This window comes from Telluria sp. ZB4P36, from assembly GCF_059685865.1.
Map to the genome: position 1 here is coordinate 54,840 of NZ_JCASIE010000017.1, position 55,186 is coordinate 110,025.

Here is a 55,186-nt window from a genome sequence, read left to right on the forward strand (position 1 = left end):
GAAGATGAATAAGCTGTTGAAAGGCCTGCTGGGTGCTTCCGTTGCCGCCGCCATGTTCGGCGCCACCACCGTCCACGCGCAATCGTCGGACGGCACCCAGAACACGCGCGGCGCCGGCACCCCGAGCAACAGCCAGAGCGTCAACGCGAATGACCAGAGCAGCATGCACGACCAGAGCCACGGCAGCTCGTCGGCCAGCGCCACCGGCAGCCCGCAGAAGCAGGACAAGAAACGCAGCAAGAAGCACAAGGACCACAGCACCAGCGGTTCTAGCCAGAGCGGCAGCATGAACGCGAGCGGTTCGAGCAGCTCGGGCAGCATGAGCGGCACCAGCGGTTCGAGCAGCACCAGCGGCACCAGCGGCACTAGCGGCACCAGTGGCACCAGTGGCACCAGCGACTGGAGCTCGGGCAGCTCGGGCGTCGAAGCCGGCCGCACCAGCACCGGCCGTTCGAGCGAGCCGGAAACCCGCCGCTCGACCAGCGGCAGCAGCGGCGCGATGGGTACCAGCGGTTCGTCGGGCGCCACCGGCACCACCGGCAGCAGCTCGATGGGCACCGGCGCCACCGGCACCAGCGGTGCGACCGGCACCATGGACGCTACCGGACGTAGCGGCACGACCGGCACCTCGGGTACAACCGGCACCTCGGGTACAACCGGCACTACCGGCACCTCGGGTACTACCGGGACTACCGGCACCACGCCGCCCACCGGCACCACGCCGCCCACCGGCAGCACCGGCCGCGGCTACTGATCCGCAGCCTGAGCCGATGCAGTCCTGACGGGCTGCATTCTGCGACACCAGCCTGCGGGCTGGTGTCCTCGTTTACAGGGTCGTGTTCAGGCGGCGAGGGCCGGCCTGGACTGGGACGCGCGGCGCGGTGCAGCCGCTGCCGCGGCCTCGCGCTCGTCGAGGCGGAAGGTGGCCACCAGCTGCGACAGCGATTGCGCCTGTTCGCGCAGCGCGTCGGAAGCGGCCGCCGCTTCCTCGACCAGCGCGGCGTTCTCCTGCGTGACCTGGTCCATCTGGGTGACGGCCTGGTTGACCTGCTCGATGCCCAGCGACTGCTCGCCGCTGGCGGACGCGATCTCCGCCATGATGGTGGAGACGCCGGCGATGCCGGCCACGATTTCTTCCATGGTGGCGCCAGCCTGGGCGACCAGGCGGTTGCCTTCCTCGACCTTGCCGGCCGAGTCGGCGATCAGGGTCTTGATCTCTTTTGCCGCAGTGGCGGAGCGCTGCGCCAGGGCGCGCACTTCCGATGCCACGACCGCGAAGCCGCGCCCCTGTTCGCCGGCGCGCGCGGCTTCCACCGCCGCGTTCAGCGCCAGGATGTTGGTCTGGAATGCGATGCCGTCGATGACACCGACGATCTCGCCGATCTTCTGCGAAGCGCTGCGGATGTCGGCCATGGTGCGCACCACCTCGCCGACCGTCTCGCCGCCACGCGCGGCGCTGCCGGAGGCCGTGCGTGCCAGTGCATTGGCCTGCTGCGCGTTGTCCGCGTTCTGGCGCACGGTCGACGTGAGTTCCTCCATCGACGCCGCGGTTTCTTCCAGCGAGCTGGCCTGCTCTTCGGTACGCGCCGACAGTTCCAGGTTGCCTCCCGAGATCTGGTGCGAGGCCGTGGCGATGGTGTCGGTGCCGCGCCGTACTTCGCTGACGATGCCGCGCAGGCTGTCGCGCATGTCCTTCAGGGCCGCCATCAGCTGGCCGGTCTCGTTGCGCGCGTCGGCCTCGATACGGCCGGTCAGGTCGCCGCGCGCGACCTGCTGTGCCACGCCCAGCGCCCGTTGCAGCGGCCCGGAGATGGCGCGCATGATCAGCCAGGCGAAGGCCATGCCGGTGGCGACGGCGACCGCGCTCAGCGCGAGCTGGACCTTGCGGCTGTCGCCGACGTAGCTGTCGATGGATTCACCCTGCGTGGCGAGCGCGCGCTTCTGGAAGGCGACCATTGCTTCCAGGCTGCCCACGTAGGCGTTCACCTTCGGCAGCATGTCGCTCTCGAAGAAGCGCGCGGCCGACTCCAGCTGGCCTTCCTTCTTCTGCTTGAAGGCTTCGGCGCGCGCCTTGCGATAGGCTTCGCGGCTGGCGACGATGCCGTCGAACAGGCGCTTGCCTTCGGCATCGTCCTTGACCGCTTCCTGGACCAGCTTCTGCAGCTCATTGGCGCGCTCGGATGACTTGGCCATGGCATCGAGGAAGAACTGTTCCGTGGCCGGGTCGCTCGACTTGGCGGCGGCGATGGTGCGGACCGCGTTGACCTCGACGACCGCCTTCCATTCCTGCAGCAGGTTGGAGCGGTGGAGGCCGTCGCGGGTCAGCGCATGCGTCATCTCGTTGACGGTATGCGTGGTGGACAGCGCCACCCCGGCCAGCACCAGCATCAGGGCCAGCACCGCGCCGAAACCAAGGGCCAGCAGGCTGCGGATCTTCATTTTCTCGAGCTTCATGATTTTCTCGTCGAATCGGGGTCAAAGCGCGCACGCGCGCGCCGGGGAGCAAGCGCGCTGCCCGTCTTGACGAGTATGAAGTTTCCACGCAGCATGTCCACGTATTTCCACACTTTTGCAACGTGGACATGCTAGAGCTGTGACAAATACAACGTTTCGTTAGCGGTTCGTCAACGTTCCTTGACCTGAGATTAACGCGCGCTGCGCCCGCGCATGCCGGGCCGCGGCGTGCGCGGCGGCGGCGTCTCGTCGGCCAGCTCGATTTTCTCGAGCGGCTCGGGCGCCGGCCCATGCAGCACATTGCCTTCGGTATCGAAGCGCGAGGCATGGCAGGGACAGTCCCAGGAGCGCTCGGCCGAATTCCAGTGCACGGCGCAGCCCAGGTGGGTGCACTTGGCGGATACCGCATGCAGGCCGCCCTGGGCGTCGCGGTAGACCGCGATCTTGCGCAGGCCGTCGCGCAGCACCGCGCCTTCGCCGGCGGCGATCTCGTGGACCGAGTCGACGTCGCCGCCGGTCAGCCATTCGCCGTAGCGCGCCAGGGTCTTGGCCTGTTCCGAAGCGAAATCGGCCAGCCCGTGCACCGGCTTGCGCGAGGGATCGTACAGTGCCTGCCAGGGGTTGTCGCGGCGCGCCACCAGGTCGCTCACCAGCATGGCGCCGATGGTGCAGTGGGTCATGCCGTTGCCGGAATCGCCGGTGATCAGGTAGACGTTGTCGTCGTCCATCGGGTTGCGGCCGAGGTAGGCCAGGCCGTCGGAGGGCTCCATCACCTCGCCCGACCAGCGGTAGGCGAGCGCGCCGGCCATCGGGAAGTGTTCGCGGGCCCAGCGTTCGATCTCGTCGTAGCGGTGCTCGGGGTGGTCGTCCTGGCCGGTCCTGTGATCGGCGCCGCCGACCACCAGGATCTCGTGATCGAGCGCGGCATCCGGTGTCTCCAGGCGTACGTAATAGTAAGGGTCGCCGGTATCCCACAGCAGGATGCGCGGCAGCGCGCCGCGCGGCACCCGCAGGCCGATCACGTAGGTGCGGTAGCCGGCCTGCTTGGTGTGCATCACCACGCGGTCGTTGAAGGGCGTGTGGGTGGCCAGGACCACGTGGCGGGCGCGGATCTCGCCGTGGTCGGTGGAGACGGTCTGCTGCTCGTGGTCGCCGCGCACGCGGTGCGCGTGGGTGGACCCGAAGATGCGGCCGCCGTGGCGCTCGATGGCGTGCGCCAGGCCGGCCAGGTACTTCAGCGGATGGAACTGGCCCTGGTTCGCAAAGCGCACGGCGGGGCCGGTGTCGAAGGGCAGGCCGGGCACGCCGGGCAGGAATTCGACCGCCACGCCAGCCCGGGCCGCGCTCTGGTATTCCTTCTCGAGGTCGCGCATGGCATTGCCGGGCAGGGCGTACAGGTAGCCGTCGAGGCGCTCGAATTCGCAGTCGATGCCGTCCTCGGTCTTGATGCTGGCGGCGGTCGATTCGACCAGGTCGATCGCGCGGGCATAGCTGTCGGCCACCAGGCGCGCACTGGCGGCGCCGAATTTGTCATGGATGAAGCCGTACCACTCGTCCGGCGGGAACAAGTGGGCGGTGGTGCGCCCGGTCTCGCCGGCGCCGATGCCGAGGGCGTCGATCACCACGACCTTGCGGCCCTCCCTGGCGAGCAGGTAGGCGGTGGTGAGGCCGGCGATGCCGGCGCCGATCACGCAGATCTCCGTGTCGAGGTCGCCGGGCAGGGGAGGACAGGCGGGGACCTCGGCGGTGTCCATCCAGACCGATACCGAAGCGCCATTGGTGGAAGCAGTCATGTCGCACTCCTTTGTGAGCATCGAAGCTGGGGACAGTCTACTGTGGCGCGCAAAAGGCCGGAGCACGATGGCGCCGGGCCGCTTGTGGCAAGGGCGCCGCATCTGTCGGCAAAGTCGTCAATTTCTCGTTGCAAAGCACTTTATGTGGCGTAGAATAAATTTAGATTGCTGACAAGAACTACGCTCCACGAAAGCCGACCATGGATCTCGCCATTCCCTCCGAAGTGCGCGCACCGAGCGCCATGAAGCTGTCCGAACTCATCGGCGCACTCAGCTACGCGCTCGACATCACCGAAGGCCAGCCGCCCGGCCATTGCGTGCGCGTGTGCTGGATCGGCATGCACATCGGCCGCGCGGCCGGGCTGCCGGAGGAGCATCTGTGGGAGCTGTACTACACCCTCCTGCTCAAGGACCTCGGCTGCAGCAGCAATGCCGCGCGCATCTGCGAGCTCTACCTGACCGATGACCTGGGCTTCAAGCGCGACTTCAAGACCGTCGGCGACAGCCTGCCGCAGGTGCTGTCCTTCGTGCTGTCCCACACCGGGCTGAAGGCCGGCCTGGCCGAGCGATTCCGCAGCGTGATGACGATCCTGCGCGACGGTCCCGCGATCGCCCAGGACCTGATCGCCACGCGTTGCCAGCGCGGTGCCGAGATCGCGCGCCTGCTGCGTTTTCCCACCGGTGTCGCCTGCGGCATCTATTCGCTCGACGAACACTACGACGGCAAGGGCAAGCCCGACCGCCTGGTGGGCGAGGCGATTTCCGTGTATGCGCGCATCGCGCTGCTGGCCCAGGTGATCGACGTGTTCCACACGGCGGCGGGGCGCGACAGCGCCCTGCGCGAAGCGCGCGCCCGCGCCGGCACCTGGTTCGATCCGCGCCTGGTGCGCGCTTTCGAGGAGGTGGCGGCGAGTCCGGCGTTCTGGGAAGTGCTGGCCTCGCCCGGCGTCGACCGCGCCGTGGCCGATCTCGAACCGGGCGGGCGCGATATCACACTCGACGACGACTACCTGGACGACATCGCGATGGCCTTCGGCCAGGTGGTGGATGCCAAGAGCCCCTACACGAGCGGGCACAGTGCGCGCGTCGCGCTGTACACCGACATGATCGCTGAAGCGCTGGGCATGGACCCGCAGCGCCGCCGCTGGCTCAAGCGCGGCGCGCTGCTGCACGACGTCGGCAAGCTGGGCGTCAGCAACAGCGTGCTGGACAAGGCGGGCGCGCTCGACCGCGACGAATGGGAAGCGGTGCGCCTGCATGCGGCCTATACCGAGACCATCCTGGGCCGCATCAACGCCTTCGCCGAACTGGCGGCGATCGCCGGCGCCCACCACGAGCGCCTCGACGGCAGCGGCTACCCGCGCGGCCTGCAGGGCGACGCGATCGGCCTCGAGACCCGCATCATCACCACCGCCGACATCTTCGACGCCATCACGGCCGAGCGTCCCTACCGCGGCGCGATTCCGATCGAGCAGGCATTGGGCATGATGGAAAAGACGGTCGGCAGTGCGCTCGACCCGGCCTGCTTCGCGGCGCTGAAGGCTGCCGTCGCCAGGATGCCCTTCCCGTAAATCACGAATTCTGTCCGTCATAGCAAGATTTGACAAACATGGTCGTTTAAGTAACGACACAATCCCTCCCACACATCAAGAACGCGCGGTTCCGGCAGTCGGCGGAATCACCATACAAGTTTTGGGAGATGACATGTACGAGAAGACGGCAGGGCAGCAGGTCAGGCGCACCGCGATCGCGGCGGCAGTGACGGTACTGGTGATGGGGATGGCGGGGCAGGCAGCGGCGCAGGAGCCGGTCGAACCCCAGACCGTGGTGGTGACCGGCGTGCGCGCCGCCCTGGAACAGTCGCTGCGCCAGAAGCGCAATGCCGACGCGGTGGTCGAGGTGGTGACGGCCGAAGACATCGGCAAGATGCCCGACAAGAACGTGGCCGACGCCATCCAGCGCCTGCCGGGCGTGAACACCCAGTCCTCGGCCGGCGGCGAAGGCGGCTTCGGGGAAAACGACCGCGTCAGCCTGCGCGGCACCAGCCCGAGCCTGCAGCAGACCCTGTTCAACGGCCATGCGATCAGCACCGGCGACTGGTTCGTGCTGAACCAGATCGGCGGCAACGTCGGCCGATCGAGCAGCTTCTCGCTGCTGCCCTCCGAACTGGTGGGTTCGATCGTGGTGCAGAAAAGCCCGACCGCCGACCTGGTCGAAGGCGGCGTCTCCGGCGCCATCAACGTCATCACCCGCCGCCCGCTCGACTTCCGCAACCCGCTGACCGTGGAAGGCTCGATCCAGGCCAACTACAACGACCTGTCCGAGAAAACCGAGCCGCACCTGTCCGCCCTGGTGGGCTGGAAGAACCCCGCGAATACCTTCGGCGTGCTGCTGCAGGGCTTCTCCGAGAAGGCCAGCGTGCGCCGCGACGGCCAGGAGATCCTCGGCTATACCCCGATCAGCCCGACCAGCGCGGCCGTCGCCGCCAATCCGGCGCTGCGCGGCGTGGTCGTCCCGACCTTCATCGGCGCCGCGCTGTTCGAGCAGACCAAGAAGCGCCAGGGCGGCGCCTTCGACGTCGAACTGCGTCCGGCGCGCGGCACCAGCATCGACCTGAACGGCTTCTATTCCAAGCTCGATGCCCCGCACCAGAACACCAACTGGCTGGCCGCGCCGGCCAACTCGATCAACAGCATGAACCTGGTCCCCCAGAATCCGGTCATCAGGAACGGCACCCTGGTCGGCGCCGCCTTCACCCGCAACGCGGGCGAGGTCGACAACATCTACCGTCCGGACGCCGGCGGCGAATCCTGGTACCTCGACCTGAACGGCAAGCACCGCGTCAACGACCAGCTGACCCTGTCCGGCAAAGCCGGCAAGACCCATGGCGTGGGCTGGGACCGCGACGACGTCTACTACCAGAACAACGTGGACGGCGGCATGGTCTACGCCCTCAACGGCCTGTCGCCGGCGAGCGTCAGCTACCCCGGCGGGAATACCGCCGTGCCGGGCAGTACCGCCTGGGCCGGCGGCGGCGAGGCGCAGTCGGTCGACCAGGAAAAATATGCCCAGGTCGACGGCGAATGGCGCCTGCAGGACGCCAGCGTGCAGGCGATCCGCTTCGGCGCGCGCTGGACCGACCATACCCGCACCGCCGAGCACCCGCTCGAGACCCGTCCCGGCGCGACCGGCTTCAGCGCGCCCGGCCCGGCCTGGAGCGGCCAGATGTACCCGTCCGACTTCGGCAAGGACCTGGGCGGCAATGTGTCGTCGAACTACTTCAAGTACGATGGCGCCGCCCTCGGCGCCTGGGGCGCGGTCCCGGGCAACCGCCTGCTCGACTACACCCTGCGCCATAACTGGATGGACGAATTCCAGGTCGGAGAAAAGACCTTCGCCCTGTACGCGATGGCGGATTTCGGCGGCGACAACTGGAGCGGCAACATCGGCCTGCGCGCCATCGAGACGCGCCAGGACACGGTGGTCAACCTGCCGGGCGGCCCGAACGCCATCACCGGTTCGGCCTTCGGTCCCTATACCCCGACCAGCTTCAAGCGCACCTACCGCGACTACCTGCCGAGCGCCAACCTGAAGTACGAGGTGTCGCCGCAGCTGGTGCTGCGCAGCGCGCTGGCCAAGACCATCGCCCGTCCGGATTATTCCGCCCTGGGCGGCTCGGTCTCGCTCAACGACGACGCCCTGAGCGGCAGCGGCGGCAACGTGAATCTCGATCCGGTGCGCGCTACCAACTTCGACCTCGGCATGGAGTGGTACTACGCGCCGAAGGCCCTGCTGTCGGCCGGCTTCTTCTACATGGACTTCCGTTCGATCGTGGCCCAGGGCACCTCGAGCGGGACCTATTACAACAACAAGCGCGGCACCCAGACCACCTACCAGATCACCTCGCCCTTCAACACCACTGGCAGCAACAAGGGCATCGAGTTGAGCTGGCAGCAGCCGCTGTGGAACAACTTCGGCACCCTGGTGAATTACACTCACGCCGACGGCGAGCTGGATGACGGCGGCGAGCTGCTGAACTCCTCGAAGAACACCTGGAATGTCACCGGCTACTTCGAGAACGAACGCTTCTCCGCGCGCCTGGCCTACAACTACCGCTCGAAGTACAAGGCCGGCGTGGACCGCGGCGCCAGCCAGCACGTGGACAGCCAGCCTTCGCTGGCGGCGTCGCTCAACGTCAAGCTCACCGAGCAGCTGACCCTGACCTTCGACGCGCTCAACCTGACCAACGAGACGATCAAGATGTACGCCGAGAACGAGGACCGCCCGCGCGCCTTCTACTCGAACGGCCGTACCTTCTACATCGGCCTGCGCGGCAAGCTGTAAGCCTCACCAGGGGGAAGGGCGGCGCGCCCGTCCTGCCCCCGCAGCGGAACACACACATGATCCCGACCACGGACCGGCAAGCCCCGGCGATTGCGATCGCCTGGGAATGCCTGAGCAACTACACGCGCGACGACGCCTTCAGCGCCCGCCTCACGCTGCGCAACGAGTCATCCGAGCCGATCGCGCCCGGCTGGGCAATCCGCTTCAATACCTGCCGCAAGGTGCTGGCCGACAGCGTCAGCCAGGGCTATGCGATCGCGCACCTGAACGGCGACCTGTTCTCATTGCGCATGCCGGGCGGCGGCCCCTGGCTGCCCGGCGTCACCCACACGGTGGACTACGAGGCCCTGCACTGGGCGATCAGCATCACCGATGCGCCGCTGGGCTTCCACCTGCTGCCGGGCGGAGGCGGCAAGCCGCTCGACCTGGGCGACCCGGAGATCGCCCCGTTCGCGCGCCCGGAACAGCGCCACCGCATGCGCGGCGACGCGCTGCCGACCGCCGACGCGGCCTGGCGCTTCGAGCAGAACGCGGCGCTGCACCTGCTGCCGGATGCGGCGGTGGGGCGCATCACGCCGCGTCCGCGCTTTGCCGAGTTCGACGGCCGCCGCTGCGTCCTGTCGCGCCATGCGCCGCTGGGCTACGAGCGCGCACTCTGGAACGAAGCCTCGCTGCTGGCCTCCATGCTCGGCAGCCTGCCGGGACTGGTGCCGGGCGGTTCGGCCGAGGTTTGGCTCGAGCTGGGCGAGATCGCGGAGGTGGAAGGACCGGAAGCCTACCTGCTCGAGATCGCGCCGGGCCGGGTGCGCATCCGCGGCGCCAGCCCTCACGGCGTGTTCAATGGACTCCAGACCCTGGGCCAGCTGATGGCGCCGGACGGCGTGCTGCCCGCCGGGCGCGTGCTCGATGCGCCGCGCTTCGGCTACCGCGGCATGATGCTCGACGTCGCGCGCCACTTCGCCGGCGTGAGCACGGTGTTGCGCCTGCTCGACTGCATGGCCAGCTATAAACTGAACCGCTTTCACTTCCACCTGACCGACGACGAAGGCTGGCGCCTGGCGATCGGCGCGCTGCCCGAACTGACCTCGGTCGGCGCCCGCCGAGGCGTCGCGCTGGACGGCAGCCCCTGCCTGCCGCCGTCCTTCGGCTCGGGAGCCGACATCGACGGTTCCGCCGGCAGCGGCTTTTATACGGCCTCGGAGTTCGTCACCATCCTGCGCCATGCCCATGCGCGCCACATCGAGGTCATCCCGGAGTTCAACATGCCGGGCCATGCGCGCGCCGCCGTGGTGGCGATGCGCGAACGCTACCGGCGCCTGCTCGCCGCCGGCGATCTCGAGGCGGCCGGCGAATACCTGCTGCACGATGCGGACGACGCCTCGCGCTACGAATCGGTGCAGCTGTGGCACGACAACGTGATCTGCATCGCCCTGCCTTCGGTGGACCGCTTCATCGACACCGTGGTGGGCGAGGTGTGCATGCTGTACCGCGAGGCCGGGGTGCCGCTGCGCGTGATCCATACCGGCGGCGACGAGGTGCCGGTCGGGGCCTGGCTCGGCTCGCCCGTGTGCCGCGCGCGCATGCGGGAGCAGGGCTGGAGCGTGCAGCAGCTGCACGACGATTTCGTCGAACGCTGCCGCAGGATCCTGGCGCGCCACGGCGTGGAATTCGCCGGATGGGACGAAACCGCGTTGGTGCGCGAGGGCGACCGGATGCTGCCCAATCCGCGCTTCGCCGGTCCCGGCTTCCACGTCTACGTCTGGAACAATGCCTGGGGCTCGGGCCAGGAAGACTGTGCCTACCGCCTGGCGAATGCCGGCTACGACGTGGTGCTGTCGAACGCCGCCAACCTGTACTTCGACCTGGCCTACGCCAAGCATCCGCAGGAACCGGGCTATTACTGGGCCGGTTTCGTCGGCACCCGCAATGCCTTCGGCTTCTGTCCGCTGGATGGGGGCGCGCTGCCGGGACCGGACCCGATGGGGCGCAGCCTCGCTGGCGAGGTGCTGGGCGCGCTGCAGCCGCTCGGGGCGGAGGCGCGCGGCCGCATCGCCGGCCTGCAGGGGCAGCTGTGGGGCGAGAACGCACGCTCGCGGGCGCGCCTCGAATACCTGGCGCTGCCGCGCCTGATCGGGCTGGCCGAGCGGGCCTGGGCGCCCGACCCGGGCTGGCAGGACATCGACGATCCCCGGGAGCGCGCCAGCGCGGCCCTGCGCGACTGGAACGAATTCGCCAACCGCCTCGGACAGCGCGAGCTGCCGCGCCTGGACCGCGCGCGCCGGCCCTGGGACTACCGGCTGCCGCCGCCCGGCGCGATCGTGCGCGACGGCGTGCTGCATGCGAATGTCGCCCTGCCGGGCCTGGCCGTGCATTACACTCTGGACGGACTGGAGCCCACGTCCTGCAGCCCGCGCTACGCGGGGCCGGTGGCGGTGGGCGGGGCGTGCGAGGTGAAGCTCGCGAGCGTCGACACCCGCGGCCGCGCCAGCAGAATCGTGACCTTGACACTGGAATCGCCATGACCGCCATGAATGCGCTGCGCAGCGCCGCGCCGGCCACCCGCCATCCGCTGGCCTGGGTGCCCACCCTCTACCTGGCCCAGGGACTGCCGTTCTACGCGGTGGCGCTGGTGGCCGGCCTGATGTACAAGTCGATGGGCGTGCCCAACGAGCAGATCGCGCGCTGGACCGGCCTGCTCGGCCTGGCCTGGGTGTTCAAGGCCTTGTGGAGCCCCTTCCTCGAACTGGCGCGCAGCAAGCGCGGCGTGGTGGTGTGCTTCCAGCTGGCGGGCGGCCTGGCCATGGCGGCGATGGCGCTGGTCCTGCAGCTGCCGGCCTGGTTCGCCGCATCGATCATCCTGTTCGCGGTGGTGGCGCTGGCCTCGAGCACCCACGACATCTGCGCCGACGGCATCTACATCGCCAGCCTGAGCGAGCGCCAGCAGGCCGCCTACGCCGGCTGGCAGGGCGCCTTCTTCAATGCCGCCAAGTTCCTGTCGATGGGCGGCCTGGTGATGCTGGCCGGCTTCCTCGAAGACCGCATGGGCCCGGGGCCGGCCTGGGCCACGGTGTTCGGCCTGCTCGGCGCCCTGATGGCCGGTCTCGGCCTGTATCACCTGTGGGCGCTGCCGGCGACGCCGGCCGTGCGGCCGCAGGGCGGGGCGCGCGGCGTGGCCGGCACCCTGCTCGACGTGATCCGCGCCTTCTTCGCCAAGCCCGGCATCTGGATGGCGATCCTGTTCATCATCCTGTTCCGCGCCGCCGAAGGCCAGATCCAGACCATCGGCCCGCTGTTCCTGCGCGATGCCCGCGCGCTTGGGGGCCTGGGCTTGACGACGGCCCAGGTGGGGGCCGTGTACGGCACTGCCGGCACGGTGGCCTTTTTGGCCGGCAGCATCGCCGGCGGCTACTTCACCGCCGCCCTCGGCCTGCGGCGCGCAATGCCTTTCCTGCTCGTCGCCATGAACCTGCCGAACGCCGTGTTCTGGTACCTGAGCGTGGCGCAGCCGGAATCCCTCGGCGTCATCGCCACCGGCCTGGGTGTGGAGATGTTCGGCTACGGCTTCGGCTTCGTTGGCGTGATCCTGTTCATCATGCAGGTGGTGGCGGCCGGGCCTTACCAGACCGCGCACTATGCGCTCGGCACCGGCTTCATGCAGCTCGGCTTCGTGCTGTTCAAGATGATCAGCGGCGACATCCAGGCGGCGCTCGGCTACCGCGATTTCTTCCTGTGGGTGCTGGTGGCGGCGCTGCCGGTGCTGGTGCTGAGCCGTTTCGTCTGGCGCGCCGCGCCGGCGACGCCGATTAACGCTTCTTGATCGGCAGCGCCAGCAGCCCGCGCCACTTGCCGGCACAGTCGCGCGCGACCTGCTGGATGTGCGGGCGCGTGCTGTCGAAGCGCCATACCGACTGCTTGTCGAGCCAGTCCTCGTACATCGAGCGGAAGCGCGGCCACTCGTGGCGGAAATCCAGGCAGGCATAGATGCCGGCCGGGAGCACGCGCATGCCCAGGGCGCCATCCGAGGCTTCGCCGGTGTGGCCGAAGTCGTAGCAGTATTCGCTCTCGCCGGTGAAGCCGGGATCCTCGTCGAACACCCCGTACCAGGGCGCGCCGTGGGCGATGCCGTCCAGGCGTTCGCGCTCGCAGATGAAGGTATTGCAGGCGATCGACAGCGCGGCGCCGGACTGGCCGAAGAAGCGCTGGTAGCGCAGGGGCACCGCCGGCAGGCTGCGCACCGCGATGCGGGCGGCGATGCTGCCCGGCTCGGGCGGGCAGTAGGGCGCCAGGATGATGTCGAGGTTGGACGGCTCGGCGACGAAGAAGCTGACGTCGCTCTCGCGCCCGACCTGCTGGTCCATGTAGGCGCGCCAGCCGCCTTCGCGCCAGGCCTTGGCCGACATCGCGAACTGCTGCTTGAAGGCCTTGGCGAAGGCCGCGTTCGACGGAAAGCCGCAGTCCTGGGCGATGCGCACGATCGGCACGTCGGGTTCGTGGCGCAGCTGGTGGGCGGCACGGCGCAGCCGCCGCTTGCGCTGGTATTCCACGGCCGAGAAGCCGGTCAGTTCGCGGAAGATGCGGTCGAAGTGGTAGCTGGAATAGCTGGCCGACGCCGCCAGGCCCTCGAGGGCGAGCGGTTCGCCGACCGAGTCGAGCATCAGGTCCATGACTTCGTACAGGCGCGAAGTGCGTGACAGGTGTGGAGGCGCCTTGATGGACATCGCGTAACGAGCTTGCTGTTATTACAGCGATTATGCGGCCAAAAGCCTTGTCGCGGCGAACTATGTGCTACTTGTGCAACACATGCAGATGTCCTGTCAGCCCCCGAACGGCTGGTAGTGGATGCCTTCCGCGATGATCTCGGCCACCGCGCTGCGGTTCTCGTTGCTCTCGCTGAACTCGGCCAGCAGGGAAGGCAGGTCCACCAGCTTGCGGTCGAGGACACCGACCCAGAAGTCGAAGCCGGCCTGCTCGGGATCGCGGTCGAGGATGTTGCGGTACATCCGGGTGACGATGTCGCTGTTCGTCGGCGCGGCGCCGTACAGGCTGGTGAACTCCTGCGAGCCGACGAAGTGCGCGGCGACGTCGCCGAAGGCCATGCCGCCGTCCATCGCCGCGATCCAGTAGCCCAGGCCGCCCTCGTCGGGCGTGCGGTCGAAGGCGGCGCGGTAGATGCGGTAGGCGCGGCCGGCCACGGAGTCCGGCCCCGTGTCGAGCGCGAGCGCGCCGTCGGCGAAGACCAGGCGCTCGACGTCGATCAGCCAGTCCTTGCCGTCGCCGGCGCCGCCGCGCCCGTCGGCCACGTAGAGGTTCAGGTCGTAGAGCGGCTCCAGCGTGTACTGGGCGCGCGCGCCGCCGAACACCGCGGTATCGATGCCGGCGCCGCCATGCAGCAGGTCGTTGCCGGCGCCACCCAGCAGGACGTCGTTGCCCGCCCAGCCGTCGAGCTGGTCGGCCAGCTGGCCGCCCTGCAGGCGATCGGCATCCGAGGTGCCGGTCACCGGCGCCGCCAGCGCGGGGACGGCGCCGTCCGGCGTATGGCCGTAGCGCATGTTGGCGGCCGTGAGCGCGCCGGCGGCCACGTTCTTCAGCGTGACCAGGTCGGCAAAGGACGACGCGGCGTTGGCGCCGTCGGCATCGTACTGGACCACGGTGTCGAGGCCGCGCTGCTCGAGCCGGAAGTAGCCCGAGGCAAAGGGAGACTGGCGGGTCCAGCCCAGCGCTTCGAAGATGTCGAGGACGTCGCCCCCGGCTCCGGCCTGGAAATCGACGACGGTCCAGCTGCCCGACTGGGGCGGCGCGTCGAAGCTGAAGGTGTCGCTGCCGGCGCCGCCGCTGATGAGCAGGTCCGGGGCCGCCATGCCGGCGCCGCGCACCTCGATGCGGTCCTGTCCCTCGCCGCCGTCCACGGTGACCGTGTAGCCGGCCGTCTGGCCCTGCGCCAGGAAGGACGGCGCGGAGACGCGCAGCAGGTCGTCCCCCAGGCCGCCCATTAGCGTGTCCTTGCCCCAGGTGCTGAGCAGGGTGTCGTTGCCGGCGCCGCCGTCCAGCACGTCGTCGCCGGTTCGCTCGGCCGTCCAGGGGGTGTAGGAACCGGGGCGGGCGCCGACCCGGTCGCCGTCGAGCAGGTCGTCGCCGTCGCCGCCCGCCAGGCGGTCGTTGCCCATCGAGCCGAACAGGGTGTCGTTGCCGGCGCCGCCGTTGAGATTGTCGTCGAGCCAGCCGCCGCCGTAGTGGTCGGCGCCGCCCGTGCCGCCCAGCGCCTGGCCGGCGGAGGAACCGTCGGGATTGAAGCCGAAGGCGAAGTTCAGGGGCGTGAGCAGGTTCTTGTCGACGTTGCGCAGCACCAGCACGTCTTCCCACGGCGAGGTGGCGAGCAGGGCGGCCCTGGCCTGGACCACGGTGTCGGCGCCGCGCTGTTCCAGGCGCACGCTGCCGTTCTGGGCAAAGGGATTGCCGCCGGTAGCCAGCGCGATGCGCGAGATGTCGACCAGGTCGCCGCCGGCGCCGGCCGTGAAATCGGTGACGGTCACCGTGCCGGCCCCGACGGGGGCACGGGTCTGGGCGATGAAGGTATCGCTGCCGCTGCCGCCGCTGAGCTGCACGGTCAGCGCCGCAGCCGCGCCGAGCGCGGTTTCGAAGCTGTCATTGCCTTCGCCGCCGCGCGCGTCGATGGTTTGCGGCCCGTCGGCGCTCCAAAAGCCACTGATGAAGAAGCCGTCGTCGCCGGCGCCGCCGTCGAGCAGGCCGCTGCCCCGGCTGGAAGTGAGGGTGTCCTTGCCGGCGTCGCCGTACAGCGTGTTGCTGCCGCTCGATGCCGCCTCGAGCCGGTCGTCGCCGTCGCCGCCGCGCAGGACGTTGTTGCCGCGGCTGTCGTACAAGCTGTCGTTGCCGGCGCCACCCAGCAGGGTGTCGTCGCCGTCCTCGCCGTCCAGGGTATCGGCGCCGTCGCCGCCATCGAGGCTGTCGTTGCCGGCGGCCCCGAACAGTGCGTCGTCGCCGCCCAGGCCGTTCATGACGTCGGCGGCGGCGCTGCCGTGCAGGGTGTCGGTCCCTTCGCTGCCGGCGGCGGATGCGATGGGACTATCGGCGCCGACGGCACCAGACTGGGCGAAATGCAATTCGGACATGGCGGTTGATATAGCTGAGACCGCTACTATCCCGCACTCAACAAGCGTTGTCCATGGGCAAAAGCGTTTCCTTTTCAAGGTGGCAAGGGAAGCGCCGCCCTGTGGACGGGAACGTGGCGCCGGTGCGACGATGCTGTTGACACTGTCACCATTGGATACCGGTTTGCTATGCTAGCGGCTTCGCCGGGCGGCGCCGTGCCGCCGGGCCACCTCATGCGAGTAAGGAGCAGAACATGGTGTCGCTGCAGGAGCAGTTGCTGAAGGCCGGGCTGGTCGACAAGAAGAAGGTCAAGCTGGTCAACCAGGACAAGAGCAAGCAGAAAAAGATCGAGCGCCGCACCGGCCAGGAGTCGGTCAACGAATCGCGCGAGGCCGCGCTGGAAATGCAGCGCAAGAACGCCGAGCGGGCGCGCGAACTGAACGCGCAGCGCGACGCCGCCGCCGCCGAGAAGGCGGTCAAGGCGCAGATCGCCCAGCTGGTAGAGCAGAACCGCCAGCCGCGCGGCAAGAATGGCAAGGGCGACATCGCCTACAACTTCACGCACGGCAGCAAGATCGAGCGCATCTACGTGTCGGAGCAGGTGCAGCAGCACCTGGTGGCGGGCCGGCTGGTGATCGTGTTCCTGAAAGGGAACTACGAGCTGGTGCCGAAGGTCATCGGCGAGAAGATCGCCGAGCGCGATCCGGGCAGCGTCATCCAGGTCAAACAGACCAGCAACGAGGTCGATGCCGACGATCCCTATGCCGACTTCAAGATTCCGGACGATTTCACCTGGTAAGACGACCTGAGCGGTATTGAACAGCTATCTTTGACGAATTTGCGTTACACTTGCGATGTCTCGCATTTGTAGCGGGAAGCTCATCAAATAACTGTTCAACGGCGGGTCAAATGAACGACAGAATGGATGAACAACGGGGCGAGAGCCGCGAAGTGACTTACCGCAGCGGCGTTGCCGCGCGCCTGGCCGGCTTGCCCGTGGAGACCTTGCGGGTCTGGGAGCGGCGTTATGCGCTGTCGGATACGCAGCGTTCGGCGCACGGTCAGCGTCTCTATACGGCCGAGCAGGTACGCCGCCTCGGCCTGCTGAAGCAGCTGGTCGACCTGGGACACCCGATCGGCGTCCTGACCGGCCTGCCGGTCGAGCGCCTCGAAGAAATGATCGCGCCGAACGTGGCGCGCGCGGCCGACGTCAGCGGGCCGATGCGCGCGCTGGTGGTGGGCGACAGCCTGGTACGCCGCATCGCCGCCAGCGGCCGCGACGGGCGTGCACTGCAGGTGCAGCAGCACTGCGCCCGGCTCGACCAGCTGGCCGCACTCCCGGGCGGGAGGGCGCTGGACGTGCTGCTGATCGAATCCTCCGAACTCGACGAGACCGCGGTCGCGCAGATCGCGGCGGCGCGCGAGGTCGCGCGCCCGGCGGCGACCGTGGTGCTGTACCGCTTCTGCGGCAGCGCCATCATCCGCGCGCTGCGCGCCCAGGGCTGCCTGGTGGCGCGCGTGCCGGCCGAGATCGGCGAACTGGTGCTGCTGTGCCGTTCGGCGCTGGCGGGGCAGGGCTTGCCCGCGCCCGAGCCGCAAGCCGAGCTGGTGGCGCCGCGCCGCTTCGACGACCAGGCGCTGGCGGCCATCACGGCGGCCGGCAACCGCCTGTCCTGCGAATGCCCGCGCCACCTGTCGGACATCCTGATGATGGTCGGGAGCTTCGAGCGTTACAGCGCGCAGTGCGCCTCGCGCAACCAGGAAGATGCGCGCCTGCACCGCGAGCTCGAGCTGGCCTCGGGCCGCGCCCGCATGGTGCTGGAAGCGGCGATGGAAAGGCTGGCGCTGGCGGAAGGCTTGCCGATGCCGGCCAAGCCGGCCTGAGCGAAGGAGCCCAGCATGGCAGGCGCTTTCAAAGCCGGCGACAAGGTGCAATGGCAATCGTCGCAAGGCACCGTATACGGCACGGTCAAGAAGAAACTGACCTCCCCGACCGAGATCAAGGGACACCACGTTGCCGCTTCGCGCGAGCATCCCGAATACCTGGTGGTCAGCGACAAGACCGGTGCCGAGGCGGCGCACAAAGCGGACGCGCTCAAGAAGGCCTGAGGCTTGGTAAACTTCCTGCTCGATGACAATTGATTGGTCTTCCCCGGCGCAGTGCGTCGGCTACGTGATCGCCCCGCCCGGGCGACGACGCGTCCGTACAACACATGTTCAGTATTCGTAGTTCCCGAGAGAACTAAAAGTATCCGCGTGGTAACATTTGTCCCATCGTGCACCGGCGTCTTCCTGCGATAGGACGCTGCACTCACACTGGTCTTCCAGCAGTCCATCGGTAGCTTTACCTTCTGCAAACCCGAAGGAAACACCTACAACACAGCCTGGGCCCGTTCATGGGACGCGGTTGAAGCTGGCGTGATTTCACAGGGAGCCGGCCATGTCCGACACACGCGCGCACATTTGCATAGACAGCAGCGAGGCAGGCACGTCCTCCGCCCGTTCCGCCCGGGCCCGGCTTGTCGAGGGCCTGGCTCGCCCGATGGCGGGCCAGCCCGCGCTTCTGCTGGCCTGCCTGCTGCCGGCGCTGTGGCTGGTGGCCGCGGCCTTCCTGCAGCACGTGCATGACAGGACGCTCGAGGATGCGGGAACGGAGACCGGCAACCTGACCAGGGTGATGGCTGAAGAGGCGCAGTCGTCGGTGCGCGCGGTCGAACGTACCCTGGTCGACCTGCGCGAACGATGGCTGGAAGAACCCCACAATTTCGCCGGCAAGCTGCGCCTGCGCCAGTCTCAGCTGAGCGAGACGACGATCGCCTGGGTGAGCATCCTCGATGCGGACGGCAAGCTGGTGTTCACGGACCGCAGTGCCGAGGCGGGACAGGTCGACCTGAGCGACCGTGACTACTTCAGTGCGCTGCGCAAGGCCACGCACGACCAGCTGTTCATCAGCCAACCCGTCACCGGACGCGTGTCCGGACGCCGCGGCATCGTGTTTTCGCGGCCCCTGTTCAGGGAAGGACGCTTTGCCGGCGTCATCGTCCTGTCGGTGGCGCCCGACTATTTCCTGCGTTTTTCACACAAGATCGTGCTGGGGCGCGATCCGGCGATCATGCTCGTGCGGGAAGGCGGGCAGGTACTGGCGCGCTCGCCCGAACCGTCCGGCGCTCCCGGGCAGGTCCTGCACGAAGCCCCCTTTTCCGCGCCGGCCGCGCCGGTCTCCGGAGTGTTCCGCATGCTGTCGCCGTTCGATGGAGTCGATCGCCAGTATGCCTGGAATACCTTGCCCCAGCACGGCCTGACGATGGTGATCGGCCGCTCGGTCGAGGCCGTGCTGGCGCCCTACCGGCGGGTACGCCAGGCGGCGATGTGGAGCACCGGCATCCTGACGCTGCTGCTCGCGTGGAGCGCCTGGGTGATGTTCAAGGGAACACGCGAGCGTGACGCGGCGCGCCGGGCGGCGGACCAGGCCGCGCGCGAAGCGCAGGCCGCCGAAAGCCTGTTCCGCAGCGACCAGCGTTTCCGCCAGCTGGCCGATGCGATGCCGCAGATCGTCTGGACCGCGGAGCCGGACGGCAGGGTCGATTACGCCAACGATGTTGCGCGCACCTATTCCGGCTATGATGACCTGTTCGGCCCCGGGCAGGGCTGGACCCGGATCCTGCACCCGGACGATGTTCCGCCCACCCTGGCCGCATGGGGCGGCGCGGTAGCCAGGGGCGAGGTGTTCCAGACCGAATACCGCATTTTCCGGGCCGCCGACAGCAGCTACCGCTGGCACCAGGTCCGCGCCCTGCCGATCCGGGACGACCACGGCAGCATCGTCAAATGGTATGGCAGCGCCACCGACCACCACGACAGCAAGCTGGCGAACGACCGGATCAGCCGCCTGGCCACCAGCCTGGGCACCATTCTCGAGTCCATCACCGACGCCTATTATTCGCTCGATGCCGACTGGCGCTTTACCTATGTGAACAAGGAAGCCGAGCGGCTCATGTGCCGCAGCCGCGACACAATGCTCGGCAAAAGCCTGTGGGACGAGTATCCGGAGCTGGTCGGGTCGGCGCTCGAACAGGAATACCGGCGCGCGTCCGACCAGGGCAGCACCGTGTCCTTCGAGTTTTTCCATGCCCCGACCGCTTACTGGTTCATGACCCGGGTGTCGCCGTCCAGCGAGGGCGTGACCGTCTATTTCGACGACATCACCGAGCGCCGCCGCCTGCGCGTGTTCAAGGACGAGCAGACCCGGTTGCTGGAGAACATCGCGGCCGGCGCCACGCTGCCGGACGTCCTCAAGGCGGCAACCCATATCATCGCCGCCTCCGACCCGCTGGCCGGCTGCGCCGTCATGCTGCTCGGCGACAGCGGGGATTCGCTGCGCCAGACGGTTGCGTCCGGCCTGCCCCCTGGCCTGGAACAGGCACTCGACGGCGCCGCCGTCCGCGAGGAGGGCCTGCCATGCGGGCGTGCCGTGCTGTTGCGCCGTCCCGTGATCGCCGCCGACCTGCGCGCCGAGCCTGCCTGGAACGCGGCCGGCCTGGCCGCATGCGCGTCCTCGGTGGGGGCTTGCTGGTCTTACCCGATCCTGGCCAGCGGCGGCGAAGTGTTCGGCACGATCGACGTGTATACGCGGACGGCGCGCCCGCCGGTCCCGGTCGAACTCGAGATCCTCGGTTCCTGCGCCCATACGATCAGCATCGCCATCGAACGCGAGCGTGCCGAGCAGAAGGCATGCCAGAGCGAAGAGAGGCTGCGCCTGCTGCGCCGCGCGATCGAAGCGAGCGCCAATCCGATCGTCATCCGGAGCGCCCGGGGGCCCGACTATCCGGTCGAGTACGTCAACCCGGCCTTCGAGCGCGTCACCGGCTATCCGGCCGCCGAGGTGCTCGGCAAGCCCCTGATGCTGCTGTTCGGCGAGGACTGCGGGCAGGCTGCCATTGCCGAGCTGGATGGCGCACTGGCGCAGCAGCGCGAAGGCCACGCGGCGGTCCGCAGCTACCGCCCGGACGGCACCCTGGTCTGGCTGGAATGCTACTGCTCGCCGGTACGGGATGGCAGCGGCAGCGTGACCCACTTCCTGAACGTCATGTACGACATCAGCGCCGCCAAGCAATACCAGGCGGAACTGGAGTACCAGGCCCACTACGATGCGGTGACCGGGCTTGCCAGCCGTTCGCTGCTGGTCGGCCGGACCGGCGCCGCCATCGGCAAGGCCCTGGCCCAGGCCGGCCAGGTCTGGGTCGCGAGCATCAATATCGACCGCTTCAAGCTCGTCAACGAAACGGTGGGCCACCAGGCCGGCGACATGGTGCTGCAGCTGCTTGCCCAGCGCGTGCAGGGCCTGCTCGGCGCCGGCGACACCGCGGCGCGCGTCGGCGGCGACGAGCTCATGCTGCTGTTCGCCGAGGGCAACGACGAGCATGCCGTGGTGGCCAGGCTGGAGGACATCAAGGAAGCGATCGCCGCGCCGCTGCAGGTCAACGGGCACGAGCATTTCCTGGGTTCGAGCATGGGCATCGCCTCCGGTCCGGCCCATGGCGACGATGCCGAAACGCTGATGAGGAACGCCCACGTGGCGATGGGGCAGGCCAAGGCGGTACGCAGCAATCACCTTGAATTCTTTACCCCCGCGATGAACGAGCGCGCGAGCGACCGCCTGCGTCTCGAGCGCGACCTGCGCCATGCGCTCGAACGCGGCCAGCTGCTGCTGCACTTCCAGCCGCAGGTGAATGCGAGCGACCGCCGCATCGTCGGCATGGAAGCCCTGCTGCGCTGGCAGCACCCGGAACTCGGCATGGTAGCGCCCGACCGCTTCATCCGCATCGCCGAGGAAACCGGACTGATCGTGCCGATCGGCGCCTGGGTCATGCGCACCGCCTGTGCCCACGCCAAGCAATGGCAGAGCCTGGTGTCCGGAAAACTGCGGGTGGCCGTGAACCTCGCGGCGAGCCAGCTCTACCACGATGACCTGGTCGGCCTGGTCGGCAGGACGCTCAGCGAAACCGGACTCGCGGCCGAGTGCCTGGACATCGAACTGACGGAAAGCCAGGTGATGGCCGATGTCGAGCACGCGCTTGGCGTCATGCAGCGCCTGAAGGCGATCGGCGTCAAGCTGTCGCTGGACGACTTCGGCACCGGCTACTCCAGCCTTTCCTATCTCAAGCGTTTCCCGATCGATGTCCTGAAGATCGACAAATCCTTCGTGCGCAACCTGGCGACCGACCCCGACGATGCCGTGATCGCGCGCTCGATCATCACGCTCGGCCAGAGCCTGCAGCTGCAGGTGATTGCCGAAGGCGTCGAGACCGAGGAGCAGTTCGCCTACCTGCAGCGGCATCGCTGCGACCAGATCCAGGGCTATTTCTTCAGCCGCCCGCTGGCTGCGGCCGACTTCGAACGCCTGCTGGTCGAGGACAGGGCGCAGCCGCAGGCCGAGGATGCCCCATCCGGCAAGCCGACCCTCCTGATCGTCGACGATGAAGAAAACGTGAGCGCGGCACTGTACCGGGTCCTGCGGCGCGACGGCTACCGGATCCTGCGCGCCAAGTCGGGCCAGGAGGGACTGGCGCTGCTGGCCATGCATGAGGTGCAGGTGGTGTTGTCGGACGAACGCATGCCCGGCATGAACGGCACGGAATTCCTGTCGCGGGTCAAGGCCATGTACCCGGACACCATCCGCATCATGCTGTCGGGCTATACTGCGGTCGACGCGATCATCGCCGCCACCAACAGCGGCGCGGTGTTCCGCTTCCATGCCAAGCCCTGGGACGACGACGCCCTGCGCAACAGTATCGCGGAAGCCTTCCGCTATCACTGGCTCATCCATGGCAAGGGCGTGGCGCAGGCCTGACGCGCGCAGCATCAGCATCCGCACGGGGGAACCATGCCTTCACTTGGCGCCACCATCACGACATCGATCCGCCGTATCGGGCTTCCGGCAGTCGTCTTCGCAGCCGGCCTGGCCGCTTCGGTCTACGGCTATTTCGCCGGCGCCCGCCACAGCGAGGCGGAACAGATCGCCCAGCTGCAGGAAACTGCCGAAAATTACGCCCATCTGCTGCGTAACCGGCTGGCGCTGTACGAGGGAGCGGACAACGCACTCGCCGCCTTCTTCAGCGCATCCTACGGCATCCGCGCCGAGGAGTTCGACAATTACATCGGGGCCAGCCGGGTGCTCGAGCGGCTGGAGGGCGCGAGTTCCTTCGGTTACCTGCCCAGGGTGCCGGAGGGGCGCGCCGCGCGCTTCGAGGCCGAGGCCGCCAAGACCTTCCCCGGCTACCGCATCTCGGCCCTGCGGCCCGACGCCGGCGTGAACTACCCCCTGCTCTACGCGGTGGATGCGACCGATCCGGCGCGGGCGGCGCGGCTGCGCGGTGTCGACTTCTCGTCCATTCCTGAACGATGGGCCGCAATGCAGGAAGCCGAGGAGCGTGACGAGCCGGTGGCGACGCGGGTGCACGCCGATATCAGGCACCCGTCGAAACGCCCGGTCGTGCTGGTGTTTTCGCCGGTGCGCAGCATGCATACCGGCTCGTCCGCCGCGCGCGCGCGACAGCAGGGCCGGCTGACGGGCTTCATTTTTTCTGCCATGTATGTCGACAAGCTGTTCCTGGGTTTCGATCACGGACGCCTGGCCAGCTTGTTCGACGTCGAGGTGTTCGATGGCACCCGGACCCGCAGCAACCTGATTTTCGACGCCGACGGCACATCGCATGCACTGGAGAACGATTCCCTCCACTTGCTTGCCCATCGCGCCGACATCAACTTCGCCAACCGGACCTGGCTGGTCCACTTCTACGCGAAGAAAGCGTCGCTCGAGGCAAGGGCGGCCCGGGCCGGGGCAATGGTGCTGGCGATCGGCCTGCTGTTGACCCTGATCGCGGGCTATGCCGCCTCGGCCTGGCCGCGTCATCTGGCGGGCAAGCGCTCGATGCGGGAGTTCAGCCAGCGCTTTGCCGGCTTCTTCGAGAAGCATCCATTCGGGGTCTATGCGATGGACGCCGAACAGCGCTTCATCCACGCCAACCAGCAACTGGCCAAGGAGCTGGGCGTCAGCCGTGAGGCCCTGGTCGGGACACCGGTCCAGGCCTTCGTCGCGGAGGAACAGCGCGCCATGGTGGCGCAGCATTTCGAGGAAGTACTTGACGGAAAAACGGTTGCCTATACCAACAAGATCATCGGCGCGGACGGGCGCTGTTCGGACGTGTCGGTCGTACTGGTCCCGATGAGTGCCGGCGGCAAGGTCACCCATGTGCTTGGCTTTGCCGAGAACATTACCGACCGCAAGCAAGCTGAGCAGGCACTTTATGAGTCCCGGCAAATGCTCCAGCTCATCATCGACAATATTCCGCAGAGCGTGTTCTGGAAAGATCTGGACGGTGTCTTCCAAGGCGGTAACCGCTCCCTGCTGGTCGAGGCCGGACTGGACAGTCCCGATGAACTGATCGGCAAGACGGATGCCGATTTCGCGCGCTGGAAGGAGATGGCGGAGCATTACCGGCAAGTCGACCAGGACGTGATGCAGTCGGGGGTGGCGCGGATGCACATGCAGGCCGCCGACCTGCGCAAGGACGGCACGGAATGCTGGATCGAGACCAACAAGATTCCGCTACGGGACGGGCAGGGCCGGGCGGTGGGCGTGCTCGTCGTGACCGAAGATATTACGGCGCGCAAGTACCTGGAACAAGAGCTGTTCCGGCGTGCCAACTACGACGTCCTGACCGGGCTGCCAAACCGGGGCTATTTTCAAAACCAGCTGGAAGGCGCCGTCAAGCGCGCCCAGCGGCGCCCAGGGCTGGCGCTGATGTACTTCGATATCGACCGTTTCAAGCAGATCAACGACACCTACGGCCACGATGCGGGCGACGAGGTCATCCGCATGTTCGGCCAGCGCGTGCGCCAGGTGCTGCGCGAGTCCGACTTCATGGCGCGGCTCGGCGGCGACGAATTCGTCCTGTTTGCCGAAGGACTGCATCACCCGAACGATGCGGCGGTGATCGCCCGCAAGATCGTCGAGGCGATGGTGCCGGTGTTTCATGTCGGAGGCAGGGCGCTGCAGGTCAGCACCAGCATCGGCGTCGCCTGCTTCGAAGCCGGGATGACCCCGGACATGCTGGTGAAGGCGGCCGACCAGGCCATGTACGACGCCAAGCGCGCGGGCCGGAATTGCTTCCGTCAGGCCGCCGGAGGGGCGTCGCCGGCTTGAGCCTGCCTTGGCAGGATGACCTTGAACACGGTGCCGGCGCCCGGTTCGCTTTTGACGTCGATGAGTCCGCCGTGCTTTTGCAGGATTCCGTAGGACAGCGAAAGTCCGAGTCCGGTGCCCTGGCCCACCGGCTTGGTGGTGAAGAAGGGCTCGAAGATCCGGCTCAGGTGTGCCGGCTGGATGCCCTTGCCGGTATCCTCGATCTCGACCCATACCTGTTTCTCGTCATGGCCGGTGCGGATGGTAATGCGGCCGCGCTCTTCGATCGCATGCGCCGCATTGACCAGCAAATTCATGAACACCTGGTTCAGCTGGGACGGGAAGCAATCGACCGTGGGAATACGCCCATACTCCTTGATCACCTCGGCTTTGTACTTGACTTCGTTCCAGACCACGTTGAGCGTGCTGTCGAGTCCAGCCTCCAGGTCGGCATGTTGGCGCTCGCCCCCATCCACGTGCGAGAAGTCCTTCATGTCTTTCACGATGCGTTTGACGCGGTCCAGGCCTTCGAGCGACTCCGACAGGAGACTGCCCAGGTCTTCACGCAAATACGCCGCATCGATCGCCTCCTTGAGTCGCTCGATCTCCTGCCGGCCGGCCGGGGGCAGGCTCGCTTCATGGGCTTCGTAGGCATCGAGCAGCTTCAGCATGTCTTGCGTATACCGCTGCAGGCTGCCCATGTTGGAGTTGATGAAGCCGATCGGATTGTTGATCTCGTGCGCCACGCCGGCGGCCAGCACGCCGATCGAGGCCATCTTTTCCGATTGCAAGAGTTGGCTCTGGGCCTCGCCCAGTTTCTTGATCAACTCTTCCTGGCGTGCCTTTTCGGTCTGCAAGGTCGCGTTCGCCGTTTGCAGGTCGGCCGTGCGCTCGAGCACTCTTTCCTCGAGCTGGTCGCGCGATTGCCGCAGCGCTTCCTCAGCCAGTTGGCGCTCGGTGATGTCGGTGTAACCGAACACCCGGCCGATGATGCGTTCGTGCAGGTACTGGGGCCGCGACTTGCACTCGAATACCCGGCCATCCTTGAGCCGGAACAGGTCCTCGGTCTCGTTCCGGTCGACGACCTCGCGCAGGCTGCTGCGGCAGCGGTCGGATTCCAGCACGCTGGCGGACAGGAATTCAAAGATGGCGGCATCGTCACGCGCCAGCAGCAGGCTTTCGGGAATATTCCACATCGTGCTGCAGAGGCGGTTCATGCTGGTGATGTTGCCGTGCCAGTCCAGCACCAGGATGCCGTTGCCGGTCGATTCCAGGGTCGCCCGCAACTGCGACAGGGTTTGCTCAAGCACGTCTTCGACCTGCTGCTCATGCTGGGCATCGCGGGCCTGCACCAGCAGCAGGGGCGCGTCCTCGTGATGCAGGACGCGGATGGATTTCGTGACCGCCAGCAGCGAGCCGTCGGCGCGCTGATACTCTCCGCGCTGGGCATCGATGGCAAGATATTGCCCGTTGCGGACATCTTCCCAATAGAAGACGTCCTGCAAGGAACTCTCGATATCGGTGATCTGCATGCCCATGAGTTGCTCCTCGCCGTAGCCGAGCACCTGTGCAGCAACCTGGTTGAGCTGGACGATGCGCAAATCGTTTGGCTCAACGAGGAGGATCATGCTCGGGCTGTGATCGAGCATCAGTTGCTGCAGGTTTTTCATGACAGGGCCGCCCCCGGTGTGCTCGCATCGAAGTAGTAGCTGACACGTTTGCGTGGGCTCAGGTAGTGATAGATCTCCTGCGGCACTTGCGCCGGCCGGATCGACTTCACGATGTTCAGGTCCGGTTCGCGATCCATGTCGACCAGGATCGCCTCATCCCGAGGCACCCCGGCGTCGTAGATGACGACGACCGGCTTCATCGGCCTCTTCATGTTGACGGTGGCGACCATGCCGATCACGCCGTTGGAAAGCTGGACGATGGTACCCGGCGGATAGACGCCGAGACAGCGGATGAAGACCTGCAGCAGCTTGGGGTCGAATTTGCTGCGCAGCTTGGTGAACATGATCGACAGCGTCTCATGCGGCGTCAGGACAGGGGCGCCATTCACGGGGTTGCACAGTTCGTCGTAGCAGTTGGCGATGGCGACGATGCGCGGGAGGACGCCGATCGCCTCGCCCTTGAGCTTGCGCGGATAGCCGCTGCCGTCGAAGGCCTCGTGATGGTCGCCGATGACGGACATGCAGGCGCGCGGAAAACCCAGGCGCTCGCCGATCTCGGTCCCATAATGGCAATGCAGTTCGTAGAGGTTTTTCTCGGCCTGGGTCAGCGGGTCCATCTTCGACAGGACCTTGTCGGAGATGTTCTTGTGCCCGACGTCGTGCAGGAGCGCGCCCATGGCCAGCGGACCGGCCACCTCTTGCGGCAGCTTGATGTCGCGCGCGATCATCATCGACAGCGTGGTCACGTTCAGGGAATGGTTGTAGACTTCCTCGCCACCCGTCTTGTCCCCCATGACGTGGATGGCCAGCTCGGGTGCGCTCAGGATCGAATCGACCATCTGCGTGATCAACTGCTTGGCCTTGCTCAAGCTCTCGGCCGGCTGGGCAAACAGGTTCTTGTCGATCTCGCGGAAGACTTTGGCGGTATTGATGAAGGCGTGTTCGACGCGTGCGGCATCCTGGCGTTGCGCCTTGATCCTTTCCATCATCGCGCGCTTGGCTTGCAGCTCGGGCGAGACCTCGGCTTCGCTTTCGGCGACCGGCGCCGCGCTTGCCGGCGGTGTGTCCGTCGCGCCGGCGGCAGGGCCGACGTCGCTCAGGGCAGGGTCGTAGCGGACCGTCTTCAGGCCCAGGCTCCGGATGGTCCGGAGCTGTTCGTCGTTCTTGATCTTGAAATGGCTGAAAGCAAAGGGATGCTCGAACCATTTCAGGTCGAGGTGGATATACAGCCCGACCTGTAGCTGATCTATTGGTATATTGAAATTGTCGGACATATATATAAAGGTCGTTGGCTCTTTGCTAAAAGCTAATTATTATTGCCGTGCAGAACTAAAATGGTGTAAGCAGAATACCTGTATCAATGCCCTCGGGCAACAATGTTCGCGTAATGTTGCGCAGGCGCCGCACATATTTCACAAAGCATTGCCGACTCAGCAATTTGGGCCTGTCGCTATCCTCTGCTTGGCATGAAATAGTGACGTGTGCTTTGGTTATACTGATCGAACCCCTGCTACTTCGCTTGGCCGAATTGTCCGGTGGTAAGCTATTCATGTTGTCATTTCCAACCTGAAGGAATGTTATGAAACCGCTGTTCTCCTCCGACGAAGAAGCGAACGCAGCACCTGCGACGCCCGCGCCTGCAATGGCGCCCCTGCTGAATCCGGCCACGACGCCGGACGTACTGCCGGCCTTGCGTCCGGAGGCGAGCGTGGCGCCGCTGGTGCGTGTCGATATTTCCGGGATCGACGACAAGGCCATCGAGTCCCTGGGCGGCTCCACCGGCGCGGGTGTGGCGAAGGTGTCGGCCAAGTTGCTCGGCACCGTACGCGCGTCGGACGCGGATGTGTTCGGCACGCAGCTGAATGAACTGATTGCGACGTCCAAGGGCCTGGATCCGGCCAAGCTCCGCTCGGGGGGCCTGCTGTCGCGCGTCACGAACATGTTCGGCTCGGTCAAGGAAAAGATGCTCTCGCAGTACCAGATGGTCGAATCGCGCATGGACACCCTGATCGGGGAGATGACGCGTCATGCCAACGTGCACCGGGCGCGCATCCAGGATTTCGACGAGATGTACAAGGGCCTGGAAACCTACTACCAGGGCCTGGATACGGATGTGAAGAAGGGCGAAGCCTGGGCAGAAAAGCTCAGGCAGGCGGTCGCGCAGCAAGCTGCGCCGGCCAACGCCTTCGAGGCGCAGCAGGCCACCGAGCTCAAGCGCCGTCTCGAGCGTCTCGAAAAGCGCATCGACGACCTGCGCCGCGCCATGCTGATGGCCACCCAGATGGTGCCGCAGATCCGCCTGTCGCAAGACAATGCCAGGGCGCTGACGGACACCTTCACGGATATCGTCAACGTGTCGATTCCGGCCTGGCGCAACGTGTTCTCGCTGTATCTGCTGCAGCTGGAGGCCAAGCAGAGCGCGGCGGTCGCCAACGCCGCCTACGACGCCACCGATGCGGCATTCCGTGCCCAGGCCGACATGTTGTTGGAAAATACCGAGACGGTGGCCCGCACCAAGCAGCGTTCCCTGGTCAGCCTGGAAACCGCCCAGCACGTCCAGACCCAGCTGGTGACCGCTTTCGACAAGCTCGAGCAGATTTCGAACGAAGGCCAGCAGCGCCGCAAGGACGAGCTGCCGAAACTGCAGGAACTGGAGCGCGAGCTGATTGCCCGGTTCTCGACCGCGGTCTGATCCCGAACCCACCATTCTCACCATACAAGGAGCACCATGTCGACGACGCTTGCAACCGGCCATCGCATCAACCTCGAAAAGACCGCTCCGGGTTTGAAGCGCGTCCGTATCGGCCTCGGCTGGAAGGTCAATGCGGCCGACGGCCAGCCTTTCGACCTCGACTCCTCGGTCTTCCTGTGCAGGAAAGATGCGAGCGACCACCCGGTCATGATCAGCAACGCCCACTTCGTCTATTATAACCACACCACCTCCCCGGATGGGGCCGTGGTGCATTCGGGCGACAACCGCACGGGCGACAAGGATGGCGACGACGAAGTCATCACCGTCGACCTGGCCAGGGTCGACGCGGAGGTCGTGGAGATGCCGATCGTGGTCACCATCCACGACGCCGAAGCCCGCAAGCAGACCTTCGGCCGTGTCACCGACGCCTACGTGAAGGTGTACAACGACGAGACCGGCGAAACGATCGCGGAGTATGACCTCGACGAAGACTACTCGGACAAGACCGCGCTGCAGTTCGGCTCGCTGTACCGCAAGGATGGCGAATGGCGCTTCCAGGCCGTCGGCGCCGGCTTCAAGCTGAACCTGGCGACCTTCATCCGCAAGCTGGGCGGCACTGTCTGAGCACAGGGCGCTCCCGCCTTTCCCCGACGCCGCGTGAGCGATGACACACCAGACACCCAAGGCATTCGATTTCGGCGGGGAGCCGGAGCCGGCCCCTGAGCCGGCCGAGCGCCCGGCAGTGCCGCGGGCCTTCGACTTCGGCGACGCGCAGGGTGCCACGCCTGCGCCGCCTGCCCCCGGCAGCCCGCCCAGGCCGCTGTCCTTCGACGAGCTGCCCGCAACGCCGGCGATCCCGAAAGCCGGACCGAGGGCGCTGTTCGAGAGCGAAGACCATCCGGCGGTACGCGATGCCCTGGCGATCGCCAGGACCGAGTATCCGCTCCTGTTCGACCACGCGGAACAGCGCCTTGCCGCCCTGTTCCGCCGCATCCTGCCGGTCAGGCTGTCATTCGTCACCGAATGGGCGGAGGGGCCATTGATGGAACAGGCCGCGCTGCTCCAGCCCATGACCGACCTGGTATTGACGTTCACGCAGATGGCAGTGCCTGCCTTGCTCGAGGCCGCGCTCGAAAGCACCAGGGCGCCGGCGGGCGTGTTCGGCAAGCTGTTCCGCCGCCCGATGTCGCCTGCCCAGTACAAGCCGGCGCTGACCGCATCCCGTGCCCAGCTCCTGCAGCTGATGGCCGACAGCGAGGGCGCCACGCGCGAGCTGGAAGCGTCGGCGCAGAACCTGAGCCTGCACGGGGCCGTGCTTGCGGTCGTGGCGACACTCGCCGGCGGCGCGGCGGATGCGACCCTGCAGGATGCGCTGACGCAGCGCCGTACGCTGATCCAGCAGGCGGTTCGCCAGGCCGAGCTGTCGATACTGCAGATGGGGCAGGTGCGTCAGCAAGCCGCCGACCTGATCGCCCAAGTCTCTTCCTTCCTGACGGTGACCTTGCCCGCACTCGAGATGGCGCAGGCGCAGGGCGGACATTGAAAATAGACACACATATTTTCAGCAAAGCACCCGCTTGTGGTATAGCCTGTTAACTGAAACAAGCTCTCAACCATCAACCTATTGGGAGGTCATATGCCCTGCGTTGATCATGACTATAAGAATTGTCCCGCCTATATGGAATTGCGTAATGGCGAGCAATGCAAACAACCTGGATGCCAGCGTAAAAAGCTGCCTTTTCAGACTTCCCCTGCCTTGTTTGAGCACGAGAACATTGATTTGGATGACGTCGTCATCCCAGGCAAAACCGGTGGCAGGGAGGGAACGATCTAGCACCGAACAAACCAGACACAAGCATTTCACAGGAACGACAACGCCAAGCTGCGAGGCTTGGCGTTGTCGTTTTGTGCGTACTGTTAAAATTTACGATAAATTCCAATTCCCATTTGCCGGAGTACAAAATTCTGGGTTTTCTCGTCAAAGCGGCGATACGTATGCCAAAGCTAACGGTCGCTGTTGCATTATCAGTGCTGGCAGCCTTGGCCAGCACGATGACCTACACCGGTTTCCTCGTCGTCGGGGTCTTGGCCGATCATCTCGGCACGGGTCGGGTCATGGCAGGGCTGCTCCTTGGCGGTCTTTTTGCAAGATTTCCCTGGATAAGCAAAGGCAAGCTGCGGATTGTCGGTTTATTGCCCAAACCTCTACGTCGACCACTCATCGTCGGCTTGCTCGCACTCTGCTGCTTGTACTTCCTGTCGCGAAGCGACTACGTGCCCGCAGCGTTCACAGGTTTCGTTACGGCTTTTCTTCTCACCTACCCTTGGTTGAGGCGAGCCATGTTCGATCGAATGTTTACGTCGGTCTTCAAGTTCGCTGGCCGAACCCCTCCCAACAGCACCGACGACAGGGTGATCGAGGGTGAATTCAGGGAAAAGAAAGATTGATCGCCAGGTGTGCCCGTCTTCACGGATGCACCTGGTTGCGCCCCGCATTTTTGGCGGCATAGACGGAAGCGTGGATTTCCATCCTCAATGCGCCAGTGGGGCGCCATTACCGGCGCTTGCCGCCTGTCCGCCCGCAGGCAGATGTTCAGGCGGCATGCCATCCTTGAACATCCGGCGCAGCTGCTGGCGCAACTCCGGCGAATCGCCATGATGATGCACTGAAACCGCATGGTCGACTGCAGCTTGCAATAACTCTTCCTCGCTGTCGGCCGAGATGGCGACAGAGCAATGCGTGTCGCTTGGGAATTCTCGGCAATCAATGAACTTGCGCGTCATGACCAACTCCTTTACTGACAAACGTGGACAATCGTGCCCATTCCATTTAGGTAAGCGACGTCGCTTGCACCATTAAAGCGCGAGCCGCTAGTGGTGCATCGGTGCCGCGTTCGATACCCGTCCTGTTTCCTCGGGAAGGAATGCCCGAGCCACTGCCAAGGTGTCTGAAAAGCTCTCGAATTTAGCCACTTTTCCATCGTGTAAGGTGAATATATGAACCCACGGACTGTCGTAGCTGCGGCCAGTCGGTTTCGCGAGCCAGTTTGCAAAGCCAGTCACCACGACCTTGTCGTCTTCCGCGATGAATTGCGTAGGCTCGAAGCGGTTGGCATGTACCGAAGCGTCGAGTTTGGCGAAAAACTGGGCGATCTCCGCCTTGCCGTGAAATGCGCCGGAGAATGGCACGAACTCCAGTTCCGGACTGGTCCATTCAGCGTCGTCGTGGTAGCGACTGAGCAATTCGTCGATCTGCCCAGCCTGGAATAGTCGATATCCCTCCATCACTAATTGCTTGTTTCCTTGCGCGTTCATGATCTCTCCCAATAAGATCCGCGTCCGATGGCAGTCGCGGATGCTTGTGCCGGATGCGGTTCATGGACACCTCCAGACTATCCGTCGATGGGAATACCAGCAGCAGGTTTTCGAGGTGCTCTTAAGTAGCCTAGTGCTGCGAGTTCGGAAGTCAAGCGGCTTTTAGCGTAGTAGGGCTCGCAAATACAGGGCGCCGGAAACGACAACGCCCACTCGCATGAGTGGGCGTTGTGTGAACGATGTTCTTGGTGGCCCGGGGCGGAATCGAACCACCGACACAAGGATTTTCAATCCTCTGCTCTACCAACTGAGCTACCAGGCCAAGGGCTCGCATTCTAGCACAAGGCTTGGCTCTGCGGTAGTGCCGCGGTGCATGCGGCCGGCGCCCCTCATTCTGCCTGTTTTGTCGGCATCAGCCGGTTCATGTCCAGGCCCAGGGCCCGTAGCCGGCCCAGCAGGGCGTCATAGGCGGCCGGATCGACCCTCGGCGTGCGCGACAGGATCCACAGGTATTCGCGCTTCGGCTCGCTGACTGCGGCCAATTGATACGCCGGATCGAGGTCGATCACCCAGTAATCGCCCCAGACCATCGGCAGCCAGGACACGATGGCCGGTGCGAAACGCACTTCCAGCTTCGGCGACGTGGCAGCGCCCAGCTGGCGCGCCACGCCGCTGGCCGTGTCGGTGCTGCCGTCGGCGCGCCGGCAGCGGTTGACCACGTCGACGCGGCCGTCCTCGCGCAGGCTGTAGGTGGCGGTGGTGAAGCCCGCACACTTCTTTTGGAAGCGGTTGGGGAACTTCGCGATCTCGTACCACGTGCCCATGTAGCGCTTGACGTCGAGCGCGGGGATGGTGGCAAGCGGCCTGGCGGCGCCGGTTTCCTGGCCGGCCGCGTGGGAGGGCGGCGCGGACAGGGGCAGCAGGGGCAGCAAGGATGCAAGCAGGGCGGTCTTCATGCGCGGTCCCGGAATGGTCGAGCCCAGATGGTAGCCGCACCCGGTGCATGCCGACGCACGGCAGGATGCTATCGCCGCAATCAGGAACGCGCGGCGGCGCGCTCGGCGTGCCGGCGTTCGAGCGCCAGCCGGGCGTCCTTGCGGCCCTTGGCTTCCTCGAAGCGGCGCAGTTCCTCCTCGGTCGACGGCTGCAGCGGCGGCACCGCGACCGGCTTGCGGTCGTCGTCCACCGCCACCATCGTGAAGAAGCAGCTGTTTACGTGGCGCACCGCCTGCGAGCGGATGTCCTCGGCGATCACCTTGATGCCGATTTCCATGGAGCTGCGCCCCGCGTAGTTCACCGAGGCGAGGAAGGTCACCAGCTCGCCGACGTGGATCGGCTGGCGGAAGGTAACCTGGTCCACGCTCATCGTCACCACGTAGCGGCCGGCATAGCGGCTGGCGCAGGCATAAGCCACCTGGTCGAGCAGCTTGAGAATGGTGCCGCCGTGGACGTTACCGGAGAAGTTGGCCGTGTCCGGGGTCATCAGGACCGTCATCGACAGCTGGTGGGAAGGCAGGTTCATGCAGGACTCGAGAAAGTAAGGGGTATGTCATGGTGCTTCAGATTCGCCGGGCCGGCAAGCAGGCCTAGAACGCTTCCCACGCCTCTTCGGGCGCCTTGCGCTCGGCGGGCGTGGACGGCGCGGCGGCCTTGCGCAGCGCCACCTCCCGTGGCCCGGGCTTGCGCAGCGGCCGCTCGGCCAGCCTGAAGACCGCCACCAGCTGCCTCAGGCGCGCTGCCTGCTCCTTCATCGACTCGGTCGCGGCCGCCGATTCTTCCACCAGGGTCGCGTTCTGCTGGGTGACCTTGTCCATGTCCGCCACGGCGCGGTGGACCTGCTGGATGCCATTGGCCTGTTCCCTGCTCGAATCGACGATCTCGCCCATGATCGCGGTCACCCGGCCGATGCTCTCGACGATGCCGGTCATGGTCGTACCGGCGCGCCCGGCCAGGTCGGCGCCCTGCGAGACGCGGCGGGTCGAGTCGTCGATCAGCTCCTTGATTTCCTTGGCTGCCGCCGCCGAACGCTGCGCCAGGTTGCGCACTTCGCCGGCCACCACGGCGAAGCCGCGGCCCTGTTCGCCGGCACGCGCCGCTTCCACCGCCGCGTTCAGGGCCAGGATATTGGTCTGGAAGGCGATGCCGTCGATGACGCCGGTGATGTCGACGATGCGCGCCGACGAGGCGTTGATCGACCCCATCGTGTCCACCAGTTGCCCCACCATCGCGCCGCCCTGCCGGGCCACCGCCGATGCGGTCAGCGCGAGCCCGTTCGCTTCTTCGGCGCTGGCGGCGCTGTGCCCGACCGCGTGCGCCAGCTCGTTCATCGAGGATGCGGTCTGTTCCAGCGCGGCGGCCTGGCTCTCGGTACGGCGCGACAGCTCCTGGGCTTCGCTCGCCATCGCCTCGACCGAGGCGCCGATGGTGGCGGTGCCGTCGCGTACCTGGCCGACGATCCGTGCCAGGCTGTCGCGCATGCCTTGCAGGGCATGCAGCAGGCTGGCCTGGTCGCCCGGCCGCAGGTCGATCCGGACGTCCAGCTTGCCGGCGGCGATTTCGCCGGCCACGCGCGCCGCCTCCGCCGGTTCGCCGCCCAGGCGCCGGAACAGCGCGCGCGCAAACAGCATGGAGGCCGCGATGCTGCCGGCGAGGGTCAGCAGGCACAGGGTCACCAGCATGGTGGTGCTGGCGCGCGCGCCCTCCAGCACCTGCTTCGCCATGGTATCGATGGCCTGGTGCTGCAGCGCCTGCAGCGCGGAGACCTTGTCGAGGTAGTGCTGGGTGGCCGGCACGAACTCTTTTTCGTACTGCGTCATGGCCTCGGCAGCCAGACCGTCCGTCTTCAGCTTCATGACCCGGTCGCGGGTGTCGATGTAGCGTCCGCGCGCTTCGCCGATGGCGGCGAACAAGGCCTGTTCTTCCGGCGTGTCGAGCAATTCACCGATTTTGTTCTGCAGTGCACTGGTGCGCCGGCTCGATTCCGTGCTCTCGGCCGCGAAGGCCTTGGCCAGTTCGGGATCGCTGGAACGCGCGACCGCGGCGGTGCGCTTGGCCGAGACCGAGGTGTTGAGCAGCCATTGCGAGGCCAGGCGCTCCTTGGCCAGCGGGCGCTGGGTGAGCGCTTCGGTTTCCTGGGACATCACCTGCAGGCGCCAGATGGCGATCGCGGTCGAGAGAAAGGAAATGATGATGACGAACGCAAACACGCTTCGTAACTGGGCTCGGACACTGGACACTTCGGCTCCCGGGTGGGTAGAGGGGTTCATGCTGGTGCAGCCCGCCCCAAAATGGGGCGGCCGGCCGCACGTCGACTGCTGGACTGCTTGCTCAGACCGCAGTTCTTTAACATAAAGCAAAATATGGACCAGAAGTAATGAAGTTCCTCAACTTATGCACGACCACTAATTCACAACGATTTCCGCATATCGATCCCTGATTTATGTCGTTGGCCGGTGCCGCCAAAGCAGGTAGGCTCGGCACATGAACAGCGACTTCCCGACCTCTTCCGGCTCCGTGCAATGGTACCTGGGCCCGATCATCGATGCGCTGCGCACCTCGCGCGAATCGACCCACAACATCCGCCACCAGGGCCGTGTGCGCGAACTGCCTTCGCGCGAGGTCCTTGCCCAGGTGGTGAACGGCGTCTCGGCGGCGCTGTTTCCAACCCATTACGGGCGGCCAGACCTGAACGACGAAAGCATCGATTACTTCGTCGGCGACACGCTCAACGTCACGCTCGACCGGCTGGTCGGGCAGGTGCGACGGGCCCTGCGCTTTGCTCCCCAGTTCGAGGAGGCCGACGATGCCGCGCTGTCCGAACAGGCGCGCGCGATCACGCGCGAGTTCGCCGCCAGCCTGCCGGCGATCCGGGCCTTGCTGGTCTCGGACGTGCAGGCCGCGCTGGCGGGCGATCCGGCCGCCAGTTCGGTGGCCGAGATCATGCTGTGCTATCCGGGCACCCTCGCCATCCTCTACCACCGCCTGGCGCATTGCCTGCACCGCCTCGGCGTGCCTTTCCTGGCGCGCCTGGTCGCCGACATCGGGCACTCGCTGACCGGCATCGAAATCCACCCGGCGGCCAGGATAGGCGGCAGCTTCTTCATCGACCACGGCACCGGCGTCGTCATCGGCGAGACCGCCGTCATCGGCGAGCGCGTGCGCCTCTACCAGGCGGTGACCCTGGGCGCCAAGCGCTTCCCGGTGGACGCCAGCGGCGCACTGGTCAAGGGTGCGCCGCGCCACCCGATCGTCGAGGACGACGTGGTGATCTACGCCGGCGCCACGGTGCTCGGCCGGATCACGGTGGGCGCCGGCTCGACCATCGGCGGCAACGTCTGGCTGACGCAAAGCGTCCCGCCGGGCAGCAACGTGTCGCAGGCCCAGTCGCGCAATACCTGACGCAGGGTAGCTGAGGGCTGCGCTATCATGGCGCGATGTCTATCCTGCTCGTACCCGGCTACATGGCCGACGAAACGCTCTGGGACGACGTGCTCCAAGCGCTCGGAAAATTCGGGCCGGTGACGCACGCGGACCTGCGCCATGATTCCTCCATCGAAGCGATGGCCGCCCGCGCGCTGGCCAAAGCTCCCTCTCACTTCATCCTGGTCGGCTTTTCGATGGGCGGCTACGTCGCCCGCGAGATCGCACGGCTGGCGCCCGACCGCGTGCGCGCGCTGGTCCTGATCGCCACCTCGACCCGCGCCGATACGCCATCGCTGCGGCAGAGCCGCGGCACGGTCGGCAAGGCCGCGGCCTCGGTCTCGTTCTCGGGCCTGAGCAAGACCGCGATCGCCACCTCGCTGCACCCGAAAGAGGCCGCCAACGAGACCTTGGTCGAACGCGTGCGCGCCATGGGCGTGCGCCTGGGCGGCGAGGTGTTCCGCCGCCAGTCCGCGATCGTGCGCACCAGCGACCGCGAGCGGCTGCACGAGATCCGCTGCCCGACCCTGGTCGTCGCGGCGGGACAGGACCGGCTGCGTTCACGCGAGGAAGCGGAGGAGATGCTTGCCGGGATCCCCGGCGCCGAGTTCGCCCTGATCGAGGACAGCGGCCACATGCTGCCAATCGAGGCGCCGCAAGCGCTGCTTGCGGTGGTCGAGCCCTGGCTCGACAAGGTGACGGCTGGCTAAACCGTGGCGGATGCCGACCAGGTACGGAGTCCGCGAATCGCCTCTTCCTTGAGCTTGGCCTCGATCTCGATGTAGGGCGCGCTCAGGTAGGACGAGGGCATGACCTCGATCAGGTCGGCATGCTGGCGGTCATTGAAGCCTTCGCGGCCGTTCGAGATATGCACCAGCTGGTGCGCGGGATTGGCCCAGGTGGCGCGCGCTTTCAGCAGCATGTCTCCCACGCTGGGATCTTCATAGCTCGACAGCTTGTCGTGCACCACGTGGTGGTGGGCGTCGAATACCATCGGCACGCCGGCGCGCATGCAGATGTCGTAGATTTCCTCCGCCCCATAGGCATATTCGTCATTCTCCAGCCCCAGGCGGCAGCGGATGGCGTCGGGAAGCAGGGCGATGCGCTCGACCAGCGCGTCGGCGCGATTGCCCTTGCCGCCGTGGATCTCGAGCAGGGCCCAGGGCGAGCGTGGCTGCTCGAGCAGGTCCATGATGTCGGCGTGCATCTGCAGGATCTTGACGCTGTTCGCCACCACCCCTTCCGAATCCGAACTCAGCACCACGAACTGGTCCGGGTGCATGACCAGCCGGATGCCGCGCTCGGTCGCACGCCGGCCCGAGCGTACCAGGGTCGCGGCAAAGGGCGCCAGCACGTCGCGGCCGATGTCTTCGTCGGCAAAGGGAAAGATCGAGGAGGGCAGGCGGTACAGGCGGATGCCCTCGGCCTCGCAGTAGCGCAGCGCCTTGTCCAGGGTCTGGATGTTGTCGCGGTAGAGGTCTTCGAGCAGCTTGCGCTGGGCGTCGAGGCTGTGCTCGAGCAGGCGCTTGCGCGTGACCGTGCGGTAGCGGACGTCTTTCGACGCGGTAATACAGACGAGGCCGAGGTTCGGTTGCATGGGTTCCCTGTGCGTGGCAGGTCCGCCGCGTGCGGACTGCCGCGCCAGTCTATCCAAACCGGGCTTTCCGGAGCGTCCGCTTCGCCTCTCCGGGCACACGCTGGCGGGACAGGAATGGGACACCCCTTGCCGACGCGCCTGATCAGCGCGGGCGGCCGAACACCTGGGTCCAGTAGACGATGCCGCTGCGCTTTTCCGCTGCCACGCCGTAGGCGGCGCCCATCTCGGTGAAGCCCGGATTCATGATGTTGGCACAGTGGCCTGGACTGTCGAGCCAGCCCGCCACGGCCTCGTCGGGCGTGTTCTGGCCGAAGGCGATGTTCTCGCCGACCCGCTGCCAGGCATAGCCGGCGCGCGCGGCACGGTCGGCCGGCTGGCTGCCGTCCTTGGCCCGGTGGCTGAAATAGCGGCGCGCCGCCATGTCGCGGCTGTGCGCCAGCGCGGCTTCGCCCAGCCGCGGATTCCAGCTCACCGGCGGCGCCGCCGCGAACTGCTGCTTGCCGCAGCTGCGGGCGCTGGCGCGCGCCGCATTCACGCTGGCCAGGATGGCCTTGCCGGCTTCGTGCCAGTCCGGAAAGGTGTCGGAAGGCAGTGGCGGCGCCGCCTTGGCCAGGATGACGGTCCATTCGTCGCCGCTGCGGTAGCTGCCGACGGCCGAGAAGCGGGTATCCAGCAGGGTCGCGCAGTATTTTTCCTGCAGCACGGCCATCGCTTCCGCCGGCGTTTGCGGACCGCTCACGCTGACGGTCACGGCGCGCTCGGCGGCAAAGCCGGCTTGCTCGAGCGCCGCTTCGATGAAGGTGGCCGGCCCGATGCGCACCCGCGCCAGCGCCGGGTGCGGCGCCAGCGCCTCGACCGGCGCAGCGCTGCGGCCCAGGCAGCTGCCCGGGGCCTTGCGGTAGCCATTCACCAAGGTGGTCAATTGCTCGGCGCCATAGACAGGCGCCGGCAGGGCCGATGCCATGCCGGGCCAGGCGCTGGCCAGCGCCAGCAGCAGGGGCGCAATGCCGCGCATCTGGAATGGCAGAGTCAGGATTTTCGGTAGCAAGATCAACCTCCGGCCGCGGAGCCGCAGCCATGCAATCGTAGCGGATGCCGGGCGCTGCGTCATCGCACCCGGTAGAAAAGCTGAATGAAAGGACATTGACAGGAAATCAAGCCGGCCCCAAAAGCAAAAACGCCGACCACAGGTCAGCGTTTTTCTCAAGTGATTCAGGCCGGACAGCAGGGTGACGCATCTGTCGCGAACGTCCACTATAGCAGTGCCGCAGGCAGCTGCAAAGCGCCCCACTGTAACAATCCACTACAGCCGTGTCAGCGGTGGCCCGCCCGGCTCACCCAGCCAGGTCGTCTCGAAGCGCTTGCGGGCCGCCGCCAGCGCGGGCGCATCTCCCCGTTGCTGGTAGATCTCGATCAGGCCGCGCAATGCCCAGCCGTTGCTCGGTATGCGGGCAAGCGAGTCACGGAACACCTGTTCGGCCGCCTCCAGCTGACCGGTGCGCAGCAGCGCCGCCCCCAGCGACTGGCGTACCGGGTAGTACCAGTAGGGTGGCTCCATGTAGGGCAGGCTGTCCTGCACCGCGATCGCTTCGCGGTAGGCCGCGATAGCCTCCGGCATGTTGCCGCGCGCATCGGCCAGGCGCCCGCGTGCGACCGCGCGCGCCGTCTGCACGATCTCGCGCGCCGGGATGTTCCACTCCGCGATCGGCTTGAAGTCGGCGCTGCGTTCGAGGCCTTCGAGCGCCGCGAGTTCGCGGCTGCCTTCGGCATGCATGCCTTTGCGCGCGAAGCCGACGGCGCGGGCGTAGTGCCACATCGCCCTGACCAGCACGAAGTCGGGTCCGGGGTCGGGCAGGGCCAGCAGGGTGTCCGGCGAACTGAACTGAACATGCGAGAAATAGGGCGCGGCCTTGACCGGCTGCAGGCTGGGGAAGCCCTTCAGCAGCTCGGGGCTGATCGACTTGTCGAGCTTGCCGGCTGCCTCGAGCGCGGTGCGGCCGTCGCCGCCCATCAGGGCCGACACCATGACGAAGTGGATGTTGTGCGGGTAGTAGGCGCCGCGGTAGACCGGATCGCTCGGCGAGCGCCCGAAGTACTGTTCGTCGACGGCGATCGCGTCGAGGTTGGCCTGCAGCGCCTCGCGGTACATGCCGAGCCGGTAGTAGATGTGGGAGGGCATGTGCACGACGTGGCCGGCGCCGGGAATCTGGCGCGCCAGTATCCTGGCGGCCGGCAGCGCCCGCTCCGGATGGGAGGATGCCTCGACCGCATGGATGTAGTAGTGGGCCGCTCCCGCATGGCTCGGATTGCGTTCCAGCACGCGTTCGAGGGCGGCCACCAGGTCGGCGGTGCGGTTCTTGGGCTGGGCGCCGCCGGCCTGCCAGTAATCCCAGGGCGACAGGTCCATCAGGGCTTCCGCATACAGTACCTGGATGGTGTCGTTGTTGGGGAAGCTGCGCGCCGCCTCGGCCATGGCATCGGCGTAGGCCCTGTCGAGGGGAGCGCGGTCGGCGGGCGGTTCCGGCTGGTAGCGGCGGGCCACGGCGCGGATCAGGGCCTGTTCGGGCAGCGTGGACTTGCCCGCCAGCGACACGGCCTTCGCGGCCGCGGCGGCTGCCGGCCCGGCGGCTTCCGGGAACATGGGCGCATTGATGTTCGGGCCCAGCACCAGCGCCTCACCCCAATGGCACATGGCGCAGCCCGGATCGTGCTGCTGGGCGGCGCGGAAGGCGCGTGCCGCCTCGGCATGGTTGAAGGCGAAGGTGAGGCGCATGCCCTGGTCGAAATAGGCCTGGGCGCGCTTGCTGGCGGTCGTCACGGGAATGTGCAGGCTGCCGAGGTTGGCATACAGGGGAGGCGCCGCATCGGCTTTCTGCGCACTGCCCTTGGGTGGCGGTACGACCTGGCCCGGTTTGAACGGCGTGGTCTCGGCCTGTGCCAGCACGAGGCGATCGAGCAGCGGCGGACGCCCGGGACGCCCCGGCGTGCACGTGGCGCCGGGGGCGAACAGGGGATCGAAGGCTTGCTTGGAACCGGCGGCGGCCGGCGGATGGGCGGAAAACAGCGTTGCAAGCACGGCCGCAAGCGCTGCCGCCCCGACTGCCGTGATGATGCGTACGGGTCTCATCGTTCTCTCCCATCCGGCTGATGGCGTTACCGGCATTGTGCTTTGATGCCGGCGTTGGGCCTCTGGTTTCAAGCGACCCACTCCAGTCTAGGCCAGATTTGCGCCGCGTCAAAGATCAAAGCATTTGCCTTTTGGGGCAGACAACGAGACAATGAGATTCCTGCCATAAATATAACATTTGGGCATCGAGTCAGCACTGCGTATCCAGCAAGGAAGTCGAGAAACCATGACGCACGCCATGCCGCTGTACAGGAATCAGGTTCTTCTGTTATCGCAGAGTTTCTTCATCAAGGACAACCGGGCCGAGCTGCTCCTGCATGCCCACAAATACGACTTCGACATCCTGTTCTTCGACGAGGTCTCGGCCTTCGTCGAGGCGGTGGCCCGGGACCAGGGCGACAACCTGTACGTGATCGACCTCGACGCCCTGCACAACATGCAGGCCGACATGCCGGACCGGCGCCGCACCCTGATGCTGGGCGAACTGCTGCAGCGCCTGCCTTCCGACCACAGCTACGTCTACCTGCAGAGCACGCGCCAGGGCAGCCGTTTCCTGCTGCAGCAGCGCCTGGTCGACAGCAACTGCCTGGCCTATGCCGAAAAGCCGATCGCCAACGACGTGTTCGTCGACAAGCTGTTCAAGCTGTTCGTGCAGAAGAAGCGCGGCGACCTGGTGCGCATGGTGGTGCTCGGCGAGGTGGCCGGGCTGGACGATGCGGGGCTCCTGGAGCGCGGCATCGAGGCGGTCCGCCACGCGGACGCCCAGACCCTGCACCTGCGCGTCAAGGAGCTGCAGCCCGACCTGGTGCTGGTGAGCGACGGCGAATACGCGCGTACCGAGGCCATCGCCCGCGTCTTGCAGAAAAACATAGAAGCCGACCCGGTGCGCGAAATCATGCTGCTGCAGTGCCGGCAGGATGCCGCAATCACCCGGCGCGCGCTGGCCGACGGTTTCGACAGCGTGCTGGCCAGCTGCGAGCCCGGCCTGCTGGAAGCCCAGCTGGTGAACCGCGCCAACAAGATCCGCATCAACAAGGACCTGATCGGGAAAGACCGCGCCACCGGCCTGCTCAACAAGGTCGGCCTGCAGAAGAAGGCGCAGGACCTGATCCGGCGCGCGGCCCAGGAAGGCTGCCCGCTGGCCTTCGGCATCATCGACATCGACAAGTTCAAGACCATCAACGACACCTGGGGGCATCACTTCGGCGACATCGTGATCAAGCGCCTGTCCCTGAGCCTGGCGGCGCAGCTTGGCGAGTGCGACCTGCTCAGCCGCTTCGGCGGCGAGGAATTCGTCGTCGTGTTCTGGAATTGCACCTTGGAACAGGGCAGGCGCCGGCTGGACGCCATGCGCCAGGCCTTCTGTGCGATTCCCTTCGAGGTCGGCCCCGGCGACCTGCGCCATTTCTCCTTCAGCGGCGGGGTGGCGGCTTATCCGGAGTACCGCAGCGAGAACGAACTGTTCCTGCGCGCGGATGCTATGCTGTATGCGGCGAAGCAGGGCGGGCGCAACCAGATTTGCGTGCAGGACGCCGCCTTGCAGCGCGCCGGGACGCACTAAGAAAAAACGCCAGCCGCGGCTGGCGTTCGTACGTCTTCCGGCACCCGCTTATTCGGCAAGCTTGGCCTGGTGGGCGTGCAACTGCTCGCGCAGCTGCTGTGGGCTGGAGTGCGTATAGTCCTTGTTGAATTCGGCCTTGACCAGTTTCTGGACCTGCGGATCGAGCTTGGTGCGCAGCACGCCCAGGAAATCCGGCGAGGCGGAGATGACCAACTGCTGGAAGCGGCCCTCGTTATGCCCCTTCAGCAGGTAGGTCGCGACGTCCTTGGCGAACAGGTCGGCCGCGTGCTGGTCGGGCGTCTGTGCCGGCTGGTACTGCTTGTTCGGTGCACCCGCCTTGGCATTGTGGGCCATGCCGGCGCCCTCGTTGCCGCCGATGTTGTGGCGGCTGCCTGCGGCAGCGGTCGGGCCGAGCCGGTCGGTCTCGGTATCCACCGTGCGCAGTTGCGCAGCGGAACTGACCATGTCTTCGATTTCCTGCAATGGTTCGGCTGGATCGGACTCCGAGAAGAACCGCACACGGCCCGCGTTGGCCGAAAGAATCCAGGTTGTTGGCATGCTACCCCCTGTCAGTGATGAATCGTTAGCGTCTTCCTTAACCGCATGCAAGCTGCTCCGCATGCCGGTCAGGCTATAAGTCCAGTATATCGCCGCTTCCGGAACCCCGGCGCACCGACGCCGCCCAGCCGTGCGCGGGCTCGCGCAGCACTGGGCTTCCAGCGCTGGACTTCCGCCGCCGGCGGCCTATGCTGAATGACCAGGCAAGGCGCCGCCGAATCTTGTTTTCCGCTGTTGGTCCAAGCATGCACCCGCTACCGGGTATTCCGAGGAGACCTGTCATGACCCAACCCAGCACTTCCACACCGACGCCGCGCCAGCCGGCCGACGCCCCACTTCCTGACTATGCGGCCATCAAGCAGCGCCAGCAGGCCACATGGGCAAGCGGCGACTTCGCCATCATCGGGGTCACGCTGCAGATCGTCGGCGAGTCGCTCGCCGAAGCCGCCGACATCCGCGCGGGCGAACGCGTGATCGACATCGCGGCCGGCAACGGCAATGCCACGCTGGCCGCCGCGCGCCGCTTCGCGCGCGTGACCTCGACCGATTACGTTCCCGCCCTGCTCGAGAAGGGCCGCATGCGCGCTGCCGCCGAGGGCCTGGAGATCGCCTTCCGCGAGGCCGACGCCGAGGCGCTGCCGTTCTACGACGCCAGCTTCGACGTCGCGCTGTCCACCTTCGGCGTCATGTTCGCGCCCGACCATGCGCGCTGCGCCGGCGAGATGATGCGGGTGGTGCGCGGCGGCGGGCGCATCGGCATGGCCAACTGGACGCCGTCCGGCTTCATCGGCCAGATGTTCAAGACAGTGGGCCGCCACGTGCCGCCGCCCGCCGGGCTGGTCTCGCCGGTGATGTGGGGCAGCGAAGAATACCTGCGCCAGCTGTTCGGCGACGCGGCGGCCAGCATCCGCGCCCAGCCGAAGGTCTTCAATTTCCGCTATGCCTCGGCGGCGCACATGATCCAGATCTTCCGCGACTATTACGGACCGGTGCACAAGGCCTTCGCTGCCCTCGATCCGGCCGGCCGGCTGGCGCTGGAGCAGGACCTGACCACCCTGATCGAGGGCGCCAACACGGCCGGCGACAATTCGCTGGTGGTGCCGGCCGAATACCTGGAAGCCGTCATCATCAAGCGCACGCCTGACGTACTCCACTAAGCACTAAGAGCACGCAACGCTCCCGAGAACGCATGGCGGTTGGTGCTGCCCCAGCCCGGCAGTACAATCGATGGCATTCCATCGAGAAAGCCTGCCATGCGTTCTGTCGCCGTCCTGTCCGTCCTCGCATCCTCCTTCCTGCTCGCCGCCGTGCCGGCCGGCGCACAAACCGAAGTCAGGATCGGCACCGCCTCGCCGCTGTCCGGTCCCGGCGCCCACCAGGGCAAGGACATCGAGAACGGCGCCCGCATGGCCATCGACGACCTGAACGCCGAAGGCATCGCGATCGGCGGCAGGAAGATCAAGTGGGTACTGCAGCCGGAAGACGACGCCAGCGACCCGAAGACCGGAACGGCGGTGGCCCAGAAGCTGGTCGACGCGCGCGTGGCGGCCGTGGTGGGTCACCTGAATTCGGGGCCGACCGTGCCGGCCTCGAAGATCTATGCCAGCGCCGGCATTCCACAGATTTCGCCGGCCGCCACCACGCCGGTCTACACCAACCAGGGCTACAAGACCGCGTTCCGGGTGGTGGCCAACGACAACCTGATCGGCAGCACCTTGGCGCGCCACGCGCTCGGCGCGCTCAAGGCGAAGAAGATCGCCGTGATTGACGACCGCACCGCCTTCGGCCAGGGCCTGGCCGACCAGTTCGCGCGCGCAGTGCGCAGCACGGGCGGCGCCACCATCGTCAGCCGCCAGTTCACCCACGACAAGGCGACCGATTTCAGCGCCATCCTGACCCAGATCCGCGGTCACAAGCCGGACGTGATCTTCTACGGCGGCATGGATGCGGTGGCCGGTCCCATGCTCAAGCAGATGAAGACCCTGGGCCTGCAGGCGAGTTTCGTTGCCGGCGACGGCGTCTGCTCCGAAAAGCTGCCGCTGCTGGCCGGCGACGCGCTGGGCGACGACAAGGTCTTCTGCGCGGTCGCGGGCGGCGTCAGCGGCGCCCAGGAAGCCAGGTTCACCGCCTTCACCGAGCGTTTCCGCCAGCGCTACGGCACGCCGGTCGAGACCTATGCGCCCTATGCCTACGATGCGGTGATGGTATTTGCCGCCGCCATGCAGCAGGCCGGGTCGACCGAGCCGGCGCGCTTCCTGCCCGCGCTGGCGGCGATCCGGCACGAAGGCGTCACCGGCTCCATCGCCTTCGACCCGAAAGGTGACCTGCGCAATGCCGCGATGACCCTGTACACCTACCGCCAGGGCAAGAAGGTGAAGCTGCGGGTCGTGCGCGGCAAGTGAGCATGCCCTGTATTGACGGGCGCCGTTGAAACAACATGCATACAAAAATGGCCTTGGCATAGCTCATCCAGTTGGATTAGGATCGTTCGGTTATCAACACCAACAATCTGATCTGGAGAGAGACATGAAACCTAGCCTGTGCAGCACTTTGATCGCGGGGCTGTTCGCCGTAGCGTCCCATGCCGGCGCCCACGATGGCGCGGCGGCGAATACCGTGGCGACGGCGGCAGGCGCGGTATCCGGCATCGAGGTCACGGCCATGGACCTCGGCGTGCGCGCACAGGACGATTTCTTCCGCTACACCCAGGGCAAGTGGCTGAAGGAGGTCGACATCCCTTCGGACCGTTCCAGCTGGGGCGCCTTCAACATCGCCCAGGAGCGCGTCGAGGGGCAGATCAGCGCCATCATCGGCGCAGCCGCGGCACAGAAGGACGCCAAGGCCGGCTCGGAAGCCCAGAAGATGGGCGACTTCTACGCCAGCTACGTGGACGAGAAGCGCCGCAATGAACTCGGCCTGGCCCCGCTGAAGGCGGAACTGGCCCGCATCAACGCGCTGAAGGACAAGCGCGCCATGGCCGTGCTGATGGCGCGCTTCGAGCGCATCGACGTCGGCGGCCCGCTCGGCATGGGCGTCGGCCAGGACAACAAGGATTCGACCCGCTACATCCTCGGCATCGCGCAGTCGGGCCTGGGCATGCCCAACCGCGACTACTACCTGCAGGACGAGGCGCGCCTGAAGGAGATCCGCGCCAAGTACCAGGAGCACATCGCCAAGATGCTGAGCCTGGCCGGGCACCAGGACGCCGCCGCCAAGGCCGAGCGCATCGTGGCGCTGGAAACCGAGATCGCGCGCGCCCAGTGGAGCGCGGTCGAGAACCGCGACCCGGTCAAGCGCTACAACAAGCACACCGTGGCCCAGCTGCGCACCCTGGCGCCCGGCATCGACTGGGACGCCTACCTGAAGGGCGTGGGCGCGGCCGGCAAGGTCGACGCCGTGATCGTCAGCCAGCCGAGCTACGTGGCCGCGCTGGACAAGCTGATCGCCGCCACCCCGCTCGACACCTGGAAGCCGTACTTCGAATTCCGCCTGCTGAGCGCCTACGCGCCCTACCTGTCGCAGCCCTTCGTGGACGAGGGCTTCGCCTTCCGCGGCGGCGTGCTGGGCGGCACCAAGGTCAACCGCCCGGTCGAGAAGCGCGCGATCGCCGAGATCAACCGCAACCTGAGCGAAGTGGTGGGCAAGGCCTACGTGGCGCAGCACTTCCCGGCCGAGCGCAAGCAGCAGGTGCTGGACATGGCGAAGAACTTCATCACCGCTTTCGGCGAAGGCATCGAGCAGCTGGAGTGGATGTCGCCGGAAACCAAGAAGCAGGCGCAGATCAAGCTCTCCAAGATCAACGTCAAGATCGGCTACCCGGACAAGTGGCGCGATTATTCGGGCCTGAAGATCGTGCGCGGCGACCTGGTCGGCAACGTGATGCGCTCGCGTGAATTCGGCCATGCCTACATGTTCAACCGCCTCGGCAAGCCGGTCGACCGCGCCGTCTGGAGCATGTCGCCGCAGACCGTCAACGCCTATTACAGCCCGACCCTGAACGAAGTCGTGTTCCCGGCGGCGCGCCTGCAGTACCCGCTGTACGACGCGAACGCCGAACCGGCCGTCAACTACGGCTCGGTCGGCATCTCGATCGGCCATGAGATTAGCCACGCCTTCGACGACAAGGGCTCGCAGTACGACGGCGACGGCAACCTGCGCAACTGGTGGACCGAAGAAGACGCGAAACAGTTCGCGGCGCGCGGCAAGGTGCTGGTGGAGCAGTACGCCGGCTACAGCCCGTTGCCGGGCTATAACCTGAACGGCGAGCTGACCCTGGGCGAGAACATCGCCGACAACGCCGGCGCCATCATGGCCAGCCGCGCCTACAAGATCTACCTGAAGGGCAAGCCGGGCCCGGTGATCGACGGTTTCACCGCCGAACAGCGCCTGTTCATGGGCCTATCGCAGGCACGCAAGGGCAAGGCGCGCGACGCGGCCCTGATCTCGCAGGTCAAGTCCGATCCGCACTCGCCGGCGGAATACCGCGTCAACGGCAGCCTGCGCAACCACCCGGGCTTCTACGAAGCCTTCGACGTCAAGCCGGGCGACAAGATGTACCTGGAACCGAAAGACCGCGTCATCTTCTGGTAAGCGCGCCACGGCCCGGCCGACGCCTTGCTGGCCGGGCCCGTTCTTCACCCTGAGCCGTGCGGCCCGCGATTGATCCCGATCGGTCGTCGTGCGGCTGCGCCGCCAGGTTCATCGGCGATAATGCGTATCGTTTCTTTTTCCTTCACCCGATACGCCCATGCACTTCACTCGTGAGGATGTCGTCCGCCAGTTCGATCCCGCCACGTTCTCGCGCGGCGAACGCTATGCCCGACAAGGCATGGTCATCGATGTCGATTTCTTCGATAACATGATCACCGGCGAAGTCGTAGGGAGCCAGGAAAATGTCTATGAGCAGACGATCTACGTAAAGACCGGTCGCCATGGCACCCGTTTCGACAGCGAATGCAGCTGCCCGATGGAGGGTGGCTGCAAGCACGTCGTCGCCGTGTTGCTGGACGCTCTGGTGCACATCAATAAAAATGCGGGGAACGGCTTGCCGGCCATGGCCGAGCACTGGCTGCAGCAGTTTGCGTCCGCCCAGGCCTTCATGCGGGCCGATTCGCCGGCGCCGGCGCCGAAAGAACGGCTCATCTACGTCCTGCTGCCCGACCCCCACGATGGCAGCCTGCGCCTGAACCTGGCCAGGGCACGTCTGCGCAAGGATGGCGGCATCGGTGGCGCCAACGTGCAGAACGAGGCTTACCACCTGCTCTTGACGAAGCCTGCGTACGTCCAGGCGGACGATGAAGAACCGATCCGGCTGTTCTCTGCATTAAATACAGGAAATAAGTACGCGAAAGCCCCGCGGCCCGAGGGGCGCATCGGCGCCCGCCTCCTTGATCAATTGTGTGCCGAAGGCCGGCTGTGGTGGGTGGAATCGGTTGCCGGCCTCAAGCGCGGCAATCTGCTCCCGGTTCGTCCCGGTCCGCCACGGCACGCGGGTCTCCATTGGCATGCGGACGAGGTCGAGGAGGGCGCAGTCAGGCTGCGTTGGTGTTTCGAAGATGGTGTGGCGGTCAGTCAGGTGCTTGCGACCGAGCCGATGCGCTACCTGGAGGACGGGCTGCTGGGTGAACTCGGCTTGCCGGAATCGATCGCGGCGATGCCCCGGGAAGTCCTGCACCAGCTGGTGCGGCAGGCGCCGCGCCTGGCGCCGGAGCAGCGCGCGCCCATGGCCGCGCGTTTCGTGGCGCTGGGGCTGGACCAGATCCTGCCGCCGCCGCAGGCGCTGGAGACCCGCCGGCGCAGCGGTCTTGTACCGACCTGTTTGCTGGCGCTGGACAGCCTGGCGACAACCGGGCGCCGAGAGTTGCAGTGGCACGATCATGCCATGCTGTCTTTCTTCTACGACGGCATGCTGGCCGGGGAAGGCGAATCCGAACTGCGCAGGGTCGAGGATGGCGTAGTCGAACTCATCGAGCGCAATGTGGAAGCGGAGGCTGCAGCCCGGGCCACGCTCGCCGACCTCGGCTTTGCCGCTCCCGACACGAAGTCCGTGCTGGCGGAGTTCCCCGGCGCCATGGTGCTGCCGACGGAAACGGCATGGATCGCATTTGCGCGTCATGAGCTCGCGCGCCTGCGCGCCGCCGGCTGGCAGGTCGATTTCGGAGGTAACTACCGCTACGATCTGCTGGAAGCGCAGGAATGGTACGCGGAACTGAACGAGGAAGGCGAAGGGGCGGGTGCCTGGTTCGCGCTGGAACTCGGCGTGCTGGTCGATGGCCAGCGCCATTCCCTGCTGCCCTTACTGCTGGAAATGATTCGCGAGGCGCCGCAGGAATTCAACGCCGCCGCCCTGGCGGCCCACGACGACGACAGCATCCTGGTAGCGGAGCTGCCTGATACCACCCGTGTCGCCTTGCCCTGGGGCCGGGTCAAGCCTATTCTCGCCACCTTGGGCGAACTGTACTTCAGCGATCGCATCGGGGACGCGCTGCGTCTGCCTGTCATGGACGCCGCGCGCCTGGCCGAGCTGGAGGGGGCGGCGCAGCTGCGCTGGATGGGCGGCGAGCGCCTGCGCGAACTGGGCCGGAAGCTGGAAGACTTCAAAGGCATTCGGCAGGTCGACGCGCCAGCCGGCCTGCAGGCGACGCTGCGTCCCTACCAGCAGGCGGGCCTGTCCTGGATGCAGTTCCTCCGCGAGTACGGCTTCGGCGGCATCCTGGCCGACGATATGGGGCTCGGCAAGACCATCCAGACGCTGGCCCACGTCCTGGCCGAGAAGGAAGCCGGCCGGCTCGATGCGCCGGCGCTGGTGGTGGCGCCCACCAGCCTGATGGGCAACTGGCAAGCCGAGGCAGCCAGGTTCGCCCCCGGATTGCGGGTGCTTCTCCTGCACGGCAAGGCGCGATCGGCGCAGTTCGAGCAGATCGGGGGCGTCGACCTGATACTGACCACTTACCCGCTGCTGGCCCGCGACGAAGAGGCCTTGCGCCGGCACCGCTATCACCTGTTGATCCTGGATGAGGCGCAATACATCAAGAACAGCCGTTCCAAGGCGGCCCAGGTCGCCTGCCTGATCGAGGCCCGGCATCGCCTGTGCCTGACCGGCACGCCGGTGCAGAACCATCTGGGCGAACTGTGGTCGCAGTTCCATTTCCTGATGCCGGGACTGCTGGGCGAGGAAAAGGCCTTCAATGCCGGATTCCGCAAGCCGATCGAGCAGCAAGGCGACAGTGCGCGCAGGGATTTGCTGGCGCGCCGTGTCAAACCGTTCATGCTGCGGCGTACCAAGGACAAGGTGGCGACCGAGCTACCGCCGAAAACGGAAATCGTATTGCCGGTCGAATTCGGCGCCGCCCAGCGCGACCTGTATGAAACCGTCCGGCTGGCGATGGACCGGAAGGTGCGCGACGAGATCGATCGCAAGGGATTCGCGCGCAGCCAGATCGTCATCCTCGACGCGTTGCTCATGCTGCGCCAGGTGTGCTGCGATCCGCGCCTGCTGAAGTCGGCCCACGGCACGAGCGATTCGGCCAAGCTGCGCGTGCTGATGGAATTGCTGGAGACCTTGCTGAGCGAAGAACGCAGGATCCTGGTCTTTTCGCAGTTCACCAGCATGCTTGCCCTGATCGCGGATGAACTACGTACCCGTTCCGTCGAATTCGTCGTGCTCACCGGCGATACGGTCGATCGCGCTGCGCCGATCGCCGCGTTCCAGCAGGGACGGGCCGGGGTATTCCTGATCAGCCTGAAGGCCGGCGGCGTAGGCCTCAATCTGACCGCAGCCGATACGGTCATTCACTACGATCCATGGTGGAATCCGGCCAGCGAGAACCAGGCCACCGACCGCGCATGGCGCATTGGCCAGGAGCAGCCGGTGTTCGTCTACAAGTTGATCGCCCGCGGCACGCTCGAGGAAAGAATCCAGGACATGCAGCGCCGCAAGGGCGAGCTGGCGAACGGTTTGCTGGATGCCGAAGGCGGCCTGTCGCCCGCCATCGGCGCGGATGACCTGCAGGCAATTTTCGCGTCCCCGGCACCCTGACGGCATCGGAGGCGGAATGTGCAAGGATATATCAGGTCCGCGCGGCCTCGATCAGCTCGACGCGGTTGCCGAAGGGATCCTCGATGCCCGCGCGGCGCCGGCCATAGACCCCGACTTCCTCGCGCACCTCCACCCCGCGTTCGCGCAGCAGGGCGCAATAGGCCTCGAAATCGGCGATGACGAAGGCCGGATGCGCCTTCTTGGCCGGCACGAAGCCGGCCTGGCCGCCGATGTGCAACTGGCTGCCGCCGGTCTGGAACCAGAGGCCGCCGGAGGCGTTCAGCGGCGCCGGCTTGGGAATCTCGGTCAGGCCCAGCACGCTGCCGTAGAAGGCACGCGCGGCCTCGTCGGCACCGGGAGGAATCGCAACCTGGACGTGGTCGATACCGGCGATGTGGGGCATGGCGTTCTCCGTAGTAGTGGACGCGGCATTATCGCATCCACTCTGGGGAGAAGAGGCTTACTTCGGCATGATGACCGAGTCGATGACGTGGATGACGCCGTTGTCGGCTTCCACGTCGGTCTTGAGCACCTTGGCCTTGTCCACCGAGACCATGTTGCCCTTGGCGCTGACCATCAGGCTGCTGCCTTCGACAGTCTTGACCGCGCCCGGCTTGACGCTGGCGGCCATCACCTTGCCCGGCACCACGTGGTAGGTCAGGACCTTGGTGAGCGCGGCCTTGTCTTTCAGGAGGGCGTCCAGCTTGGCCTTCGGGATCTTGGCGAAGGCTTCGTCCGTCGGGGCGAAGACGGTGAACGGGCCGGGGCCCTTGAGCGTATCGACCAGGCCGGCTGCCTGGACGGCGGCGATCAGGGTATTGAAGCTGCCGGCGGATTTGGCGGTGTCCACGATGTCCGCAGCCTGTGCCGCCGACAGGGAAAGTGCCATCACTGCGCCGAGTACGATTTTCTTCATGGTGAGCTCCTTGGTTGGGTTGAACCGATGTTCATTGCTAAATTTACGGGTCCGTGCCGGCTTTGTCCATGAATTTACTCAAAATCGTCAGCTTAAGTCGGTTCATTACCGATTCATGACCCGGTTTTACCGGTTCAATGCAAACGAAACCGTCGATGTGAAGCCCGTGTCTGCCGCCGGACCGCTGTGCTACTCTTGAGCTTGTCCAATCGATCACGGACCACGATGAAGTCCACGCCGGACGCGGTGACCATGTATGGCGGCATGGCGAAGCAGGGCGGTACGGCGCGTTCCCGGGCCTTCCTCGCCGATGCGTATACCGCCCGGATCGTGCCTGGCGCGGACACCAATGTCTGGACCGTCAGCCTCAGCCAGGATGGCAGCGTGCTGACCTAGCGCCTGGAAAGACATGACAAGCCGCGCGCGGAATTCGTCTTGAAGCGCGTGGCCGGCTGAATCTACAAATCATCAAAACCATGGAGACCGCTTTGAAACACGCTACCCTTGTACTGATGGGCCTCGCCGCGGCTGCCGCGCACGCGGCGGAAGCGCCGAAGTTCGATCCCAAGCGCCTTGCGCAGGACGTCAAGACCTTGTCGTCGGATGAATTCGAAGGCCGTGGCCCGAACACGGCCGGCGAGACCAAGACGGTCGACTACCTGGTGCAGCAATTCAAGGCTGCCGGCCTGAAGCCGGGCGGCGACCTGGCCGGCGGCCAGCGCGCCTGGACCCAGGACGTGCCGCTCGGCCGCTTCGAGATCAAGGGACCGGTCAAGCTCACCCTCACCGAAGGCGGCGCCAGCCGCGAACTGAAGCAGGGCCCGGACATGGCCGTGCGCGCCTCGATGAGCGGCCTCAAGCAGATTTCGTTCAAGAACGCGCCGCTGGTCTTCGTCGGCTATGGCGTTACCGCGCCGGAGCGCAAGTGGGACGACTTCAAGGGCATGGACCTGAAGGGCAAGCTGGCGGTGGTGCTGATCAACGACCCGGATTTCGAGACCGGGCAGGGCGAGTTCGGCGGCAAGGCCATGACCTACTACGGCCGCTGGACCTACAAATTCGAGGAGATGGCGCGGCGCGGCGCGCTCGGCACCATCATCGTGCACGAGACCGCACCCGCTTCCTATGGCTGGCCGACCGTGCAGAATTCGAACACCAACGTGATGTACGACGTGGTGCGCAAGGAGCCGCGCAAGTCGCACGCCCCGATGGAAGCCTGGATCCAGCGCGACCTCGCGGCCGCCATGTTCAAGTCGGCCGGCCTGGATTTCGAGGCGCTCAAGAAGCAGGCCCAGACGCGCGCCTTCAAGCCGGTCGCCTTGAAAGGCGTCAGCCTGTCGGCCGATTACGCGGTGGATGCCCAGGTCATCAAGTCGAAGAACGTGGTCGCGATCCGCGAAGGCAGCAAGCAGCCGAAGCAGGTCGTGATCTACAGCGGCCATTGGGACCACCTGGGCGTCGGCCAGCCCGATGCGAAGGGCGACAAGATCTATAACGGCGCGGTCGACAACGCGACCGGCATCGCGGCGATGCTGGAACTGGCTCGCGCCTATGCCAAGCAGCCGGCGCCGCAGCGCAGCGTCGTGTTCCTGGCGGTGACCGCGGAAGAGAAGGGCCTGCTCGGCTCCGAATACTATGCCTCGAACCCGCTGTATCCGCTGGCCTCGACGGTGGGCGTGATCAACATGGATGCGCTCAGCCCGCGCGGTCCCGCACGCGACTTCAACATCTCGGGCAGCGCCAAGCTCGACCTGCTGGACCGCCTGGTGGCCAAGGCCAAGGGCTGGGACATGCGCTACTCGCCGGATCCGAAGCCGGAAGCGGGCTACTTCTTCCGTTCCGACCACTTCCCCTTCGCCAAGCGCGGCGTGCCGGCGATTTCCTTCGGCTCGGGCAAGGACTGGGTCGAGGGCGGCACGCAGGCGGGCCTGGCGGACGAAGCGACCTACACCGAGAAGAATTACCACCAGCCGTCGGACGAGTTCGACCCCGCCTGGACCTTCACGGGCATGGCGCGCGACCTGGAACTGCTGTACGCCGTCGGTGCCGAGCTGGCCAATTCGACCGTCTGGCCGAACTGGGCGCGCGATTCGGAATTCCGCGCGGCGCGCGACAAGTCGGCCTCCGAGCGCAAGTAAGGGAAGGGCGCGCCTGGCGCCCACGCGGAACCAATGTTTGGAGATCGAATCTCGAAATCGAGATTCTCAGCGCTCTTAGCAGATTGTGTGCCTGCCGGGCAGGGCGGCAGGGTGTGCATGAAAAAACCTTTGAAAGCAAAAACGCCACCCGAGGGTGTAATGCCGTTCAGTTAAGGTCCTTCTTCAGGACACGAACGGTGTAACGATGAGGTAGGGCCTTGACGGCCCGGTCGATTTTTCGGCCGGGCCGTTCTTCATTCAAGAGCATGACGA

General features: G+C 66.3%; 40 protein-coding genes and 1 tRNA gene (1 of these 41 running past the window's edge). 23 read left to right on the forward strand and 18 right to left on the reverse strand.

All coding sequences use genetic code 11. The features are described from left to right. On the forward strand, window positions 1-754 hold the 3' portion of the coding sequence (locus AC56LK_RS19565; RefSeq protein ID WP_497186150.1) for a hypothetical protein. 2 nt of this gene lie to the left of the window's left edge; only the last 754 of its 756 coding nucleotides appear in the window; the start codon is cut by the window's left edge — 1 of its three bases falls inside, at window position 1; its stop codon occupies window positions 752-754. An 86-nt stretch (window positions 755-840) separates the two neighbouring features. Here AC56LK_RS19565 and AC56LK_RS19570 read toward each other — a convergent pair whose 3' ends face one another. Beyond that, window positions 841-2,454, reverse strand: a complete 1,614-nt coding sequence (locus AC56LK_RS19570; protein WP_497186151.1) for a methyl-accepting chemotaxis protein — start codon at window positions 2,452-2,454, stop codon at window positions 841-843. A gap of 191 nt (window positions 2,455-2,645) precedes the next feature. Next, window positions 2,646-4,247, reverse strand: a complete 1,602-nt coding sequence (locus AC56LK_RS19575; protein WP_497186152.1) for an FAD-dependent oxidoreductase — start codon at window positions 4,245-4,247, stop codon at window positions 2,646-2,648. Between the two features lie 200 nt (window positions 4,248-4,447). Here AC56LK_RS19575 and AC56LK_RS19580 point away from each other — a divergent pair, with 200 nt between their 5' ends. The 4 genes from AC56LK_RS19580 to AC56LK_RS19595 all read left to right on the forward strand — a co-directional run bounded on the left by AC56LK_RS19580 (window position 4,448) and on the right by AC56LK_RS19595 (window position 12,408). Continuing rightward, the gene (locus tag AC56LK_RS19580) at window positions 4,448-5,818 is read left to right on the forward strand and encodes an HD-GYP domain-containing protein (RefSeq protein ID WP_497186153.1); all 1,371 of its coding nucleotides are present in this window, start codon (window positions 4,448-4,450) and stop codon (window positions 5,816-5,818) included. 133 nt (window positions 5,819-5,951) lie between these two features. Beyond that, window positions 5,952-8,591: a TonB-dependent receptor gene (locus tag AC56LK_RS19585; RefSeq protein WP_497186154.1), complete on the forward strand. Its 2,640-nt coding sequence runs from the start codon at window positions 5,952-5,954 to the stop codon at window positions 8,589-8,591. 56 nt (window positions 8,592-8,647) lie between these two features. Beyond that, window positions 8,648-11,113, forward strand: coding sequence for a family 20 glycosylhydrolase (locus AC56LK_RS19590; RefSeq protein ID WP_497186155.1), 2,466 nt, complete (start codon window positions 8,648-8,650; stop codon window positions 11,111-11,113). Next, complete coding sequence (locus tag AC56LK_RS19595) at window positions 11,110-12,408, forward strand: MFS transporter (protein ID WP_497186156.1); 1,299 nt, start codon at window positions 11,110-11,112, stop codon at window positions 12,406-12,408. The genes AC56LK_RS19590 and AC56LK_RS19595 overlap by 4 nt, the downstream gene beginning before the upstream one ends. On the opposite strand, the gene AC56LK_RS19600 is transcribed toward AC56LK_RS19595, so the two are convergent. Continuing rightward, entirely contained in the window at window positions 12,395-13,309 is a 915-nt protein-coding gene (locus tag AC56LK_RS19600) for a helix-turn-helix domain-containing protein (protein WP_497186157.1), read from the reverse strand. The two genes, AC56LK_RS19595 and AC56LK_RS19600, sit on opposite strands and share 14 nt — an antisense overlap. A 96-nt stretch (window positions 13,310-13,405) precedes the next feature. After that, entirely contained in the window at window positions 13,406-15,718 is a 2,313-nt protein-coding gene (locus AC56LK_RS19605) for a DUF4214 domain-containing protein (RefSeq protein WP_497186158.1), read from the reverse strand. 233 nt (window positions 15,719-15,951) lie between these two features. Here AC56LK_RS19605 and AC56LK_RS19610 point away from each other — a divergent pair, with 233 nt between their 5' ends. The 5 genes from AC56LK_RS19610 (at window position 15,952) to AC56LK_RS19630 (ending at window position 24,903) form a co-directional block, all read left to right on the forward strand. Beyond that, window positions 15,952-16,497: a DUF2058 domain-containing protein gene (locus AC56LK_RS19610; RefSeq protein WP_497186159.1), complete on the forward strand. Its 546-nt coding sequence runs from the start codon at window positions 15,952-15,954 to the stop codon at window positions 16,495-16,497. 122 nt (window positions 16,498-16,619) lie between these two features. Continuing rightward, window positions 16,620-17,582: a MerR family transcriptional regulator gene (locus AC56LK_RS19615; protein ID WP_497186160.1), complete on the forward strand. Its 963-nt coding sequence runs from the start codon at window positions 16,620-16,622 to the stop codon at window positions 17,580-17,582. 15 nt (window positions 17,583-17,597) lie between these two features. Beyond that, entirely contained in the window at window positions 17,598-17,807 is a 210-nt protein-coding gene (locus tag AC56LK_RS19620; protein WP_497186161.1) for a hypervirulence associated TUDOR domain-containing protein, read from the forward strand. A gap of 433 nt (window positions 17,808-18,240) precedes the next feature. Further along, the gene (locus tag AC56LK_RS19625; protein WP_497186162.1) at window positions 18,241-22,548 is read left to right on the forward strand and encodes an EAL domain-containing protein; all 4,308 of its coding nucleotides are present in this window, start codon (window positions 18,241-18,243) and stop codon (window positions 22,546-22,548) included. A gap of 33 nt (window positions 22,549-22,581) precedes the next feature. Continuing rightward, the gene (locus AC56LK_RS19630; RefSeq protein WP_497186163.1) at window positions 22,582-24,903 is read left to right on the forward strand and encodes a sensor domain-containing diguanylate cyclase; all 2,322 of its coding nucleotides are present in this window, start codon (window positions 22,582-22,584) and stop codon (window positions 24,901-24,903) included. On the opposite strand, the gene AC56LK_RS19635 is transcribed toward AC56LK_RS19630, so the two are convergent. Continuing rightward, complete coding sequence (locus tag AC56LK_RS19635; protein ID WP_497186164.1) at window positions 24,873-26,552, reverse strand: PAS domain-containing sensor histidine kinase; 1,680 nt, start codon at window positions 26,550-26,552, stop codon at window positions 24,873-24,875. The two genes, AC56LK_RS19630 and AC56LK_RS19635, sit on opposite strands and share 31 nt — an antisense overlap. Beyond that, window positions 26,549-27,826 (reverse strand): cyclic di-GMP phosphodiesterase, encoded by a 1,278-nt coding sequence (locus AC56LK_RS19640; RefSeq protein ID WP_497186165.1) that lies wholly within the window; start codon window positions 27,824-27,826, stop codon window positions 26,549-26,551. The genes AC56LK_RS19635 and AC56LK_RS19640 overlap by 4 nt, the downstream gene beginning before the upstream one ends. A 305-nt stretch (window positions 27,827-28,131) precedes the next feature. Here AC56LK_RS19640 and AC56LK_RS19645 point away from each other — a divergent pair, with 305 nt between their 5' ends. From AC56LK_RS19645 to AC56LK_RS19660, 4 genes are all read left to right on the forward strand, one after another. After that, on the forward strand, window positions 28,132-29,244 hold the full coding sequence (locus tag AC56LK_RS19645) for a toxic anion resistance protein (RefSeq protein ID WP_497186166.1): 1,113 nt from the start codon (window positions 28,132-28,134) through the stop codon (window positions 29,242-29,244). A 36-nt stretch (window positions 29,245-29,280) separates the two neighbouring features. Next, the gene (locus AC56LK_RS19650) at window positions 29,281-29,868 is read left to right on the forward strand and encodes a TerD family protein (RefSeq protein WP_497186167.1); all 588 of its coding nucleotides are present in this window, start codon (window positions 29,281-29,283) and stop codon (window positions 29,866-29,868) included. A gap of 40 nt (window positions 29,869-29,908) precedes the next feature. Beyond that, window positions 29,909-30,787 carry a hypothetical protein gene (locus AC56LK_RS19655; RefSeq protein WP_497186168.1) on the forward strand — a complete coding sequence of 293 codons (879 nt, stop codon included), beginning with the start codon at window positions 29,909-29,911 and terminating at the stop codon, window positions 30,785-30,787. A 452-nt stretch (window positions 30,788-31,239) separates the two neighbouring features. Next, the gene (locus AC56LK_RS19660; RefSeq protein WP_497186169.1) at window positions 31,240-31,692 is read left to right on the forward strand and encodes an FxsA family protein; all 453 of its coding nucleotides are present in this window, start codon (window positions 31,240-31,242) and stop codon (window positions 31,690-31,692) included. An 84-nt stretch (window positions 31,693-31,776) separates the two neighbouring features. Here AC56LK_RS19660 and AC56LK_RS19665 read toward each other — a convergent pair whose 3' ends face one another. The 6 genes from AC56LK_RS19665 to AC56LK_RS19690 all read right to left on the reverse strand — a co-directional run bounded on the left by AC56LK_RS19665 (window position 31,777) and on the right by AC56LK_RS19690 (window position 35,825). Then, a complete protein-coding gene (locus AC56LK_RS19665; RefSeq protein ID WP_497186170.1) occupies window positions 31,777-32,028 on the reverse strand; it encodes a DUF1059 domain-containing protein in 252 nt (83 codons plus the stop codon). Between the two features lie 87 nt (window positions 32,029-32,115). Continuing rightward, the gene (locus AC56LK_RS19670) at window positions 32,116-32,559 is read right to left on the reverse strand and encodes a nuclear transport factor 2 family protein (RefSeq protein ID WP_497186171.1); all 444 of its coding nucleotides are present in this window, start codon (window positions 32,557-32,559) and stop codon (window positions 32,116-32,118) included. Window positions 32,560-32,805: 246 nt separating this feature from the next. Continuing rightward, a tRNA-Phe gene (locus AC56LK_RS19675) sits at window positions 32,806-32,881 on the reverse strand. Between the two features lie 67 nt (window positions 32,882-32,948). Beyond that, window positions 32,949-33,515, reverse strand: a complete 567-nt coding sequence (locus AC56LK_RS19680; RefSeq protein ID WP_497186172.1) for a lipocalin family protein — start codon at window positions 33,513-33,515, stop codon at window positions 32,949-32,951. An 80-nt stretch (window positions 33,516-33,595) separates the two neighbouring features. Then, window positions 33,596-34,081, reverse strand: a complete 486-nt coding sequence (locus AC56LK_RS19685) for an acyl-CoA thioesterase (RefSeq protein ID WP_497186173.1) — start codon at window positions 34,079-34,081, stop codon at window positions 33,596-33,598. 64 nt (window positions 34,082-34,145) lie between these two features. Continuing rightward, entirely contained in the window at window positions 34,146-35,825 is a 1,680-nt protein-coding gene (locus tag AC56LK_RS19690; RefSeq protein ID WP_497186174.1) for a methyl-accepting chemotaxis protein, read from the reverse strand. Between the two features lie 214 nt (window positions 35,826-36,039). Between AC56LK_RS19690 and epsC the strand changes: the two genes are divergently transcribed. Next, entirely contained in the window at window positions 36,040-36,957 is a 918-nt protein-coding gene (gene epsC / locus AC56LK_RS19695) for a serine O-acetyltransferase EpsC (RefSeq protein WP_497186175.1), read from the forward strand. A 35-nt stretch (window positions 36,958-36,992) separates the two neighbouring features. After that, window positions 36,993-37,688 (forward strand): alpha/beta fold hydrolase, encoded by a 696-nt coding sequence (locus tag AC56LK_RS19700; RefSeq protein ID WP_497186176.1) that lies wholly within the window; start codon window positions 36,993-36,995, stop codon window positions 37,686-37,688. On the opposite strand, the gene uvsE is transcribed toward AC56LK_RS19700, so the two are convergent. From uvsE to AC56LK_RS19715, 3 genes are all read right to left on the reverse strand, one after another. Beyond that, window positions 37,685-38,575: a UV DNA damage repair endonuclease UvsE gene (uvsE, locus tag AC56LK_RS19705; protein ID WP_497186177.1), complete on the reverse strand. Its 891-nt coding sequence runs from the start codon at window positions 38,573-38,575 to the stop codon at window positions 37,685-37,687. The two genes, AC56LK_RS19700 and uvsE, sit on opposite strands and share 4 nt — an antisense overlap. A 142-nt stretch (window positions 38,576-38,717) precedes the next feature. Then, complete coding sequence (locus AC56LK_RS19710) at window positions 38,718-39,623, reverse strand: CAP domain-containing protein (RefSeq protein ID WP_497186178.1); 906 nt, start codon at window positions 39,621-39,623, stop codon at window positions 38,718-38,720. Between the two features lie 255 nt (window positions 39,624-39,878). Next, a complete protein-coding gene (locus AC56LK_RS19715) occupies window positions 39,879-41,702 on the reverse strand; it encodes a tetratricopeptide repeat protein (RefSeq protein WP_497186179.1) in 1,824 nt (607 codons plus the stop codon). A 226-nt stretch (window positions 41,703-41,928) separates the two neighbouring features. Between AC56LK_RS19715 and AC56LK_RS19720 the strand changes: the two genes are divergently transcribed. After that, complete coding sequence (locus AC56LK_RS19720) at window positions 41,929-43,263, forward strand: GGDEF domain-containing protein (RefSeq protein ID WP_497186180.1); 1,335 nt, start codon at window positions 41,929-41,931, stop codon at window positions 43,261-43,263. A 48-nt stretch (window positions 43,264-43,311) separates the two neighbouring features. Here the strand turns inward: AC56LK_RS19720 and AC56LK_RS19725 are convergent, their stop codons facing one another. Then, window positions 43,312-43,821, reverse strand: a complete 510-nt coding sequence (locus AC56LK_RS19725; protein WP_497186181.1) for a host attachment protein — start codon at window positions 43,819-43,821, stop codon at window positions 43,312-43,314. Window positions 43,822-44,102: 281 nt separating this feature from the next. On the opposite strand from AC56LK_RS19725, the gene AC56LK_RS19730 reads away from it, so the two are divergent. From AC56LK_RS19730 to AC56LK_RS19745, 4 genes are all read left to right on the forward strand, one after another. Then, window positions 44,103-44,978, forward strand: coding sequence for a class I SAM-dependent methyltransferase (locus AC56LK_RS19730; protein ID WP_497186182.1), 876 nt, complete (start codon window positions 44,103-44,105; stop codon window positions 44,976-44,978). A 96-nt stretch (window positions 44,979-45,074) separates the two neighbouring features. After that, window positions 45,075-46,223, forward strand: a complete 1,149-nt coding sequence (locus AC56LK_RS19735) for a branched-chain amino acid ABC transporter substrate-binding protein (protein WP_497186183.1) — start codon at window positions 45,075-45,077, stop codon at window positions 46,221-46,223. 124 nt (window positions 46,224-46,347) lie between these two features. Continuing rightward, complete coding sequence (locus tag AC56LK_RS19740; protein WP_497186184.1) at window positions 46,348-48,411, forward strand: M13 family metallopeptidase; 2,064 nt, start codon at window positions 46,348-46,350, stop codon at window positions 48,409-48,411. Between the two features lie 238 nt (window positions 48,412-48,649). Continuing rightward, window positions 48,650-51,859, forward strand: a complete 3,210-nt coding sequence (locus tag AC56LK_RS19745; RefSeq protein ID WP_497186185.1) for a DEAD/DEAH box helicase — start codon at window positions 48,650-48,652, stop codon at window positions 51,857-51,859. 31 nt (window positions 51,860-51,890) lie between these two features. On the opposite strand, the gene AC56LK_RS19750 is transcribed toward AC56LK_RS19745, so the two are convergent. Both AC56LK_RS19750 and AC56LK_RS19755 read right to left on the reverse strand, forming a co-directional pair. Next, window positions 51,891-52,262: a VOC family protein gene (locus AC56LK_RS19750; RefSeq protein WP_497186186.1), complete on the reverse strand. Its 372-nt coding sequence runs from the start codon at window positions 52,260-52,262 to the stop codon at window positions 51,891-51,893. 57 nt (window positions 52,263-52,319) lie between these two features. Further along, window positions 52,320-52,775, reverse strand: coding sequence for a fasciclin domain-containing protein (locus AC56LK_RS19755; RefSeq protein WP_497186187.1), 456 nt, complete (start codon window positions 52,773-52,775; stop codon window positions 52,320-52,322). 225 nt (window positions 52,776-53,000) lie between these two features. On the opposite strand from AC56LK_RS19755, the gene AC56LK_RS19760 reads away from it, so the two are divergent. Then, a complete protein-coding gene (locus AC56LK_RS19760) occupies window positions 53,001-53,171 on the forward strand; it encodes a hypothetical protein (RefSeq protein ID WP_497186188.1) in 171 nt (56 codons plus the stop codon). Window positions 53,172-53,263: 92 nt separating this feature from the next. After that, window positions 53,264-54,913, forward strand: coding sequence for a M28 family metallopeptidase (locus tag AC56LK_RS19765; RefSeq protein WP_497186189.1), 1,650 nt, complete (start codon window positions 53,264-53,266; stop codon window positions 54,911-54,913). Window positions 54,914-55,186 lie beyond the last annotated feature (273 nt).

What these genes read in the sequence shown, in the direction of transcription:
- AC56LK_RS19640 (WP_497186165.1), bottom strand. Translation starts at nt 27,826, where the DNA reads ATGTCCGACAATTTCAATATACCAATAGATCAGCTACAGGTCGGGCTG.
- AC56LK_RS19615 (WP_497186160.1), top strand. Translation starts at nt 16,620, where the DNA reads ATGGATGAACAACGGGGCGAGAGCCGCGAAGTGACTTACCGCAGCGGC.
- AC56LK_RS19580 (WP_497186153.1), top strand. Translation starts at nt 4,448, where the DNA reads ATGGATCTCGCCATTCCCTCCGAAGTGCGCGCACCGAGCGCCATGAAG.
- AC56LK_RS19590 (WP_497186155.1), top strand. Translation starts at nt 8,648, where the DNA reads ATGATCCCGACCACGGACCGGCAAGCCCCGGCGATTGCGATCGCCTGG.
- AC56LK_RS19740 (WP_497186184.1), top strand. Translation starts at nt 46,348, where the DNA reads ATGAAACCTAGCCTGTGCAGCACTTTGATCGCGGGGCTGTTCGCCGTA.
- AC56LK_RS19650 (WP_497186167.1), top strand. Translation starts at nt 29,281, where the DNA reads ATGTCGACGACGCTTGCAACCGGCCATCGCATCAACCTCGAAAAGACC.
- AC56LK_RS19630 (WP_497186163.1), top strand. Translation starts at nt 22,582, where the DNA reads ATGCCTTCACTTGGCGCCACCATCACGACATCGATCCGCCGTATCGGG.
- AC56LK_RS19625 (WP_497186162.1), top strand. Translation starts at nt 18,241, where the DNA reads ATGGCGGGCCAGCCCGCGCTTCTGCTGGCCTGCCTGCTGCCGGCGCTG.
- AC56LK_RS19700 (WP_497186176.1), top strand. Translation starts at nt 36,993, where the DNA reads ATGTCTATCCTGCTCGTACCCGGCTACATGGCCGACGAAACGCTCTGG.
- AC56LK_RS19605 (WP_497186158.1), bottom strand. Translation starts at nt 15,718, where the DNA reads ATGTCCGAATTGCATTTCGCCCAGTCTGGTGCCGTCGGCGCCGATAGT.
- AC56LK_RS19720 (WP_497186180.1), top strand. Translation starts at nt 41,929, where the DNA reads ATGACGCACGCCATGCCGCTGTACAGGAATCAGGTTCTTCTGTTATCG.
- AC56LK_RS19600 (WP_497186157.1), bottom strand. Translation starts at nt 13,309, where the DNA reads ATGTCCATCAAGGCGCCTCCACACCTGTCACGCACTTCGCGCCTGTAC.
- AC56LK_RS19655 (WP_497186168.1), top strand. Translation starts at nt 29,909, where the DNA reads ATGACACACCAGACACCCAAGGCATTCGATTTCGGCGGGGAGCCGGAG.
- AC56LK_RS19665 (WP_497186170.1), bottom strand. Translation starts at nt 32,028, where the DNA reads ATGACGCGCAAGTTCATTGATTGCCGAGAATTCCCAAGCGACACGCAT.
- AC56LK_RS19670 (WP_497186171.1), bottom strand. Translation starts at nt 32,559, where the DNA reads ATGAACGCGCAAGGAAACAAGCAATTAGTGATGGAGGGATATCGACTA.
- AC56LK_RS19745 (WP_497186185.1), top strand. Translation starts at nt 48,650, where the DNA reads ATGGTCATCGATGTCGATTTCTTCGATAACATGATCACCGGCGAAGTC.
- AC56LK_RS19760 (WP_497186188.1), top strand. Translation starts at nt 53,001, where the DNA reads ATGAAGTCCACGCCGGACGCGGTGACCATGTATGGCGGCATGGCGAAG.
- AC56LK_RS19685 (WP_497186173.1), bottom strand. Translation starts at nt 34,081, where the DNA reads ATGAACCTGCCTTCCCACCAGCTGTCGATGACGGTCCTGATGACCCCG.
- AC56LK_RS19610 (WP_497186159.1), top strand. Translation starts at nt 15,952, where the DNA reads ATGGTGTCGCTGCAGGAGCAGTTGCTGAAGGCCGGGCTGGTCGACAAG.
- AC56LK_RS19575 (WP_497186152.1), bottom strand. Translation starts at nt 4,247, where the DNA reads ATGACTGCTTCCACCAATGGCGCTTCGGTATCGGTCTGGATGGACACC.
- AC56LK_RS19730 (WP_497186182.1), top strand. Translation starts at nt 44,103, where the DNA reads ATGACCCAACCCAGCACTTCCACACCGACGCCGCGCCAGCCGGCCGAC.
- AC56LK_RS19755 (WP_497186187.1), bottom strand. Translation starts at nt 52,775, where the DNA reads ATGAAGAAAATCGTACTCGGCGCAGTGATGGCACTTTCCCTGTCGGCG.
- AC56LK_RS19715 (WP_497186179.1), bottom strand. Translation starts at nt 41,702, where the DNA reads ATGAGACCCGTACGCATCATCACGGCAGTCGGGGCGGCAGCGCTTGCG.
- AC56LK_RS19725 (WP_497186181.1), bottom strand. Translation starts at nt 43,821, where the DNA reads ATGCCAACAACCTGGATTCTTTCGGCCAACGCGGGCCGTGTGCGGTTC.
- AC56LK_RS19750 (WP_497186186.1), bottom strand. Translation starts at nt 52,262, where the DNA reads ATGCCCCACATCGCCGGTATCGACCACGTCCAGGTTGCGATTCCTCCC.
- epsC (WP_497186175.1), top strand. Translation starts at nt 36,040, where the DNA reads ATGAACAGCGACTTCCCGACCTCTTCCGGCTCCGTGCAATGGTACCTG.
- uvsE (WP_497186177.1), bottom strand. Translation starts at nt 38,575, where the DNA reads ATGCAACCGAACCTCGGCCTCGTCTGTATTACCGCGTCGAAAGACGTC.
- AC56LK_RS19635 (WP_497186164.1), bottom strand. Translation starts at nt 26,552, where the DNA reads ATGAAAAACCTGCAGCAACTGATGCTCGATCACAGCCCGAGCATGATC.
- AC56LK_RS19660 (WP_497186169.1), top strand. Translation starts at nt 31,240, where the DNA reads ATGCCAAAGCTAACGGTCGCTGTTGCATTATCAGTGCTGGCAGCCTTG.
- AC56LK_RS19570 (WP_497186151.1), bottom strand. Translation starts at nt 2,454, where the DNA reads ATGAAGCTCGAGAAAATGAAGATCCGCAGCCTGCTGGCCCTTGGTTTC.
- AC56LK_RS19585 (WP_497186154.1), top strand. Translation starts at nt 5,952, where the DNA reads ATGTACGAGAAGACGGCAGGGCAGCAGGTCAGGCGCACCGCGATCGCG.
- AC56LK_RS19680 (WP_497186172.1), bottom strand. Translation starts at nt 33,515, where the DNA reads ATGAAGACCGCCCTGCTTGCATCCTTGCTGCCCCTGCTGCCCCTGTCC.
- AC56LK_RS19690 (WP_497186174.1), bottom strand. Translation starts at nt 35,825, where the DNA reads ATGAACCCCTCTACCCACCCGGGAGCCGAAGTGTCCAGTGTCCGAGCC.
- AC56LK_RS19620 (WP_497186161.1), top strand. Translation starts at nt 17,598, where the DNA reads ATGGCAGGCGCTTTCAAAGCCGGCGACAAGGTGCAATGGCAATCGTCG.
- AC56LK_RS19645 (WP_497186166.1), top strand. Translation starts at nt 28,132, where the DNA reads ATGAAACCGCTGTTCTCCTCCGACGAAGAAGCGAACGCAGCACCTGCG.
- AC56LK_RS19595 (WP_497186156.1), top strand. Translation starts at nt 11,110, where the DNA reads ATGACCGCCATGAATGCGCTGCGCAGCGCCGCGCCGGCCACCCGCCAT.
- AC56LK_RS19735 (WP_497186183.1), top strand. Translation starts at nt 45,075, where the DNA reads ATGCGTTCTGTCGCCGTCCTGTCCGTCCTCGCATCCTCCTTCCTGCTC.